Genomic DNA, 56,193 nt, shown 5'->3' with positions numbered 1-56,193 from the left:
CGCCCTCCAGATCGAGGGCGAACCGGTCGTCCTCGCGGCGGACCGAGACGACGCGGCCGGAGACGATCTCCCCGCCGTAGCCCTCCACCTCCCCGCGACCGACCGCGTACAGCTCGGCCGGCGGGGTGCCCTCCCGGCCGAGGTAGTTGTGCACGTGCCCGGCCGGTGCGTTGCGGGGCTCCCCCGCGTCCACGACCAGCACGCTGCGCCGGGCGCGGGCCAGGGTGAGCGCTCCGCTCAGCCCTGCCGCGCCGCCTCCGATGACCACCACGTCGTATCGCTCGTCCATGCCCGCCACTCTGGACCGGAGTGAGTCCCTGTGGCAACGAAGCTTGCTACAATGGCAAACTGCACGCCATGACGGACGACGACGTGCTGCAGAACGTGGGCCCACGGCTGCGCGCGCTGCGCAGCGAGCACGGCCGGACGCTGGCCGAGGTCGCCGAGGACACCGGCATCTCGGTGAGCACGCTGTCGCGGCTGGAGTCGGGCGGCCGCCGGCCCACCCTGGAGCTGCTGCTCCCCCTGGCGCGCGCGTACGGCGTGGCCCTCGACGCCCTGGTGGACGTGCCGGCCCCGGCCGATCCGCGGGTGCACGGGCGCCCCATCCAGCACGCGGGCGCGACGATGGTGCCGTTGACCCGGCAGACCGGTGGGCTGCAGGCCTACAAGCAGGTCATGCCGCCGCGCTGGCAGGCCGACAACACCGAGCAGAAGGTGCACGACGGCTACGAGTGGCTCTACGTGCTCTCCGGACGCATCAGGCTGCGGCTCGGCCCCCGCGACTTCGTGCTGGAGCCCGGGGAGGTCGTCGAGTTCGACACCCGCGTACCGCACGCCTTCTCCAACCCGTTCCCCGAGCCGGCCGAGGCGCTCACCCTCTTCGGCCCCCAGGGCGAGCGCATGCACGTCCGCGCCCGCCCTGCGGCGTCCGCTGAGCTCACACGGTGACGACCACGTTGCCGTCCTGCTCGCGCACGGGGTGGACGCGGATCGGTGCGGCTCCCGACGTCGAGGCGCCGTCGTCCCAGCGGTAGGCGAACAGGTGCAGCGGGCAGACCAGCACGTCGACGTCGGTCTGCCCGTCGGCGAGCGGTCCGCCGGCGTGCGGGCAGGCCGCCTGGGTGGCGTGCAGCGAGCCGTCGCGCAGCCGGAAGACCGCCACCTGCACACCGCCGGCGACGAACGCCCGGCCTTCGCCGAACGGGATGTCGGCCACCCGGCCCACCACGTGCTCGCGACCCTGGATCGGCGCGGCCGGCCCGGGCGTGCTGACGCCCGTGGCAGGGCTGCCGGTTTCCGTGCCGGGCGTGGTCGGGCGGGCCGGCTCGCGCGTGTGGTCGAGCCGGGCGGCGGCGGGGCTGCTCAGGCTCATCGGACCGGCACCTTCGGCAGCGGGATCAGCGGGAGCGACGGGCGGAACTGCCCGGGCGTGGCCGGTTCCCTGCCGTCCTGCCCCCAGGGATCGGTGTAGGCGTCGACCGACTTCTGCATGTTCGCGTCGAGGTCGGCGACGATTCCCTCGCTGTCCTCGAGCAGCACGGCCTTGATCTTCTCCAGCCCGATCCTCGGCACGAAGTCGTAGGTCCGCTCGAGCCAGTTGGCGTTCTCCCGGTAGTACTGCATGAAGCGCCCGGCCAGGGTGATGACCTCCTCCGGGGAGCCGACCGTGGCCAGCAGGTCGCCCTTGCGGATGGTGGCCCCGGCGGCGCCGCCGACGTAGACCTCCCACTTCCCGTTGCCGATGGCCACGACCCCGACGTCCTTCACGTAGGCCTCGGCGCAGTTCCGCGGGCACCCGACGACGGCGAGCTTCATCTTCGCCGGGCTCTCGATGCCCTGGAATCGCGTCTCCAGGTCGATCCCCAGTTGCGTCGAGTCGCCGAGCCCGAAGCGGCAGAAGTCGCTGCCCACGCACGTCTTGACCGTGCGGAAGCTCTTGCCGTACGCGTAGCCGCTGGGCATGCCCAGGTCGGCCCACATCGCCGGCAGGTCCTCCTTGCGGACACCGAGCAGGTCGATCCGCTGGCCGCCGGTCACCTTGACCATGGGCACCTCGTACTTCTCGGCGACGTCGGCGATCTTGCGCAGCTGCGCAGGTGTGGTGACCCCGCCCTTCATCTGCGGGACGACCGAGAAGGTGCCGTCGCGCTGGATGTTGGCGTGCACCCGGTCGTTGATGAACTCGCCGTCCTTCTCGGGGACGAAGTCGTGGCCCCAGATCATCTTCAGCAGCGAGGTGAGCCCCATCTTCGACTTCGCGTCCTCCTTCCCGCCGGGCGCGAGCGTCGCGAAGACCGCGGACACGCTCCGCAGGTCGTGCTCCCGGATGGCCCGCATCAGCTCGGGCTTGGGCATGGGGACGCCCGGCACGTACCAGGACGCCGCGGGGTCCTCGGCGAGGTCGCCGTCGGCGGCCCACTCGACGATCTGCTTCACCAGCGACTTGCACGAGCCGCAGCCCTTGCCGGCGCGGGTGCGGTCCATGACCTCGCCGACGCTGCCGCAGCCACCGCTGACCGCACCGCAGATGTCGCCCTTGGTGACGCCGTTGCAGTTGCACACCTGGCTGTCGTGCGGCATGTCGGCGACGCCCACCTCCTCCACCCCGTCGGAGAGGTCGACCAGCAACCGGATCCGCTCCTCCGGCAGCGGGGCACCCCGGTCGAACGCCTGGGTGAGGAAGGCGACCTTGCGGGTGTCACCCAGCAGCGTCGCGCCGACCAGCTTGTCGTCGCGGATCACCACCGACAGGTGCACGCCGCGCTTGGGCTCGGAGATGACCAGGAACTCGTCGTCGTCCCGCTCGGGGGTGCTGATCCCCATCACGGCGACGTCGACGCCGGCGACCTTGAGCTTCGTGGCGGTCCGGCTGCCGTGGTACTCGGCGCCGGGGTCCGTGCCGGTGAGCACGTCGGCCAGCACCTTCGCGTGCTCCCAGGCCGGCGCGACGAGACCGTAGACCTCACCGCGGTGCTGGGCGCACTCACCGATGGCGTAGACATCGGGGTCGTCGGTGCGCAGCTGGTCGTCGACGACGATGCCGCGCTCCACCTCCAGCCCGGAGCGCAGCGCGATGTCTGCGTGCGGCCGCACGCCCGCGGCGACCACGAGCAGGTCGCAGTCCAGCCGCCGGCCGTCCTTCAGCAGCACCCCCTCCACGTGCCCGTTCCCGAGCACCTCGGTGGCCAGGACGTCGAGGTGCACGGTGATGCCGAGGGACTCGACGCTCTTCTTGAGGATCGCGCCGGCCTCGGCGTCGAGCTGGGCGTTCATCAGCCACGGCATGGCGTGCACGAGCTCGACCTGCAGGCCGTGGCCCTGCAGCGCCCGCGCCGCCTCCAGGCCGAGCAGCCCGCCGCCCATGACCACGGCGCGCCGGCAGCGGCCGGTGGCCTCGAGCATGGCCCGGGTCTCGTCGATGGTGCGGAAGCCGTACACGCCGGGCAGCAGGGCGCCGTCGTCGGTCCGCACGCCGGCCATCGGAGGGATGAAGGAGTAGCTGCCGGTGGCCAGGACCAGGTGGTCGTAGGGCGTGACGCTGCCGTCGGCGGCGTGCACCTGCTTGGCCGCGGTGTCGATCCGCTCGACCCGGACGCCGGCGCGCAGGTCGACGCCGTTGTCGGCGTACCAGTCGTGGGAGTTGAGGACGATGTCGTCCTCGTGCGACTCCCCGGCCAGCACCGGCGAGAGCATGATCCGGTTGTAGTTGCCGTGCGGCTCGTCGCCGAAGACGGTGATGCGGAACTGCTCGCCGCCGCCGCGCTCGAGCACCTCCTCGACGAAGCGGGCACCGGCCATGCCGTTGCCCACCACGACCAGCCGGCCGCGGGGATCGGGGTCGTCGTCCAGGTGCAGCGTCGTGGCGGCGGTGAGGCGCGCGCCCAGGATCGTCGTCATCTCAGACCTCCACCAGTCCCAGGTCGACCACGATCTCGCCCGTGACGCCCTCGGGGGCCGCCGCGTGCAGCTCGACGACGGAGCCGCCCACCAGGTCCTCGACGACGCGCAGCGGCACGTGGGTGTCGGCCTTCGCCCCGATCGGGAACCAGCGCATCGGCTCGCCGTCGCGCACCAGCAGCACGTAGACCAGCTCGGTGGTCGCGTTCCCGCCGCGGAAGTACAGGGCCTGGGCGCTGCATCCGGGGGGCACGGTGTAGCGCAGCGCCGGGTCGACGGGGCCGGGCTTGGCCAGCCCCTCGCCGGTGATCGGGAAGACGCCTTGCAGGAAGCGGGGGGTGCTCTTCACGGGGGTTCTCCTGATCGTCGCGGAGCGGGACGTCGTCGAGCGGGACGGCGGGTGCGGAACGGGCGCGGGGGCGGGCCGGTGGCCGGCCGGTCGGGGCTGGGTGGCCGCGGGCGGGGGCGGGATCTGCTCCTCGGGACCGGCGACGCGGGCGACGGCGACGGCGCAGACCTTGAAGGGCGGCATCTTCGACGTCGGGTCGAGCGCATCGGCGTCGGTGAGGGCGTTCGCGCCGGCCCAGTGGAACGGCACGAAGACGACGTCCGGCCGGATCGTGTCGGTGACCTGGGCGTGGAACCGTGCGCGGCCGCGGCGGGTGGTGAGCTCCACGACGTCGTCCTGCGCGATGCCGAGCCGGCGGGCGAGGTCGGGGTGCAGCTCCGCCCGCGGGCTCGGCGCGACCAGCTGGAGGCTGCGCGTGCGGCGGGTCTGGGTGCCCGACTGGTACTGGGCCAGGACCCGGCCGGTGGTGAGCACGTAGGGGTGGTCGGCGTCGGGGAGTTCGTGGGCGTCGGCGTGCTCGACCCGGAGGAACCGGGCCCGGCCGTCGGGGGTGGCGAACCGCTCGGTGAACAACCGTGGCGTGCCGGGGTGCTCCGGGGCGGGGCAGGGCCAGAAGACGCCGCGCTCCTCGTCGATGCGCCGGTAGCTGATGCCCGCGTAGTCGGCCGCTCCCCCGGCGCTCGCGCGGCGCAGCTCCTCGAACACCGTCTCCGGGTCGCCGCTGAACTTCTCGCCGACCCCGAGGCGGCCGGCCAGCTCGGCGAGCAGCTGGAGGTCGTCGCGGACGCCGTCGGGCGGGTCGAGTGCCCGGCGGCGCCGGATGACCCGGCCCTCGACGTTCGTCATCGTCCCGGCCTCCTCCGCCCACATGGCGCTGGGCAGGACGACGTCGGCCAGCTCCGCGGTCTCGGAGAGGAAGAAGTCGCTGACGGCGAGGAAGTCCAGGTCGCCGAGCCGGCTGATGACCCGGCGCGCGTCGGGCGCGCTGACCGCGACGTTGCTGGCCAGCACCAGCAGGGTGCGCACGCCGCCGTCGCTGCCGAGCGCGTCGAGCAGCTCGAACGCCGACCTCCCCGGCTGCGGGAGGTCGTCGGGGTCGACGCCCCAGACGGCGGCGACGTGCGCGCGGGCGGCGGGGTCGGCGAGCGAGCGGTAGCCGGGCAGCTGGTCGGCCTTCTGCCCGTGCTCGCGGCCGCCCTGCCCGTTGCCCTGGCCGGTGATGGTGCCCCAGCCGCTGCCCGGCCGGCCCGGCAGGCCCAGGGCCAGGGCCAGGTTGATCCACGCCTGCGCGGTGTCGGTGCCGTTGCGGTGCTGCTCGGCGCCGCGCGCGGTGAGGATCATCGCCTTCTCCGCCCGGGCCAGGGCGAAGACGGTGCGCCGCTGGTCGGGAACGGGCACGCCGGTGAGCCGCTCCACCCGATCGGGCCAGTACGCACCGACGCCGGCCCGCACGTCCTCGAACCCGGTGGTGCGGGCGGCGACGTACTCCTCGTCGACCAGCCCCTCGGCGAGCGCGATGTGCAGCAGCCCGTTGGCCAGCGCCAGGTCGGTGCCGGGCAGGGGCTGCAGGTGCAGGGCGGCGTTGCGGGCGGTGGCCGTCCGCCGGGGGTCGACGACGACGTGCTGCGCGCCCCGCTCGCGGCCGGCGTCGAACCACTGCATGGCCGGCGGCATGGTGTCGGCCGGGTTGCTGCCCACGAGGACGACGACGTCGGCCTCGGCGATGTCCGACAGCGGGAAGGGCAGCCCGCGGTCGATGCCGAACGCGCGGTTGGCCGCGCCCGCCGCCGAGGACATGCAGAACCGGCCGTTGTAGTCGATCGCACTGGTGCGCAGCGCGATCCGGGCGAACTTGCCGAACTGGTAGGCCTGCTCGTTGGTCAGTGATCCCCCGCCGAAGCAGCCGACGGCGTCGCGCCCGTGCTCGCCCTGGGTGCGCTCGATCGCGGCGACCACCCGCTCCAGCGCCTCGTCCCAGCTCGACTCCACCAGCGGGCTGGTGCGGTCGCCGGGCACCGCGCGGACCAGCGGGCGGGTGAGCCGCTCGGGGTGGTCGAGCAGCTCGGTCGACGACCAGCCCTTGGAGCAGAGACCACCGCGGTTCGTCGGGAAGTCCAGCGGGACCAGCGTGGCCGGGCGGTCGCCGGCAGTGACGGCCATGCCGCACTGCAGGGAGCAGTAGGGGCAGTGCGTGTTCGTCGTACGGGAGGTGCGCATGCCCTCGATCGCGGCGGCGGGAGACACGGAGGCGGGCACGGGAACCAGCCTCGGGGGCGGGCGTTTCCCTTCGTGGACCTCGGCGTCAACGCTGGGTTCCGTCGGCCTCACACCAGGGTGCCCGGCGCTGTGCGGCCGCCACCCAGCATGATCACCGGCAGATCTCACCGACCGAGGGAGAGACCGATGACCGAGCCGGACCCGGCCGCCGACCCCGACAGCCCCGAAGGCCGTGGTGGAGCAGCCGCGGCGGTGCCGGCCGCTCCACCCGGCGCCGGCCGCGCCGGGCTCGACCGGCGCCGCATCCTCGGCGCGGCCATCGAGTTCATCGACGCCAACGGCCTCGCCGCGCTGACCATGCGCCGGCTCGGGGCCCACCTCGGCGTGGAGGCCATGGCGCTGTACCGCTACGTGCCCGGCCGCGAGCAGCTGCTCGACGGGGTCGTGGAGTCGGTCGTGGACGAGCTCTACGGCGACCCGGACGTGCACCTGAGCGCCTCCCACGGCTGGCAGGACTACCTGCAGCGGCTGGCGCACGGGGTCCGGCGGATCGCCCTGGCCCACCCGGAGGTCTTCCCCCTGGTCGCCACGCGTCCCCCCGCCGCCCCGTGGGTCCGGCCGCCGCTGCGCAGCCTCCGCTGGGTCGAGTCCTTCCTCGACGCCCTGATCGACAGCGGCTTCACCGAGGCCGCCGCGGTCGCGGCGTACCGGGCGTACTCCAGTTTCCTGCTGGGCCACCTCCTCCTGGAGGTGTCCCAGAAGGGGGTGAAGATCAGCCCGGAGGACCAGCCCGAGGGGGTGCCCGACGCCGCGGCCGGCACGGACCTGGACGCCTACCCGACCGTCGTCCGCCTCGAGCCCCTGCTGTCGCTCGACGAGTCGGCTGCCGAGTTCGAGGAGGCGCTGGAGAACCTGCTCGGTCGCCTGGAGACCGTGCTGACCGAGGGGCGCGCCCCTCGCCGCGGGGACCCGCGCACCTGATCCCGGGTGTACCGCGAGCCGCGCCGCGGGATGCGTTTACGTCGTAAATGCACGGGCACCGGAGGGGCTGTCCCCGTCTGCGCGCGATGCGGCGGGCCGGGGCATCCCTCCCCCTCGTCCCCCAGGAGTTCCGCGCATGATCACCGAGCACCAGCTGAGCGACGTCATCGGCAGCACCGCCGTCGGCCCCGACGGCGAGCTGGGCACCGTCGGCGAGGTCTACCTCGACGATGAGACCGGCCGCCCCGAATGGGCCACCGTCCGCACCGGGATGTTCGGCACCAAGGAGACCTTCGTGCCTCTGGCCGACGCCGACATGTCCGGCACGGAGCTGCGCGTGCCCTACGCCAAGGACAAGGTGAAGAACGCCCCGAACATCGACGCCGAGGGCCACCTGTCCCCCGCGGAGGAGACCGAGCTCTACCGGTACTACGGCCTGGCCACCGCCGGGACCGACACCACCCGCACCGACACCACCGACACCACCGGCACCGACACCACCCGCGGGGCCGTCGGTCACGACACCTCCGGGCCCACGACCGACGACGCGATGACCCGCTCGGAGGAGCGGCTGCACATCGGGACCCAGCGGGTGGAGGCCGGTTCCGCCCGGCTGCGCAAGTACGTCGTCTCGGAGAACGTCTCGCAGACCGTGCCGGTGTCGCGCGAGGAGATCCGCGTCGAGCGCGAGCCCATCACCGACGCCAACGTCGGCGACGCCCTCGACGGCCCGACCATCTCCGAGGAGGAGCACGAGGTGGTGCTGCACGCCGAGCGCCCGGTCGTCGAGAAGGAGGCCGTGCCGGTCGAGCGCGTGCGCCTGGACACCCAGACCGTCACCGAGCAGGAGACGGTCACCGGAGAGGTCCGCAAGGAGCAGGTGGAGCTGGACGTCGAGGACACCGACGGCACCCGCCGCTGACCCCGGCCCCCCGCAGTCCGGCGGCGTCGGCGCGGCCCCGAGCCCGCCGTCGCCGCCGGACCCCGCACCATCGGCCGGCGATCCCGCCCGCCGTTCCCTCGTCCGAGGAGTCCCCTGCATGTCCACCCCAGCTTCCGCGCACGGCGACGACGCCGGCATCCGCCCGGACGGAGCGCACCCCACCCGGGGTGCCGGCCGTGACGCCGTGGACGCCCAGCACTCCCGCTACGGCGGCATCAAGTGGGGCGCTGCCTTCTTCGGCTGGCTCTCCGCCAACGGGCTGGCCGTCCTGCTGATCGCGCTGATCAGCGCCGCCGGTGTCGCCGTCGGCCTCACCGAGGGCGTCCCGTCGGTCGAGGAGGCCACCGAGCAGGCGAGCACGATCGGCATCGTCGGCGGCATCGTCCTGCTGGTCGTCCTCTTCCTCGCCTACCTGGCCGGCGGCTACGTCGCCGGCCGGATGGCGCGCTTCGACGGGGCCCGCCAGGGCATCGCCGTGTGGGTCATCGGCCTGCTCGTCGTCCTCGCGCTGGCCGTGGCCGGATTGCTCTTCGGCTCCGAGTACAACGTGCTCCAGCAGCTGAACCTGCCGCGCATCCCCATCGACGAGGGCACCGCCACGACCGGCGGCATCATCGCCCTGATCGCGGTCCTGGTGCTGACCCTCGTCGGTGCTGTCCTCGGCGGCAAGCTCGGCGAGCGCTACCACCGCAAGGTCGACCGCGCCGGCTTCTGAGAGGACCCCCTGCCCCCCGCCACTCGCAGGCTCGCGGCGGGACCCTGCAGGGGGCCACGAGCGGGGGCCGTCCCACCGGGGCGGCCCCGTGCGCGTGCCGGGCACGTGGTGGGATTCCGGGGTGACCCCCTCTGGCCCGATCGTCCGGCGGATCGACGACCCCGACGAACCGGGGCCCGACGTCCGGGTGGCCGAGCAGCGCGACGTCCCGGCGATCGCCGCCACCCTCACCGTCGCCCTGGCCGACTCCCGCTGGACCCGCTGGGCCCTGCCCGACGACGGCCGCATGCAGCGGCTCACCCGGCTGCACGAGCTCGACGCCGCCCACCGCGGCGTCGCCACCGGCACCGCCTGGGTCACCGAGGACCGCGACGCCGTCGCCGTCTGGGAGCCGCCGGCCGGCGCGCCCGGCACCCGGCCCCTGCCGGACGACGTGCGCGCCGCCCTGGCGCGCGAGCTCCCCTACCTCTCCGGGGACCGCGCCCGGGTGGTCGCCGAGACCGAGGCCCTGGTGACCGCCGCGCTGCCCGACCGGCCGCACTGGCGGCTGCGGCACCTCGGTGTCCGGCCCTCCGCCCGCCGGCGCGGCCTGGCCGCCGCCGTGCTGGCGCCGGTGCTGGTGCGCTGCGACGCCGAGCGGATGCCCGCCGCGGCCGCGGTGTTCGGGTGGGCGAACGTGCGGTTCTTCCGCGGGTTCGGCTTCCAGGTCACCGAGACCACCCGCACCACCGACGACGAGCTGCCGTTGTGGGTCCTCGTCCGCGAGCCGCTCTCGCTGAGCTGACCGCCGTCCGAATCCCTGGACGCCCCCGACCTGCCGACCCCGGAGGCCCCGTGCCCAGCCCTGCCAGCCGCCTGCTCCCCCCGCTGCTCCGCCTGCTCCGCTTCCGGCGGGAGTTCGAGCGCCCGGAGCTCATGCTGCGCGGCGTCCAGGAGCGCATGCTGCGCCCGGCACCGTACGGACCGCCACGGGGGCTCGGCCCGGTCGAGATCGCGGTGGACGTCGGCCACGCGACCGGCTGGCCGGTCTACCGCGTCCTCCCCCGCACCCGGATGCCGGACCGTGCCGCCGTCTACGTGCACGGCGGTGCCTGGGTGAACCAGATCCACCCGTTGCACTGGCGCCTGGTCGCCCGGCTCGCCGCCCGCAGCGGCGCCGCGATCACCGTGCCCGTCTACCCGCTGGCGCCGGTGGGGACGGCGGCGACGGTGGTGCCCCAGGTGGCCGACCTCGTCGGCGCGCTGGTCGACCGGTACGGCGCCGGGCAGGTCACCGCGGTGGGCGATTCGGCCGGCGGTCAGATCGCGCTGTCCGCCGCCCAGCTCCTGCGCGACCGGGGCGTGCCACCGCTGCACCGGACCGTGCTCGTCTCCCCCGCGCTGGACCTGACCCTGGCCAACCCCGAGATCGACCTCGTCGAGCCGCAGGACCCCTGGCTGGCCCGCCCCGGCACCCGGGCGGCGATCGAGCTCTGGCGCGGCGACCTCCCGCTCACCGATCCGCTGGTCAGCCCGCTGTTCGGGGAGCTGGCCGGGCTCGGTCCGCTGACCGTCTTCAGCGGTACCCGCGACATCACCAGCCCGGACACCCGGCTGCTGGTCGACCGCGCCCGCGCGGCCGGAGTGCCGGTCGACCACCACGAGGAGGAGGGCCTGGTGCACGTGCACCCGCTGCTGCCGGTGCCTGAGGGCCGACGGGCCCGGCGGGTGATGGCCGCCGTCCTCGCCGGCTGACGCGGCGGGCGCGGCGCCGGTCCTGGCCGTGCGGAAATTTCCGCGCGAAGGTGTCGATCCGGCCGGTCCCCGCTCGTACAGGGGGTGAGCGACCGGCACCGGACCGGCGCCGAACCCCAGGAGGCAACCATGGCCCAGTACCTGCTGAGCATCATCCAGCCGGTCGGCGAGGTCCCCCCGCCGGAGGAGCTGGCGCCGGTGATGGAGCAGCTGGCGGCGCTCAACGCGGAGATGCAGGCGGCAGGCGCCTGGGTCTTCGCCGCTGCGCTGCACCAGCCGGAGGCGTCGACCGTCGTCCGCGCCGAGGGCGCCGACGTGCTCGTCACCGACGGCCCCTACGCCGAGGCCAAGGAGTTCATCGGCGGGTTCGACGTGATCGAGGCCGACGACCTGGACCAGGCCCTCGGCTGGGCCGGCAAGCTGGCCCGTGTCCTCGGCGGCCTGCCGGTCGAGGTCCGGCCCGTCGCGCAGACCTTCTGACGCCCGTGGACGACGCCGTCGCCGAGGTCGAGCGGGTGTTCCGCGCGCACCACGGCCGGGCGGTCGCCGTCCTGATCCGCCTCCTCGGCGACGTCGACGCCGCCGAGGAGGCGGTCCAGGAGGCCTTCCTCACCGCCCTCGCCCGGTGGCCGGTCGAGGGGATCCCGCCGAGCCCGGCCGGCTGGATCGTCACGACCGCCCGCCGCCGGGCGATCGACCGCTGGCGGCGGGAATCCGTGCGCACCGACCGGTACTTGCAGGCCGCGCTGCTCGGCGGCGCCCCGGAGCCCGTCGAGGAGGGACCCGTGCACGACGACCGGCTGCGCCTGATCTTCACCTGCTGCCACCCGGCGCTGGTGGCGCTCACCCTCCGGCTGCTCGGCGGCCTCACCACCACCGAGATCGCGGCGGCGTTCCTCGTGCCCGAGGCCACCATGGCCCAGCGCCTCGTGCGCGCGAAGGCCAAGATCCGCACGGCCCGGATCCCGTACCGGGTGCCGCGGGAGGCAGAGCTGCCCGATCGGCTGCCGGCCGTGCTCGCCGTCGTCCACCTGGTCTTCACCGAGGGGCACACCGCCACGTCCGGGGACCAGCTCGTGCGCCCGGACCTGTGCGCGGAGGCGATCCGGCTCGGCCGCCTCCTGGCCGAGCTGATGCCGGACGAGCCCGAGGTCACCGGCCTGCTGGCGCTGATGCTGCTCACCGAGTCGCGGCGACCTGCCCGCAGCACGGCCGACGGCGACCTCGTGCCGCTGGCCGAGCAGGACCGGTCGCGGTGGGACCGGCAGCTGATCGGCGAGGGCCAGACGCTGGTGCGGCAGTGCCTGCGGCGCGATCGCCCGGGCCCGTACCAGCTGCAGGCCGCGATCGCCGCCGTCCACAGCGACGCGCCGACGGCGTCCGACACCGACTGGCGGCAGGTCCTGACGCTGTACGACCAGTTGCTGGCGTTCGCGCCGGGCCCGGTCGTCGCGCTGAACCGCGCCGTCGTCGTCGCCGAGGTCGAGGGGCCGGCCGCCGGGCTGGCGCTGGTGGACCGGCTGGAGCTCCCCCACGACCACCTCCTGCCCGCCGTCCGCGCCGAGCTCCTGCGCCGCCTCGGCCGCACCGCCGACGCGCGGGTCACCTACGACGCCGCTCTCCGGCTGGTCCGGAACGACCGCGAGCGGGCGTACCTGCTGCGGCGCCGCGATGAGTTACCGGTTCCGCTCCGGTCTACGGAGGCATGAACCCTTCCACCACGCTGGACCTCACCTTCACCGCGCCGATCGAGAAGGACGGCGCCTTCCCGACGTACCTGGTCGTGCCGGACTCCGCGGAGCTCCTGGGCACCCGTCGGGCGGTGAAGGTGACCGGCACCGCCGACGGGTACGCCTTCGCGGCCACCCTCATGCCGTCGGGCACCGGCCCGCACTGGCTGCCCCTGCGCGCGACGATCTGCTCGGCCATCGGCAAGAGCCAGGCGGGCGAGGAGGTCACGGTGCACCTGCAGCAGCGGCTGAGCTGACCGGCCGGTGCGGGGACGTTCCCGCGGGGACGTTCCCGCGGGAACGTCCGACCGTCAGTCCCAGTTGCGGCGCTGCTTCTTCAGCTGGCCGCGCTGCTTCTTCGCCTCGATCCGCCGCTCCTTCGAGCCACGGGTGGGCTTGGTGCGCCGCCGGGCCGGAGCCGGCGGGGCCAGTGCGGCACGCAGGACGGCCGCCAGGCGCTCGCGGGCGGCCTGCCGGTTGCGCAGCTGCTGCCGGTGCTCGCTGGCGACGACCGTCAGCACGCCGTCGACCAGCCGGGTCCCGAGCCGTGACGCCAGCCGTGCCCGCTGCTGGTCGCTGAGGCCCGGGAGGTCCAGGGGCGAGACCGAGAGCTCCACCCGCGAGTCGGCGGTGTTCACGCCCTGTCCGCCGGGGCCCGATGACCGGGAGAACCGCCACGACAAGGCGGCCGCGGGCACGACGAGGGACCCGGTGACGGCGAGGTCACCGGAGGGGTCGTCGGTCAGGGGCACCGCACCAGTCTGGCCGACGGGGTCAGCGACCGGGCGGCAGCGGTCCCCGCTCCAGCTGCTCGCGGTCCAGCCGGCCACCTGGCCGGCCCACTCGGCGCGTTCGGTCGGGTGCACGCCGCGCAGGATCCGGCGCCAGGTGAGCGCGCGCTGCAGCGGGGCGACGTGGAGCGCCAGATCGCACTGCCGCCGCAGGTCCTCGGCCGCGCCGAAGTCGAGCCACTGGTCGAGGTAGGCGTCGCGCAGCCGGCGCAGCGCCGGGTCGCCATCGGGCAACCGGAGCACGCGGCCGGCGAACCGCAGGGCGACCAGCAGGACGAGGAACGGGTGGGCCACCGAGGCGTCGCCCCAGTCGAAGAAGCGGTGGCGGCCGTCGCGGACGAACACGTTCCCGTCGTGCAGGTCGTCGTGCTGCACGGTGGCCGGGAGGCCGCCGTCGGCGAGCTCCCGGCACGCTCCCGCGTACTCGCCGAGGCGGGCCAGCACGCGGGCGCGGGCGTCGGCGGCGAGGCCGTCGGGGCGGCCGGGCCGCTGCGCCTCGTCGTCGGCCAGCAGGTCCTCCACCAGCTCGGGCAGGCGTTCCGGTCGGTGGTCGGGCACGCCCAGGCCCACCAGCTCCTCGGCGTGCTCCGCGACCTCGACCTGCAGGCGGCCGTGGTCGGCGAGCATCGCCGCCCACGCGGCGGGCTCGGTCGAGCCCGCCCCGCGGAGCGTCGGCCCGCCGTCGGGCAGGAGCACCAGCCGTCGTTCCCGATCCACCGCGATCGGCGGCAGCACCCACTGCGGCGCCCAGCGCCCGAGCGCTTCGGCCAGCACCGGCTCCTGGGCGGCCCCGGGCCCGACCGCCTTCAGCCACACCGCGCCCCCGCCCCGCACCGGGATGCGGAAGGCCGTGGACCAGGCCCGCACGTGCGGCTGCTCCGGCGGGCCGTCCGGCTCGAGCCCCGCGCGTACCAGCCGAGCCGCAGCCCAGTCCAGGGCGGCGGCCCGCCACCCGGCGTCGCGCCACGTCGCGGAACCCGCCGTCGCGCCGTCCCCGGGGGTCACCGCCGCACCGTAGGCGACCACCCCTGGGGCTGACCCCGGCGAGGGGTCAGGCGGGCACCGGATCGGCACCGGCAGCCGCACCGGGGCGACAGCGCACGAGGCGGCGGAGGGTCAGCCAGGAGCCGCGCAGCGCGCCGTGGGTCTCGAGCGCCGCGATCGCGTAGGCCGAGCACGTCGGGGTGAAGTGGCAGCACGGCCGGCGCTTCGGGCTGATCTCCCGCTGGTAGTAGCGGACGGCGGCGATCAGGTGGGCCGCCGCGCCGCTGCCCTGCCGGCCCTCCCGGATCGCCGGCAGCGAGCGCGGTGCGACCAGCAGCAGGTCCATGCCGCACCCGACGGCGTTGGCCAGGCAGCAGCCGGTGTTGAGGAACAGGAGATCGCGCAGGCACGAGTCGTTGCGCCGGCCGTAGCCGTAGCCGGGCGGCGGCCCGTACCCGCGGCGGTAGTGGCCCGCGTAGTGCCCGCGGTAACCGCCCCCGTACCGGGGACGCCGCCGACGAGGACCCCAGCCGCTGCTCCAGATGAACACCATGGACAGCCCTGTACCGCGGGATGATCGAAGGCATGCCTCCGCTGGCCGATGCGCTCGCCGCCGGACCCGTCGTCCTCGACGGGGGCCTGTCCACCGAGCTGGAGGCGCGCGGTCACGACGTCTCCTCGGCGCTGTGGTCGGCGCGGCTGCTGCGCGACGACCCGGCGGCGATCGTGGCCGCGCACGCGGCGTTCGCGGCCGCGGGTGCCCAGGTGGCCACGACGGCCAGCTACCAGGCCACCGTGGCGGGATTCGCCGCCGCCGGCGTGGGCGCGACCGAGGCGCGCCGGCTGATCGCGTCGTCGGTGGCGCTGGCACGGGAAGGCCAGGGGCCGGGGTGGGTGGCCGGCTCGGTCGGCCCGTACGGGGCGATGCTCGCCGACGGCTCCGAGTACACCGGCGGTTACGTCTCCGAGGTGGGTGTCGAGCGGCTGCGGGAGTTCCACCGGCCGCGGATGGCGCTGCTGGCCGACGCGGGCGCGGACGTGCTGGCCTGCGAGACGGTGCCGGCCGCCGCCGAGGTGGAGGCCCTGCTGCTGGAGGCGCAGGCGCTGGGTGTGCCGATGTGGCTGTCGCTGACCACCGTGGTGGACGACGATGGCGTCGCCCGCACCCGCCGCGGCGAGCGGGCGGCCGACGTGTACGCGATGGCCGCGAGCGTCGACGAGGTGGTCGCCGTCGGCGTCAACTGCACCGCGCCGTCGGCGCTGCCAGCGGCCCTGCGCGCCGCGGCACCGGCCGGCAAGCCACTGGTCGCCTACCCGAACAGCGGTGAGAGCTGGGACCCGGCGTCCCGGTCGTGGACCGGGACGCCGGGGATCCCCGGGCATGCCCTCGAGGAGTGGCAGGCCGCGGGCGCCCGGCTGGTCGGCGGCTGCTGCCGCGTCCGCCCGGCCGACATCGCCCGCATCGCGACGATGACGTGACGGAGCGGCCCCGGTGCAGGGCCCCACCGCGAGCCTGCGAGCGGGTGGGGGGCACCGGGGCCCTTTCTCAGAGGATGGGCTTGCCGCCGGTGACGGCGATCCGCGCGCCGGAGACGTAGGAGGCCTCGTCGCTGGCCAGCATCACGTAGACGGGCGCCAGCTCGGCCGGCTGCGCGGGGCGGCCCAGCGGCACCTGCTGGCCGAAGCTGTCGACCTTCTCCTCGGGCATCGTCGAGGGGATCAGCGGCGTCCAGACCGGGCCGGGGGCGACGCTGTTGGCCCGGATGCCCTTCTCTGCGTACAGCTGCGCGAGGCTGGCGGTGAAGTTCGCGATGCCGGCCTTGGTCATGGCGTAGGCGATGAGGTTGGGGCTCGGGTTGTCCGAGTTCACCGACGACGAGTTGATGATCGAGGCACCCGGCTGCATGTGCGGGATGGCGTCCTTGGTCAGGGTGAACATCGCCGAGAGGTTCGTGGCGACGGTGAAGTCCCACTCCTCGTCGGAGATCTCCTCCAGCGAGTCGTGGCTCATCTGGAAGGCGGCGTTGTTGACCAGGATGTCGACCCGGCCGAACTCCTCGACGGCCTTCGGGATGATCGTCTTGCAGTGCGCCCGGTCGGAGATGTCGCCGGGCACGAGCACGCACTTCCGGCCGGCCTGCTCCACGTACTTCGCGGTGTTCTGCGCGTCCTCGTGCTCGTTGAGGTAGGAGATCAGGACGTCGGCGCCCTCGCGGGCGAAGGCGATGGCGACGGCGCGGCCGATGCCGCTGTCCCCACCGGTGATGACCGCGGCCTTGCCGGTGAGCCTTCCGGAACCGTGGTAGCTCTCCTCGCCGTGGTCCGGCTTCGGGTCCATCTCCCCGAGCGTGCCCGGAACGCTCTGCTGCTGGGCGGGCTGGGTCTCGGGACGGGGTGATGACATGACGGTCCTCCGGAGCGACTGGCAGCGGGCGCGGGCCCCTGCGGCCCGCACCTCCTGCTCCGCGCGCTACCCCGGCGGAACCCCGCGGAACCGGCGGGTGTCGGCTGCACAGCACACGACCCGGGCGGTGGGAGAGGCGCACGTCGTTGTGCACCCCTCCTACCGCCCGGGTCGGGTGTCTCGCTCCGCCACGTCCCGGGGAGGACGCGGCCCTCCGTCACGCCGCGCGCGCCACCGGGGCCTGGTTGGCCGTGGCGCCGAGCGGCACCCAGCGCATCTCGAGCCGGCGCCGGCCCGCGGGGTCGGTCACCACGGTCCACCGGCACTCCGGGCAGAAACGTTCACGCATGGTCCCAGCCACCTTCCGTTTACCTATTGTTCACCTTCCTCTCCGATTACGACGCACCCCACACATCGCCACACTCGTCGTTACCGGATCGTTACCGTCTCTCGGACACGAACGCCCTACCGGACCTGGCTCAGCGGAAGCAGCAGGTCGTCGGGCACGCTGGTAGCCCTGATGACCACGACCGCCGCTCCCCCGCTGCTCGACGACCCCGCCGACCTCTCCGCGCTGCGCGCGAGGGGCGGCGATCCCGACGAGCTGTTCGCGGCCTTCGCCGCCTGGGCCGAGGCCGGCGGCACGCCGCTGTACCCGGCCCAGGAGGAGGCGCTGATCGAGCTGGTGAGCGGCGCCAACGTCGTCCTCGCCACCCCGACCGGCTCCGGCAAGTCGCTGGTCGCCACCGGCGCGCAGTACGCCGCGCTGGCCGCCGGCCGGCGCAGCTACTACACCGCACCGATCAAGGCGCTGGTCAGCGAGAAGTTCTTCGCGCTCTGCGGCATCTTCGGCGCGCAGAACGTCGGCATGCTCACCGGCGACGCGGCGGTCAACCGGGATGCCCCGATCATCGCCTGCACCGCCGAGGTCCTGGCCAACATCGCGCTGCGCGAGGGCGCGGAGGCGGACATCGGCCTGGTGGTCATGGACGAGTTCCACTTCTACGGCGACCCCGACCGCGGCTGGGCCTGGCAGGTCCCCCTGCTGGAGCTGCCGAAGGCGCAGTTCCTCCTGATGAGCGCCACCTTGGGCGACGTCACCTTCCTGCGCGAGGACCTGACGCGGCGCACCGGCCGACCGACCGCGCTGGTGGCCAACGCCGTGCGCCCGGTGCCGCTGCACCACTACTACGCGACGACGCCGATGCACGAGACGATCCAGGAGCTGCTCGACACCCAGCAGGCGCCGGTCTACGTCGTCCACTTCACCCAGGTCTCGGCGCTGGAGCGCGCACAGGCGCTCATGAGCGTCAACGTCTGCAGCAAGGATGAGAAGGCGGCGATCGCCGAGATGATCGGCGGCTTCCGGTTCTCGTCGGCCTTCGGGACGACGCTGTCGCGGCTGGTCCGCCACGGCATCGGCGTCCACCACGCCGGGATGCTGCCCAAGTACCGGCGGCTGGTCGAGCAGCTCGCCCAGGCCGGGCTGCTCAAGGTCATCTGCGGCACCGACACCCTCGGCGTCGGCATCAACGTGCCGATCCGCACCGTCGTCTTCAGCGCGCTGTCGAAGTACGACGGCACCCGCACCCGGCTGCTGCAGGTGCGCGAGTTCCACCAGATCGCCGGCCGGGCCGGCCGCGCGGGCTACGACACCGCGGGCACCGTCGTCGTCCAGGCGCCCGAGCACGAGGTGGAGAACCTCAAGCAGTTCGCCAAGGTGGCCGACGACCCGAAGAAGCGCCGCAAGCTGGTGCGCAAGAAGGTCCCCGACGGCATGGTGCCGTGGAGCGAGTCGACGATGAACCGGCTGGTCGAGGGGGAACCCGAGAAGCTGACCAGCCACATGCGGGTGACGACGGCGATGATCCTCGACGTCGTCGACCGGCCGGGTGACCCGTTCACCGCGATGCGCCGGCTGCTCACCGAGAACCACGAGCCGCGCAAGAAGCAGCTGAAGCTGATCCGCGACGCGATCGGCATCGCCCGCTCCCTGCTGCAGGCCGGCGTCCTGGAGCGGCTGCCCGAGCCGGAGCCCGACGGCCGCCGCTACGACCTGACGCTGGACCTGCCGCCGGACTTCGCGCTCAACCAGCCGCTGTCCACCTTCGCGCTGGCCGCCATCGACCTGCTCGACCCCGACTCGGACACCTACGCGCTCGACGTCGTCAGCGTCATCGAGGCCACGCTCGACGACCCGCGCCAGATCCTCGCCGCCCAGCTCAACAAGGCCAAGGGCGAGGCGGTCGCGCAGATGAAGGCCGAGGGCATCGAGTACGACGAGCGGATGGAGCTGCTCGAGGAGATCAGCTATCCCAAGCCGCTGGAGGAGCTGCTCGGGCACGCCTTCGAGGTCTACCGGCAGTCCAACCCGTGGGCCGCCGACGGTGCGCTGTCGCCGAAGTCGGTGGTCCGGGAGATGTGGGAGCGGGCGTTCACCTTCCGGGAGTTCGTGAACACCTACGGGCTGACCCGCGCCGAGGGGGCGGTGCTGCGCTACCTCTCCGACGCGTTCAAGGCGCTGCGCTCGGGGGTGCCGGCCGCGGCGCGCACCGAGGAGGTCACCGACCTCGTCGAGTGGCTCGGCGAGCTGGTGCGCCAGGTCGACTCCTCGCTGCTGGACGAGTGGGAGGCGCTCACCGATGCCGACCAGGGGCCGGTGGCGGAGGTCGCCGTCCCCGCCCGGCCGCGCCCGCTGACCGGCAACGAGCGGGCGTTCACCGCGATGGTCCGCAACGCGCTGTTCCGCCGCGTCGAGCTGTGGGCCCGCCGCCGCTGGTACGACCTGGGCGAGCTGGACGCCGGCTCGGGCTGGGACGCCGAGCGCTGGGGCGAGGTGGTGCAGGCCTACTTCGCCGAGCACGGCGAGGTGAACACCGGCGCGGACGCCCGCGGTCCCGCGCTGCTGATCTGGGACAAGCGCCCGGACGTCTGGCACGTGCGGCAGATCGTCGACGACCCCGAGGGCAACCACGACTGGGGCTTCGACGTCGAGGTCGACCTCGCGGCCTCCGACGAGGAGGGCGCAGCCGTCATCCGGCTCGTGGACGCCGGCCGCAAGGACTGAAGCGGTGGATCTGCGTCACCGCGCACGACTGATCGGTGGCGACCCGCTCAGCCCCCGGGCAGCTGCAGTTTCCCGTCGACCCGCCTCGGGATGCCCTGGTAGCCGTCGGTCAGCTCCTCCGGCAGCACCTCGGCGGGAGCGCCCTGCCAGGTGACCGGCCGCAGGAACCGGCGGATCGCCGTCGTCCCCACCGAGGTGTGCTGGGAGTTGGTCGATGGCCACGGCCCGCCGTGGTGCTGGGCCCAGGAGACGGCGACGCCGGTCGGGTAGGCGTCGTAGACGATCCGGCCGGCCAGCGTGCGCAGCTGCTGCGACACGGCGAGCGGCAGCTCGGTCTCGCCGTCACCGCGCAGCACCGTGGCGGTCAGGGACGAGGGAAGAGCGGCGAAGGCGGCGAACAGCTCGTCCTCGCCGTCGTAGCGGGCGACGACGCTCACCGGTCCGAAGCACTCCTCGGTGACCTCCCCCGGCAGGTCGGCGGCGGCGGTGGTGAGCAGCCGGGGGACGGCGCGGAAACCCTCGTCCGGGGCCTGCTCGCCCCGGGCCACCTCCTCGACGCCCGGTGCGGCGGCCAGGCCGTCGGAGATGCGGCCGTATGCGGCGGCGATGCCCTCGTTGAGCAGCACCGGTGCCGGCGCCGAGCGGACCGCCTCGGCCATCGCGTCGACGACCCGGTCGCCCTCGGGGCCGGCCGGCACGAAGGCCAGCCCGGGCTTGGTGCAGAACTGGCCGCCGCCGAGCGTGAAGGAGCCGACCAGCTCGCGGCCGATGGTCTCGCCGCGCTCGACGGCGGCCTGCGGGGTGACGACCAGCGGGTTGAGGCTGGACAGCTCGCCGAAGAACGGCACCGGGTCGGGACGCCGCTCGATGATCTCCAGCAGCGCGCGCCCGCCGTTGACCGAGCCGGTGAAGCCGACCGCGCGGATCGCCGGGTGGGCGACGAGGTCGGCCCCGGCCTGCAGCCCGTGCACGATGCCGAGGGTGCCCTCGGGCGCTCCGGCCTTGCCGGCGGCCTCGACGAGCACCTCGAACACCAGCTGCGACGTCGCCGGGTGGGAGCCGTGCGCCTTGACGACGACGGGGCAGCCGGCGGCCAGCGCCGACGCGGTGTCACCGCCGGGCACCGAGAAGGCGAGCGGGAAGTTGCTCGCGCCGAACACGGCCACCGGACCGATCGGCACGAGCATCCGGCGGAGGTCCGGCCGCGGGCCCATGGGGGTGTCACCCGCGTGGTCGATGGCCGCCTCGAGGTAGCTGCCCTCCTCGAGCACCTCGGCGAACAGCCGGAGCTGGTAGCAGGTCCGGGTCAGCTCGCCGTTCAGCCGGGTGGTGCCCAGCGCCGTCTCGCGGTCGGCGACGGCCACGACGTCCTCCCGGCGCCCCTCCAGGGCGTCGGCGAGGGCGCGCAGCAGGGCGGCACGGCCTGCCCGGCCGAACTCGTCGAGGGCGGGCGCGGCGGCCAGCGCCGCGGCGCAGAGGCGGTCGACCTCCTCGGTGGTGGTCTCCTGGGCGACGACCTCGGCGGCCTCGCCGGTTCGGGGGTCGATGCTGACGACGTCCATGGGGTGCTCCTCAGGGGTGCGGGGTTCAGCGGGGCGCGTCGAGGCAGGTGCGGGCTCAGGAGACCTTGGAGACCAGGGCCGTCAGCTCGGCCAGCTCCGCCTCGGTCAGGTCGGTCAGGGGCGGGCGCACCCGGCCGCCGTCCCGGCCGACGGCGGTCAGCCCGGCCTTCACGATGGAGACCGCATAGCCCTTGGCCCGGTCGCGGATCTCGGTGTAGGGCAGCACGAAGTCGTTGAGCATGCCGTACACGGCGCCCCTGTCCTGCGCGCGCACGGCGGCGTAGAACCTGAGCGCGAACTCCGGGAGGAAGTTGTAGAGCGCCGAGGAGTACGTGGTCACGCCCAGCTGGAGGAGCGGCAGCGCGAACGTCTCGGCGGTGGGCAGCCCGCCGATGTAGATCAGCCGGTCACCGACGCGCGCGTAGGTGCGCGTCATCTGCTCGATGTCCCCGACGCCGTCCTTGAGCCCGATCAGGTTGGGGTTGCGTTCGGCCACCTCGGCCACCGTGGTGTCGCTGAGCACCGCGTTGGCCCGGCTGTAGACGATGACGCCCAGGTCGGTGGACCGGCACACCGCGCTGATGTGCTCGACCAGGCCACGCTGGCTGGCCTCGGTCAGATAGGGCGGGAACAGCAGCAGCCCGGTTGCCCCGGCTGCCTCGGCCGCGCGTGCCTGCGCCGCGGACACCGCCGTCCCGCCGGTCGCCGGGGCGATGACGGGGACCCGCCCGGCGACCTCGTCGACGGCGACACGCACGACCCGGTCCAGCTCCGCGGAGGTCAGCGAGAAGCCCTCGCCGGTGCCGCCGGCCGCGAACAGGCCGGCCACGTCGAAGCTCGCCTGCCAGGCCAGGTGCTTCCGGTACCGGGGCTCGTCGAACTGCAGGTCGGCGTCGAAGTGGGTCACCGGGAAGGAGAGCAGGCCGGACTTCAGCCGGTCGGCGAGAGCATCCGGGGCAAGCAGCGTCACGGGTGGGTCCTCGGGTCCGGCGGGTCCGCTCCGGGGGCGCTACGGCGCACCGGGTGGCGGCGGTCGGCATCACGGTAGGAAGGCGGATGGATGCGTGTCCAAGAGCGATTGCGTATCGCTCGATGCCCTCAGAGCATGGTCAGGCCGACACCGTCACCCGGTGGTTCGCCGTTCGAGGACCTCCAGCACCCGCCGGAGCGCCGGGTTCTTGGCCTGCTTCGCCCACAGCAGGTGCAGCTCCACCGGCTCGGGCACCGCCGTCTCCAGCCGCACGAACCCGACGCCGTCGATAGGCAACCGGGCGGCCGAGCCGGGGACGAAGGCGATGCCGCGACGGGCCGCCACGAGCCACAGCATCGTGAGCACCTGACCCACCACGTGCACGGCGTTCTCCGAGGCAACCGGGACGACGCCCACCACGAGGTCGTAGAAGTACCGGGCCCGGGTCGGCGAGTGCATGACCACCGGCTCGGTGGCGAGGTCGGCGGCGGTGGCCGGTCGTCCGAGCTCCAGCAGGCGGTGGCCGACGGGGGCGGCCACGAGCATCGGCTCGCGGTGCAGCAGGCGGGACTGGAAGGTCTCGGCGTCGAACGGCGGGCGGGCCAGGCCGAGGTCGATCTCCTCGTCGAGCAGCGCGGCCACCTGCTCGCGCGTCACCATCTCGGCCAGGTCGACGTCGACGTCGGGCAGCTCGCGCGCCAGTTCGTTGAGCAGACCGCCCAGGACGCCGTAGGTCGAGGCGGCTGTGAACCCGATCCGGACGACGCCACTGGACCCCGACGACACCCGGCGGGCCAGCTCGGGCGCCGAGTCCGCCAGCGCCAGCAGGCGCCGCGCCTCGGCCAGGAACACCTGCCCCGCCGCCGTCAGGGCGACTCGCCGGTTGTCGCGCTCCAGCAGCTGTGCGCCGACCGCGCGCTCGAGCTTCTGGATCTGCCGGCTCAGCGGAGGCTGCGTCATCGCGAGCCGGGCCGCGGCCCGGCCGAAGTGCAGCTCGTCAGCGACGGTCACGAAGCCGCGGAGCTGCTCCAACGTGAAGCCCATGCACGCAAGGTATCGATCCTCGGGACTTCTCTGCATCACTGGAATGGAGCACGCCGTCGCCGGGGCTCTCCACGGTTTCCTCACCCGGGCTCTCGGGGACACTGCTCCTCGTCCCCGCCCGTCCCGCCAAGGAGCCCGCATGACCGTCCTCGTCGGATTCGTCCCCACCCCGGAGGGGCGCGCTGCGCTCGACGCAGGGATCGCCGAGGCGGCCCGCCGCGGCGAGGGAGTGCTGGTGCTCAACTCCGCGCGCGGCGGCGCCCCGGTCAGTGTGGAGGTCGCCGACGAGGACACCGTCCGCGACATCACCGAGCGGGCCGAACGCGCCGGTGTCGCACTCGAGCTCCGGCAGGGGATGCGCGACGGCGAGGCGGCCGACGAGGTGCTGCGCGTGGCGCGGGAGGTGGACGCGTCGGTGATCGTGATCGGGCTGCGCAAGCGCTCCCCCGTCGGCAAGCTGCTCATGGGCAGCAGCGCGCAGCGGATCCTCCTCGACGCCGACCGTCCGGTCCTCGCCGTCAAGCCGTGAGCCGCTCCGCGACCGTCAGATCCCGAGGACCGCGCGGGCGATGAGGAAGTAGACGATCAGGCCGGTCGCGTCCACGAACGTGGTGATGAACGGCGCGCTGACGACTGCCGGGTCCACCCCCACCCGCCGGGCGAGCATCGGCGTCAGGGCCCCGGCGGTGGTGGCGAGCGTGCAGACCACCAGCAGCGCGGAGCACAGCACCACGGCGATCTCCACCCCCACCAGCCAGGCGGCCGGCGCGAAGCCCACGAGCCCGAGCAGCGCCCCCAGCAGCGCGCCGGTGGCCATCTCGCGACCCACCACGCGCGGCAGGTCGCCGAACCGCACGTCGCCGACGGCCATGGCCCGGATGACCGTGGTCGCCGCCTGGGCACCGGTGTTCCCCCCGGTGCCGATCAGCAGCGGGACGAACAGCGCCAGCGCCACCACCTCGGCGAGGACGTCCTCGAAGTAGTCGAGCACGTTGACCGTCAGCGTGGCCGCGGCGATGAGCACCAGCAGCCAGCCCACCCGGCTGCGCGCCAGGCCCACGACGCCCGCCGTGAGGTAGGGCCGGTCGAGCGGTTCGGCACCGCCGGCACGGGCGATGTCCTCGCTCTCCTCCGCCTCGAGCACGCGCATGGCGTCGTCGACGGTGAAGAGCCCGACCAGCCGGCCCTCCCGGTCGACCACCGGCACCGCGACCAGCCCGTGGTCGCGCAGCACCCGCGCGGCCACCTCCTGGTCGTCCTCGGTGCGCACCACCACGGGCTCGGTCATCACGTCGTCGACCCGCGCGTCGGGGTCGCTGACGAACAGCCGGCGCAGGGACACCACCCCGACGACGCACCGTCCCGCCCCGATCACCGGCAGGGTGTAGATCGTCTCGGCGTGCGGCTCCTCGCTGCGGGCGATCGCCAGCGCATCGGCGACCGTGCTGCCCACCGGGACGGAGACCACCTCGGGGGTCATGCGCCGGCCCGCGGACTCCTGTGGGTACCCGAGCAGCTCCGTGGTCATGGCGCTCTCCCGGGCATCGAGCCCGGAGAGCAGCCGCGCGGCGACGGTGGCCGGCAGCTCGTCGAAGAGGTTCGCCCGGTCGTCGGGGTCCAGCCCCGTGATCAGCTCCCGGGTCGACTCCTCCCGCAGCGTGTCCAGCAGTTCCCGCTGGAGCGCGGGGTCGAGGTCCTCGAACACCGCCAGGGAGCGGTCCTTGGGCAACAGGCGGAACACCACCGCCCGCGTCGTGGGATCGACCCGTTCCAGCTCGTCGACCGTGCTGGGGACGTCCAGCTCGGCGAGCACCTCGTGCAGCGCGCGCAGATCACCCGCCCGGGCGAGCTCGCCGAGATCGGCGGTGGTGTCCATGGCCCCTGTCTACCGGCCCCGGCCGGGGTCCTGCCCCTCAGGAGCCGACGGGCACCGGTAGCGCGGCGCGGCGCGGCGCGGCGCGGCGACGATCACACCCACCTGCCCGCCCGGGCGGGGTCCTGGCGTGCCAGGCTCGTCGGCGATGACCGCATGACCGCGTGGGAGATGGTGGCCGTCGCGGTGGCGGGCGTCGCGGCCGGTGGCATCAACGCCGTCATCGGTTCCGGGACGCTGGTCTCCTTCCCGGTGCTCGTCGGGGTGGGCATCCCCCCGGTCCCGGCCACGATCAGCAACTCGCTGGGCCTGATCGCCGGCAACCTGACCGGCTCGATCGGCTACCGGCGTGAGCTGCGCGGGCAGTGGCCCCTGCTGCTGCGGCTGATCCCCGCCTCCGTCCTCGGCGGGCTCACCGGCGCCTTCCTCCTGCTGCACCTGCCCGCCGCGACGTTCGAGGCGGTGGTGCCGGTGCTGATCGCGCTCGCCGTCGTCCTGGTGGCCGCGCACCCGCTGGTCCGGCGCCGGCTGGCCCGGCGGGGGGCGGACGAGCGACGCACTCCCCGCATCGGCCCGGGACGGCACGCGGCCCTCGTCGGCACCGCCTACCTGACCGGCACCTACGGCGGCTACTTCGCCGCCAGCCAGGGCGTGATCCAGATCGGCGTCTTCGGCCTTCTGCTGCGGGAGCCCCTGCAGCGGCTCAACGCGATCAAGAACGTGCTGACCCTGACGGTGAACTCGGTGGCGGCCGGCGCCTACGTGGTGGTCGCCACCGACCGGGTGCTCTGGTCGGCGGCCGGGCTGCTGGCCGTCGGCTCGCTGGCCGGCGGGCACGTCGGCGCCCGCTACGGACGGCGACTGCCCGAGCCGGTGCTGCGGACGGCGATCGTCGTCCTGGGCGTGGTGGCGATCGGGGTGCTCGTCTCCCGGTGAGCGTCCTCGAATTCCTCTTCCTCGTGGCCGCCGGCGTGGGGGCCGGGCTGACCGGCAGCATCGCCGGGCTCGCCTCGCTGGTGAGCTACCCCGCGCTGCTGGCCACCGGCCTCTCTCCGGTCGCCGCCAATGTCACCAACACCGTGGCGCTCGTGCTGAACAGCGCCGGGTCGGTCAGCGCCTCCGGGCCGGAGCTGCGCGGCCAGGGACGACGGGTGGGGCGGCTGGCCGTGGGGGCGGTGCTGGGCGGCGCCGCCGGCGCCACGCTGCTCCTGCTCACCCCGTCCGCGGCGTTCGAGCGGATCGTCCCCTGGCTGGTCGCCGGGGCGTCCCTCGTCCTCGTCCTGCAGCGCTCGCCGCGCGAGCTCGCCGTCGAGGGGATGGCCGCGCAGGCGGCGACCCCCGACCCGCGGTGGCTGCCCGTGGCCACCTTCGCCGTCGCCGTGTACGGCGGGTACTTCGGCGCCGCCGCCGGCGTCATGCTGCTCGCGCTGTTCCTCCTCGGCACCGGCGAGGGGCTGGCCCGCAGCAACGCGCTGAAGAACGTCATGCTCGGCATGGCCAACGCGGTGGCCGCCGTCGCGTTCGTGGTGCTGGCCCCGGTCGCCTGGACCGCGGCGCTGCCGCTGGCCCTCGGGCTGTTCGCCGGCGGGCGCCTGGGGCCGCGCGTCGTGCGCCGGGCACCGCAGACGCTGCTGCGCCGGCTCATCGCGTTGGCCGGCCTGGGGCTCGCCGTCCACCTGGGCGTCCAGGCCTACCTCTGAACGAGCCCCGCGCCCGGCGGGTGCAGCCCGGTCGTGGTCAGGCCGCGCCATGACCACGACCGGCGCCCGCCGGCTCGGTCAGCCGGCGACGTAGGCCGAGAGGAACAGCACGAACGCGCTGACCAGCAGCAGCAGCCGGGCGGGCGTCAGCCCGTTCACCAGCCCCGCCGTCGCCTCCACCCACTGCGGCCGCACCCCGGCCTCCCGGGAGCGCTGGCGCACGATCCGCACCTCGTCGGCGAGCAGGACGCCGGCGGCGCCGAGCAGGCCGAGGCCGACGACGGCGAACGCCAGCGCCAGCCGGTCGTCGAAGGCGTCCGCCGAGCCGGCGAGCAGCAGCACGACGACCAGGCCGAGGAACAGTCCGAGCAGGCCGCCGGCGACCGGGGCCCAGGGGCCCATGACGATCATCGGGCCGCGCCGTGGCTTGCGGGGGGCCGGTCGCACGCTCACCGGTGCGGTGGCGTGCCCGACCGTGGGCGTGCCTCCCGGGTCGTCGACCGGTGTCGGGTCGGGCAGCGGCGGGACGGGCCCGGCGGCTCCCGCTGCGGTGGCACCGGCGCCGGCGCCGTCGGCGCTCGGCTCGGGCAGGGACATGGTCTGGTCTCGTTCGCTCATCGCACTCACCTCACGGGCCACGCTAGGCACAGGTGCACCGCGAACGCCGCAGGACACCCCGCCGCCGCGGCGTGGGTCATCCCTCACCCTCCCCGGGCACGGGAACGCAGGTCAGCGCGTGACCGGCCGGGTGCAGTCGGCCACCGCCGCGCTCAGAGCAGCCGGCGGCTCCCCTGCCGCACCACCCGCAGCCAGCGGTGCCCGTAGCCGTCCAGCGCCAGCTCCACCGCGCCGTCGTCGGCCACCGGGGTGGCACCCTCCTGCAACAGGTCGTGCAGCCCCGCACCGCCGAGGTCGGGCAACCGCAGCGGGACCGTGCACGGCTCGGCGCCCAGGTTGTGGACGGCGATCAGCGCCCCGTCGTCCCAGGCGCAGCGGTGCGCCAGCACGGCCGCGTGCGGCTGGTCCAGCAGTTCGAAGCTCCCCCAGCCCAGCTCCGGCGACTCCCGGTACCGGCGGATCAGCAGCTTCATGAACGACAGCAGCGAATCCGGGTCGCGCCGCTGGTCGGCGACGTTGACGAACTCGGGAGCGAACCCGCCGCGGACCACGGGTCCGGGCAGCCGGTCGGGCCCGGCCGTCGAGAAGCCGCCGTTGACCCCGTCGTCCCACTGCATCGGCGTCCGCACCGACTGCCGCCCGTCGGCGGAGAGCTCCTCTCCCATGCCGATCTCCTCCCCGTAGAAGAGCACCGGGGTGCCGGGCAGGGCGAACATGAGGCTGTAGACCAGCCGGATCCGGCGCGGGTCACCGGCCAGCATCGGCGGCAGCCGCCGGCGCAGCCCGCGGCCGTAGAGCTGCATCCGCGGGTCCGGGCCGAAGGCGGCGAAGACCTCCGCGCGCTCGTCCTCGGAGAGCTTGTCGAGGGTCAGCTCGTCGTGGTTGCGCACGAACGTGGCCCACTGGGTGTCCGAGGCGATCGACGGCCGCGACCGGAGGGCCTCGGTGAGCGGGCCGGCGTCACAGCGCGCCAGGGACAGGTACATCGCCTGCATGCCGACGAAGTCGAACTGCATGGTCAGCTCGTCGCCGTCCGGGCCGCCGAAGAACGTCACCTGCTCCTCGTAGGGCAGGTTCACCTCGCCGAGCAGGATCGCCGGCCCCGACCGCCGGGTGAGGAACCGGCGCAGCGCCCGCAGGTACTCGTGCGGCTGCGGCAGGTCGTCGGCGGCGGCGTGCTGGGTCTCCAGGAAGTACGGCACCGCGTCCACGCGGAACCCCGAGAGCCCCAGCTGGAGCCAGAAGCCCATGATCTTGGCGATCTCGTCCCGGACCCGCGGGTTGGTCACGTCCAGGTCGGGCTGCTCCTTGTAGAAGCGGTGCAGGTACCACTCCCCCGTCTCCTCCGAGAGCGTCCAGATGCCGCCCTCCTGGTCGGGGAAGACCACCTGGTCGCTGGTGTCCGGCGGCTCGTCCGCGCGCCACACGTAGAAGTCGCGGAACGGGGCGTCGGTGCTCCGGCGCGCCGACTCGAACCACGGGTGGTGGATGGAGGTGTGGTTCACCACCAGGTCGGCGATCACCCGGATGCCGCGGTCGTTCGCCGTCCGGATCACCTCGACCAGGTCACCGTGGGTGCCCAGCCGCGGGTCGACGCCGTAGAAGTCGGTGATGTCGTAGCCGTCGTCGCGCTCGGCGGTGGGGTAGAAGGGCATCAGCCACAGGCAGGTGACGCCGAGGTCGGCCAGGTGGTCGATCCGCTGGGCGAGGCCCGCGAAGTCGCCACAGCCGTCGCCGTCCCAGTCCAGGTAGGTCTCGACGTCGAGGCAGTAGACGACGGCGTTCTTCCACCACAGGTCGCTGGTGTCGGTGATCCTCACCCCTGCACCGCCTCGACGGGGCCGGGGGCGGTGACCCCGAGCTGCGGCAGCACGTGCTCGCCGAACGCGTCCAGGAACGGCCGCTGCTCCTTGCCGACGTGGTGCAGGTACACCGCGTCGAAACCGAGCTCCAGGTACTCCTGCAGCCAGGCGGTGTGCTGCCCCAGGTCGGCCGACACCCGGACCGGCCCGATGACGTCGCCCGGCCGCACGTGCGCGCTGGCCTGCTCGAAGGCCTCCGGGCTGTCGAGGTCCCAGCACAGCGGCGGCGGGAAGACGTTGCTGCGCCACTGGTCGTGCGCGATCGCCAGGGCCCGGTCGGGGTCGGGGTCCCAGGACAGGTGCACCTGCAGGGCCAGCGTGCCGCGCCCGCCGGCATCGCGGTAGGCGGCCACCACCTCGCGCAGCTTGTCGGGCGGCTGGTTGATGGTCACCAGCCCATCGGCCCATGCCGCGCCGTTGCGTGCGGTGGCCACGCTGACGGCCGGGGCGATCAGCGCCGGAGACTGCTCGGGCAGCGTGTGGATCTTGGCCCGGTCGACGGTGACCAGCCCGTCGTGGCTGACCTCCTCCCCCGCGAGCAGCGCCCGGATGACCGCCACGCACTCCAGCAGCCGGGCGTCCCGCACCGACTTGCGCGGCCAGGCGTCGCCGGTGACGTGCTCGTTCATCGCCTCGCCGCTGCCCAGGGCGACCCAGAAGCGCCCCGGGAACATCGCGCCCAGGGTGGCGATCGCCTGGGCCACGATCACCGGGTGGTAGCGCTGCCCGGGCGCGTTCACGGCGCCGAACGGCAGCGACGTCGTCGCCATCGCCGCCCCCAGCCACGACCACGCGAACCCCGACTCGCCCTGCCGCGGGTTCCAGGGGGTGAGGTGGTCCGAGCACATCGCGGCGGTGAACCCCACCTCCTCGGCGTGCCGGACGGCGTCCAGCAACGCGGCGGGGTGCACCTGCTCGTGGGAGTTGTGGAACCCGATCACCGGCATGGCCCGATGCCTACCCGAGTCCCGACGGCGCGGCCACGTGGGACGCGTCAGGGTCGATCACGAGCCGGCGCCGGACGAGAGCGGCGCCACGCCGGTCCGGACTGCGAGCCGGGGCGCACCCGGCGAGGATCGCGGGGTGACGACGAAGCCGACCACAGACGACTGGGGCATCGATGCGAGCTGGCTGGACGCGCTGGACGAGGAGCACCAGGTAGCCCAGGAGACGATCGAGCAGCTGCGCGCCGTCATCGGCGAGCCGCCGGCCGACCTGGAGGACCGGGCGCCGATCGTCGCCCGGCCCGGGGACGCGCTCGAGGTGGACGAGGCCGACGTCGTCTGCGAGGACGGCGAGGTCCGGCACATCGACGGCGAGCTGCCGGAGGACTTCCCGCTGGGCTACCACTGGCTGCAGTCCCCGGAGGGCCGCCGGCGCCGGCTGATCGTGTCGCCCGGACGCTGCTGGCTGCCCGAGGACCGCGCGTGGGGCTGGGCGGTGCAGCTGTACGCCGCCCGCGGCCGGGACAGCTGGGGCATCGGCGACCTCGGCGATCTGCGGGCCCTCCGGCAGATGGCCGACGAGCAGGGGGCGGGGTTCCTGCTGATCAACCCGCTGCACGCCGTCGCCCCGATCGCGCAGCAGGAGGCCAGCCCCTACCTGCCGGCCACCCGCCGGTTCCGCAACCCGATCTACCTGCGGGTGGACGAGGTGCCCGGGGCCGACGCCGTCGACCTCGAGGCCGACGCCGGCCGCGCGCTGTCCGAGGGGCCGCTGATCGACCGCGACGCGATCTGGGCGCGCAAGCGCGAGGTGCTCATGCGGATCTTCTTCGCCCACGGCGGCGGGGAGGCCTTCGCCCGCTGGCGGGAGGAGCGCGGGCGGACGCTGCAGGACTGGGCGACGTGGGCGGCGATCACCGAGGAGCACGGCGCCGACTGGCACGCCTGGCCCGAGGAGCTGCGGCGCCCGGACGGCCCGGCCGTCGCGGCCTACGCCGAGCGGCACGGCGCCGTCGTGGCCTTCCACGCCTGGCTGCAGTGGGCGCTGGAGCTGCAGTTCACCGCCGCCGCCGAGGGCATGACCGTCATCCAGGACCTGCCGATCGGCTTCGCCGGCGGCGGCGCGGACGCGTGGACGTGGCAGGAGGTGCTGGCCGACGGGGTCAGCGTCGGCGCGCCGCCGGACGCGTTCAACTCGGCCGGCCAGGACTGGGGCTCCCCGCCGCTGATCCCCTGGCGGCTCCGCGACGCCGACTACGAACCGTTCATCCAGTCGATCCGGGCCACCATGGCCGGTGCCGGTGGCCTGCGGATCGACCACGTCATGGGTCTGTTCCGGCTGTGGTGGGTGCCGGCCGACGGGAGCGCGGCGGACGGCGCCTACGTCCGCTATCCGGCCGAGGACCTGCTGAACATCGTCGCCCTCGAGAGCCACCGCGCCCAGGCGCTGGTGGTGGGTGAGGACCTCGGCACCGTCGAGGACGGGGTCCGCGAGGCGATGGCCGAGCACGGGGTGCTGTCCTACCGGCTGCTGTGGTTCGAGGACGACGCCCCCGCGGAATGGCCGGCCGAGGCCATGGCGGCGATCACCACCCACGACCTGCCCACCGTGGCGGGGCTGTGGACCGAGGCCGACGTCGACGAGCAGCGGGAGCACGGCACGGGCACCGAGGAGGAGCTGGAGCGCGGCCGGCAGTCGCTGCTGGCGCACCTCCCGGGGCTCTCCGACGACGCCACGGTCGAGCAGGCGGTGGAGCAGGCGCACGCACTGCTGGCGACGGCGCCGTCGTTGCTGCTGTCGGCGACGCTGGACGACGCCGTCGGGGAGCAGCGCCGGCCGAACATGCCCGGCGCCGACGACCGTCCCAACTGGTCGCTGCCGCTGCCCGTGCTCGTCGAGGACCTGCCGGGCCACCCCCTGCTGCAGACGGTCGCCCGGACCCTGCGAGCCGGTGTGGCGCCCGCCCACGCGGACTGAGCCACCAGGCCCGGGGCACCGACAGCCGGAGGCCGGCCCCTCATGGGGGCCGGCCTCCAGCCGTCGTGCAGGAACGGGGCCGGCCGACCTCGGCGGCCGGCCGGCCCCGGGCTCAGCCGCCGGCGCGGCTGCGGACCAGCTCGGTCACCTCGACCTGCACCGTGGCGGTCACGCCCGACCTGGGGGCCGTCGCGACGATCTCGCCCGCACCGGCCGGAACCCGCTGCGGGATGCGCACCAGCGCCGCGCCCGCCCCGTCGGCGTCGGTCCGCAGGGCGCCCAGGCGGGCACCACCCAGGGACAGGACGACCCGCTCGTGCGCCGCGAAGCCGGTGACCGACACCGTGACCCGGTCACGTGCGGTGACGGTGGTGTCCGACACGGTCACCTCTGCGGCGGGCGCACCCGGCTCCTCCGCCTCACCGAGGCTGACCCGGCCGGTGTAGTCCTCCGGGCTCAGCGGCGAGTTGTCCTCCAGGTACGCCTGGAAGGAGTCGAAGTCGATCAGACCCGTCCCCTCCGTGACGCCCTCGGCGAAGACGGTGAAGTTGTCACCGCCGGAGGCCAGGAAGCTGTTCGTCGCCACCCGGTAGGTCGCGCCGAGGTCGATCGGCTCACCGGAGATGCGGATGCTGTCGACGATGATCCGCGCACCAGCGGGCGCCTCCGGGTCGTAGGACCAGGTGAGCTCCTCCGACGTGCCCAGCGCCAGGAACGGCCGGGAGGCACCGGCGGGCTGCCACTGCTGCTCGAGTACCTGCACCAGCTGGGCACCGGTCAGCGAGACGACGACCAGGTCGTTGGCGAACGGCGTGACCGCGTTGGCCTCGGCCAGGGTGATCTCACCGTCCTCCTCGTACAGCAGGTCGGCCCGCAGGCCACCCGGGTTCACCAGGCCGAGGTCGGCCGGCTCGATCGCGCTGAGCTCGGTCCCGTAGACGTAGGTATCGGCCACCAGCCCGCCGAGGGCCGAGTACGACCCGCGGTCCTCGGTCCCGTCGTCGGTGAAGGCCCGGGTGATGTCGCCCGTCACCTGCCCGACCACCTGGCTACCCACCTCGTCGGCGTATGCCTCCGCCGCCGCCACGATCTCGGCGACCTCGGCGACGCTCGGGTACGCGGCGACGAGCTCCTCGGCCGGCCGCTCGGTGAGCGGCAGGTTCTCGACCGTGAAGGCGGTGACCTCGTCGGTCGACTCCTCGTAGGTCAGCGCGATGCGCCCGAGCGCGTCCCCGTAGGACCCGGTCTGGATCACCGGTCGGGTGCCCTCGCCGCCGGGGACCGGCGCCTCCCACGCGTAGCTCTGGTGGGTGTGACCGGTGAAGATCGCGTCCACCTCGGCGTCGACGCCGGTGACGATCGCGGCGAACGCGGTGTCGGCGGCGAGCTGCTCCTCCAGGGAGTCGCTGCCCGGAGCGCCCTCGTGGGCCACCAGGACGAGCACGTCCGCCTCGTCCCCGGACCCGTCGGTGAGCTCCTCGACGACGCGGTTGGTCGCCTCGACCGGGTCACCGAAGGTGATGCCCTCGATACCCGCCGGCGAGACCAGCGAACGGGTCTCCTCGGTGACGACACCGATCACACCGACCGTCACGCCGTCGGCGTCGAGCAGCGCGTACTCCGGCAGCGCCGGGGCCCCGTCCTCGCCGTAGACGTTGGCGCCGAGGTAGGGGAAGCCGGCCAGGCCGCTCTCCCCGTCGACGCCGACCCGGCCGGTCAGGTCGTCGAACCCGCGGTCGAACTCGTGGTTGCCGACCGCCGAGGCCTGCAGCCCCATCTCGTTCAGCACCTCGAGGGTCGGCACGTCCTGCTGGACGGAGGAGACGAACGGCGAGGCGCCGATGTTGTCACCGGAGGACAGCAGCAGCGTCGCGTCGACGTCCTCCCGGGCCCGCTGCTCCTCGATCGTGCCCGCGAGAGCGACCGCCTCGCCCAGCCGGCCGTGGAAGTCGTTGATCCCCAGCAGCTGCAGCTCCGTGACGCCGTCCTCGTCGCCACCCCCGGCGGTCTGCCCCGGGTAGGAGATCGGGAACAGCGACTGGTAGCCCTGCCCGTCCACGTTCTTGTAGACGCGGATCGTGGCGGTGCCCGCCGGCAGCTCGGCCAGCTGCGTGTTCACGGTGAAGTACGCCGCGGCGCCGGGAGCCACCGTCTGCGCCTCCGACTGGCCGTAGTCGGTGAGCAGCCGCGCCTGCACCGGCACGCTGTCGGTGTTCCGGAAGTGACCGGCGATGTAGGCGACCTGGTCCTGCGGGTGCACCCAGCTGTTGCCACTGGCCTCCCCGGTCGGGTCGCCGACCCCCGGTCCGGGCTCGCCCGGACCGCCCAGGTCGAGCCCGACCAGGATCGGGTCGTGGTCGCTGGACCGGAACTCGTCCGCCGCGTAGAGCGCAGGCGCGCCGTCGTACTGGTAGGCGAACGACTCCACCGAGTTGATATTCCAGTGAGCGACGTCGGTCACCTTGGCCGTCAGGCTGTCGGTGGCCATGGCGTGGTCCAGCGAGCCGGACATGTCGTCGAAGACGTAGCTGTAGCGGCCCTCGTCGAACTGGGTGCCCAGGTCGGTCAGCCCGGCCTCCCGGAGCACCTGGATCGGGTCCTCCTGGGAGTAGGCGTTGAGGTCACCGAGCACCATCACGTCGTCGTCGCCGGTGGTCTCCCGCAGGCTCTCGACGAAGCCGGCCAGCGCCTCCGCCTGGCCGATGCGGTCCGGGTTCGAGGCACCCTGCCCGTCGCCCTGGTCCGCATTGGCCCCCTCCCCGCTGCCCTTGGACTTGAAGTGGTTGGCGATGACGGTGAACGCGTCGCCCTCGGCCTCGAACGTCTGCGCGAGGGGCTCGCGGGCGTTGTCGAAGTTCTCCTCGTCGACCAGCCCGACCGGCTCGCCCACCGGCGACACGGAGGCGGGCTGGTAGATGATCGCGTTGCGGATGACGTCGCGATCGACGGCCAGGAGCTCGTCCGGGAACGCCGTGAACGCCCACTTGTCGGTGCCGGCGTCCTCGTTCAGCCGGGACACCAGGTCGGCGACCGCCTGGTCCGGCGTGCCGTCGCCGTAGCCGGTGGAGGCGGTGTCCTCGATCTCCATGAGGGCCAGGACGTCCGCGTCCATCTCGTTGATGGCGGCGACGATCTTGGCGGCCTGCAGCTCGAAGGCCTCGGCGGTCTCGGCGCCGCGAGCGGTGCTGCTGTCGCCGAAGGTCAGGAAGTAGTTCAGCACGTTGAAGGCGCCGACCTGGATGTCACCGCCGACCTCGTCGGGCGACTCCGGCCGGGTGTTCTGCGGGGCGAAGACCCCTTCGGCCGTTCCGTCGGCCGGGAACAGCCGCCAGTAGTCGAAGCCGTAGCCCAGGACCAGCGGCTCGGTGAACTGGACCGGGTCGCCCACCCGCACGGGGGTCTCCGGCGTCAGGTAGGGCGCCGTCTCGGGCGTGACCCGCCCGCCGACGGCGTCGTCGAGCACGATGCGGCGCAGCGCGTTCTCCTCGGCGATCGCCTCGGCCGCCTCACCGGGGCGCGCGAGCTCCGTCGGCTGCACCAGCAGACCGCCCTCGGACAGGGTCAGGTCACCGAAGCGGGTGAGGTCGTAGACCTCGCTGACCGTGAGCTGGTCGACCGGCTCGACGAGCATCCCCTCGAGGCGCTCGCGGGCGGCCTCGTCGGCGGGCAGGTCGAGCGGCGCCGCCGGCGGCAGGTCCGCGGCGGTCCCCTCGGCACACACCTCGGCGGTGTTGCCGTCGCCGATCTGGGTCTGCGCGAAGTACTCCTCCGCCGGGCCGGTCACGGCGACGGTGTCGCCGAGGTCGACCTCCAGCGGGCTGAACACGAAGATGCCGTCGGACGTGGCGTCGTCCCCGTCCCCGTCGGCGTCCTGCAGGAAGAAGCCGGACATGCCCGGCAGGTCGCCGACGACGACGCCCCGCACGGTGACCTGCTGGCCGGCGAGCGGGGTGGCGTCCCCCTCGCCCTGCACGGCGCCGATCTCGTGCGTGGGCGTGACCCCGCAGGCGTCGCCAGGCTCCTCGGGCTCCTCCGGCCCGGCACCGTTGACGACCCCGCGGGTGGACGGGGACGGGCCCGTCCACTCGTCCGTGTCGAGGTTCCGGGAGAGCGACCACCCGGCCGGCGTGCTGCTGCCCTCCGCCACTCCGATGTCGCTGCTCACCATCCCGGCGGCCGGACCGGAGGTGGCGACGAAGCTCCCCTCGTAGGAGAGGAACTCGACGACGGTGCTCCCGTCGAGGAGGGCCAGGCCGTCCGGCGCGCCGTTCTGCAGCCCCGGCGCGTCGACGGCCACCACGGCGGGGGCGTCCGCGGGCGCGGTCACGTCCCCGAGGTCGATGGTCCCGTACGGGGCGCGGTCGTTGCCGTTGTAGAGCACGACCGAGAGGTCCGCGGAGCTCCCGCCGGGAGGCAGGTGGATCTCGACGAACTCGCCGGTGTCAGCGCCGTCGTTGTCGTAGTGGATCTCGGAGATGACGGGGGCCGTGGGCGCCGCGTGGGCGACGGCGGGCATGCCGACGACCGCGACGGACGCGGCGGCGGTACCGAGGCAGGCACGGCGGGCGATCGCACCGGCGGTGCGTCGCTGCGGTGGAGTGCCGGCTGGATCAGGCACGCAGGTTCCTTCCAGAGTGCGGGTGGACGCCGGAACCGTAGGAAGCGGTTGTGACCACTCGGTGACGAACGGGTGACGTCGGCGCCGACGCGATCGACCCCCCGGGCGCCGTAACTACCCGGTGTCATCGGAGATATGCGCACTGCAATGGGATGGGCGCCACGACCGAGGTCGCATACGCCCTCCGGGACAGGTCGGACCACCACCGGATCCGGTGACGCTCGCCACTCCCCACTGGCACGAACTGTTCACCCGGAATCGCCGGCACCACCCGGCGCGGCCCGTCGAACGCATGTTCGACCGACGTGCGAGACTGCTGCCATGGCCGGCGGCATGCACCCAGGCCGCTCCGGGCGTTCGCTCAGCGACCGGGCGGCCCGTTCCGGTGCACTGGCCCAGGGGGCCGCGGCACCTCGGCCCGCCCGTGCGGGCGCCCCCCGGCTGGACGGGCAGGCGGAGGCCGGCCGGCACTGCTGGGTGCACGACCCCCCGGAGGCGCCCGGCACGTGGCCGGGGCTGCTGGTGGAGTGGCAGCAGCGTGCCGGCGCCTGGCACGGCCGGGTGACCTACGCCGTTGCCGGTCCGCACGGGCCCGCACTGGTCGAGGCGTGGCTGCCGGCCGCCCGACTCGAGCCGCGGTGAGCTCCGTCCCGGTTAGCGGCCGCGGGTGGGGGCTATGGCTCCTGCCGACCGCATCCCGACAGACCGGAGGACGTCACGATGACCGATCCCCATGACCGCCCCACCCTCGACGACGTCATCACGCCGGAGGAGCACCCGACCCGGGACCGCACGCAGCACGCGAAGGACCCGCACCCGGCCGACGAGGTGCTGGAGTACCGCACCGAGAAGGAGCGGCAGGCCGTCGGCTCCGACGACGCCGACCCCGCGGGCGCCGACGTCCACTCGGCCACCGACTGACCGAGCGGTCGGCCCGGCCGGCGACGCCGGCGCGGCTGCGCGCCGGCGACGTCGCCGGCTGGCTGCTCAAGAGCACCCGGCCGCCGGCGTCCGTCGACGCGGCCTGGCTGCCCGGTACCACCCGCGACCTGGCGCGCTGCGTGCGCCGGAGCTACCGCCTCGACCTCGTCGCGGCCGGGCAGCCGGTGGTCCTGTGGGTGAGCGGGCGCGCCGCGGCCGGCGTCCACGCCGTCGGCCGGGTCACCGCCCCGGTCCACGAGACCGCGGACGGGCCGGTGCTGCCGGTCCGCCTGCTCCGCCTCGACACGCCGGTGGACCGCGCCGGGCTGCGGGCGGACCCGGCCTTCGCGGACGCCGAGGTGCTGCGCATGCCGGCCGGCAGCAACCCGTCGTGGCTGTCGAGCGCGCAGCTGTCCGCCGTCCTCGACCGGGTTCCCCGCGACCAGCTGGGATCATGGCTGCCGTGACTGCCCACCGCCTCCGCTGGGGCGCCCTCGCGTGGGTGCTGACCCTGCAGTTCTTCCTGGCGGAGGCGGTGGCCCAGGCCCGCTACGCCGGGCCCTACTCCCGCACGGACGACGTGATCAGCGCCCTGGGCGCCGCCGACTCCGCCGGCCGGCAGCTGATGAACGCCTCGTTCGTCGTGCAGGCCGCCCTCATGCTGGGCGGGGCCCTGCTGCTGCTTCCCGCGCTGCGTGGCGGGGCCGCCCGTGCGATGGCCGTGCTGCTCGGCGCCTCCGCCGCCGGTGTGCTGCTCGTGGGCGTCTTTCCCACCGACGGCAACGGCACGCTGCACGCGCTCGGGGCGGTCCTGCACCTGGTCGGCGGCGCCCTCGGGCTGATCGCCCTGGCCTACGCCGTGCGCCCCCTGTCGGAGGCACTCGGCACGACCGTGGTGCTGCTGGGCATCCTGGCCACCGCCGCGACCGCCTTCTTCCTGACCGGCGTCACCCGGTACCTCGGGGAAGGGGGCGTCGAGCGCGCCGCGGCATACCCGCTGCCGATCGCCCTGGCCCTCACCGGGCTGGGGCTGTGGTGGCTCGGCCGGCGCGGCGACGTCGCGCCCGCGGAGTCGTCCCTGCATGCGGCACGGGCGCAGGAGCAGGCGCGGCGGGCGGAGCAGGCGCGGGCACGCGACGAGGCCCTGGAGGCCGCCGCCGGCCGCGACCAGCGGACCGGCGCGACGAGCGGCGCCGACGGGGAGACGTCCGGCGACGGGGAGGACGCCGACCCGGAGGACCCGTGGGCGCCTCCCCACCGGCGCGGCTGAACGGCCGGGGTTCAGCCGGCCGGCTCGAACCAGACGAACCGCCACGGCTGCGTGTTGTGGATCGACGGCGCCCGCGTGGCAGCCGCCACCACCTGCGCCCAGTCCTGCTCCTCCACCACGAACCCTCCCCGCCGGTCTCCACGGAGGACCACCGGCGGTGGCCCCGGTGCGTGCCTACCCCATGGCCGCAGCCGTCCGCACACCCGGTCGTCGATCGGTCCGCCTACCGCTGACCGGCCGCTCCGGCCGGTGCCGGAGGAGCGCCGGCCGCGGGGACCAGCGCGGGCCGGGTCCGCCGCCGGGACACCGCCACGCCGGCCAGGCACACCGCACCGCCGGCCACCGCCAGCAGCGGGGGCGCCTCCCCCAGCAGCAGCCAGCTGAGCAGGACGACCAGCGGGGGCACCAGGTACGTGGTGACGCCGAGGCGACCGGCGTCCATCCGCGACAGCGCGTAGGCCCAGGTGCTGAAGGCCAGCGCCGTCGGCACGACACCGAGGTACACCATCCCGGCGACCGAGCCCGCGGGCGCGCGGCCGACATCGGTGACCAGGGCGCCGGCCCAGGGCAGGCAGGCGACCGCGCCGATCGCGCACGCCGTGAACGTGACCTGCAGCCCGGGCAGCCGCCGCAGCAGCGGCTTCTGGGCCACCACGCCCACCGCGTAGGTGACCGCCGCGACCACGCACAGCGCGACGCCGACCACATCGGCGTCCGCGCCGCGGGTCCCGACGCCGATCAGCACCACGCCACCGAAGGCGACGGTGATGCCGACGACCAGCCAGCGCGGGAAGCCCTCCCCGAGCCAGAAGCCGGCGAGCACGGCGATGAGGATCGGCCCGATGTTGACCAGCATCGCCGTCGTGCCGGCGTCCAGGTGCCGCTCGGCGGCGTTCAGCGCCAGGTTGTAGACGGCGAACCAGCCGATCCCGCAGACGGCCAGCAACCGCCACTCACCGGGCGTGGGGCGCACCCAGCCGCGGCGGGCGACGAGCAGGCCCAGCACCAGCCCGCCGATCAGCAGCCGGCCGAGGGCCAGCGCGCCGGGCGACAGGTCCTGGCCGACCGCGCGGATGCCCACGAAGGCCGATGCCCAGGCGAGCACGGTGACGACGACGGCGAGCAGCGTTCGCCCGTCCGGAGCAGTGGGAGTGGTCACGTCCGCAGAACCTAGGGCCGGCTGCCGACCCGATCCGGCGGTTTCCGGCCGCGGCACGTGACTGGCACCCGGCCGCCGGGAACTGGCAGGAACGCTGCGGTCCTCAGCCCCGCAGGTGCTCGGCCCACGTGCGCCGGCCACGCGCACCGCGGGTGGGCAGCGCCGCGCCGTCGCGCAGCGCCGTGCCGAGCCGGCCCGGAACGGGGGTCGCGATGACCCGCGCCCCCGGAGCGCGCACCTCTGCCCAGGTCCGCGCGAGGTCGGCCACCGAGTGCTCCTCGGGTCCGCCGAGCTCCACCACGCCGCCGGACGGCGGGGCGCTCACGCGCTCCACCAGGTGCGCCGCGGCGTCGGTGACGTCCACCGGCTGCACCCGCCAGCCCATGGGCACCGGCAGCAGCGGCCCGCGGCGCGCCGTGCCCAGCAGTTCGTCGACGAAGCCGTGGAACTGGGTGATGCGGACCAGCGTGACCGGCAGGCCCGAGGCCAGCAGCACCTGTTCGGCGGCGTACTTGGCCCGGTAGTAGCTCAGGGGAACCCGGTCCACCCCGACGATGGAGACGTACACGAGGTGCGGCGGCCGGGACCGGTCGACCGCCTCGACCAGCCGTCGGGTGCCGGCGACGTCGACCTCCCAGGGGTCGCCCCGGGGGGCGCTCGCCGCGTGCACCACCACCTCCGCCCGCGCCACCGCGTGCGCCAGGTCCCGCCCGGTGGCGAGGTCACCCCGCACCCCTCCCGGGCCGGCGCCCCGGCGCGACATCTGCCGCACCTGGTGCCCGGCGTCCCGCAGCTGCGGCACCAGGTGCCGCCCCAGGCGGCCCGTGCCGCCGGTGACCAGTACGTCCACGGGTGCAGTCTCCCCGGAGGCGCCACGTCTGCGCACGGAGCGGCCGACATCTCAGATACGAGATATCGTGTCCCGGTGACGCTCACCGACCTGCCTGCCGACGAAGCGATGCGGCGCATCGGGGCGCTCGTCCGCGACGCCCGCCGCCACCGGGGCCTCACCCAGCAACAGCTGGCCGAACGGCTGGGCACCAGCCAGAGCGCGGTCGCCCGCATCGAGCAGGGCAGCCAGAACCTCACGCTGGAGTTCCTGGGCCGCCTCTCCGCCGCGCTCGACAGCGAGCTCATCCGGCTGGGTCCCGCCGGGCCGGCACACCTGCGGGTGACCGGTGGGCGCCCCCTCCGCGGCCGGGTGGCGGTGAAGTCCTCCAAGAACGCCGCCGTCGCCCTGCTCTGCGCGGCGCTGCTGAACCGGGGGCGCACGACCCTGCGCAACGTGTCCCGCATCGTGGAGGTCGAGCGCATCCTCGACGTGCTGCGGTCCATCGGCGTCTCCGCGACCTGGGACGAGCAGGGGCACGACCTCACCCTCGTCGTCCCCGACGAGCTCGACCTCGACGGCATCGACGCCGACGCGGCCCGGCGGACCCGCAGCATCATCATGTTCCTGGGCCCGCTGCTGCACCGGGCCGGCGCGTTCCGGCTGCCCTACGCCGGCGGCTGCGACCTGGGGACGCGGACCGTGCAGCCGCACATGATCGCCCTCCGGCCGTTCGGGCTGGCCGTCGAGGCGCACGCCGGTGAGTACCAGGCCACGGTGGAGGGACCGGCCGCCGCGGATCGGACGATCGTGCTCACCGAGCGGGGGGACACCGTCACCGAGAACGCGCTCCTGGCCGCGGCCCGCACCGACGGCACCACCACCATCCGCAACGCGAGCTCCAACTACATGGTCCAGGACCTGTGCCTGTACCTGCAGTTGCTCGGCGTCGAGGTGACGGGCCTGGGGACGACGACGCTGGTGGTGCGCGGACGCCCCGTGCTCGACGCCGACGTCGACTACACGATCAGCGAGGACCCGGTGGAGGCGATGAGCCTGCTGACCGCCGGGATCGTCACGGGCTCGGAGCTGACCGTCACCCGGGCCCCGGTGGACTTCCTCGAGGTGGAGCTCGCGGTGCTCGCCGAGATGGGGCTGCGCTACGAGCTCTCCGCCGAGTACCTCGCCGACAACGGGCACACCCGGCTGGCCGACATCACCATCCACCCGTCGGAGCTGCGGGCGCCGCTGGACAAGGTGCACCCGATGCCGTTCCCGGGGCTCAACATCGACAACCTGCCGTTCTTCGCGGTGATCGCCGCCCAGGCGCAGGGGTCGACGCTGATCCACGACTGGGTCTACGACAACCGGGCGATCCACCTCTCCGACCTCACCCGGCTCGGCGCCGACGTCCGCCTGCTGGACCCGCACCGGGTGCTGGTCACCGGCCCGACCCGCTGGCGGGCCGCGGAGGTCGTCTGCCCGCCCGCGCTGCGCCCGGCGGTCTGCATACTGCTGGCGATGCTGGCGGCCAAGGGCACGTCGGTGCTGCGCAACGTCGACATCATCGCCCGCGGGTACGAGCAGCTCTACGAGCGGCTGGTCGAGATGGGCGCCGACATCGAGGTCTTCCGCGACTAACGGCCCCGTCCAGGGCACCGCCGCGAGCCTGCGAGCGGTGGAGAGGACGGGGTCCTTTCTCACCTCTCCTGGTCGGTGGGGCGGACGAGCACCTCGTTGACCGCGACGTGCGGCGGCTGGGTCACCAGGTAGAGGACGGCGCGGGCGATGTCCTCGGCGTGCAGCGCCCGCATGCTCGAGTACATCTGCACCGAGGCGGCCTTCGCCGCGGGCTGGGTGATGTGGTCGGTGAGCTCGGTGCTGACCGCGCCGGGCTCGACCAGGCCGATCCGCACCCCGCGGCCGGTGACCTCCTGGCGCAGCGACTCGCTGAAGGCGTTCACCGCCCACTTGCTGGCGTTGTACACCCCGGCGCCCTTGCGGGCCTGCCGCCCGGCGACGCTGGAGATGTTCACGATGTCGCCCGACCCCTGCTCGAGCATCCCGTCGAGGGCCGCGTGGGTCATGTAGAGCACGCCCATGACGTTGGTGTCGATCATCCGGCGCCAGTCCTCGGTGTCCGCCCCGGCGATCGTGCCCAGGAGCATGACGCCGGCGTTGTTCACCAGGACGTCGAGGCCGCCCAGTTCCGACCGGGTGCGCGCGACGGCATCGGCGCACGCCCGCTCGTCGGTGACGTCCAGGGCCAGCGGCAGCACCGCCGTCCCGCCGCCGCGCAGCCGACCGGCGAGCGCCTCGACCCGGTCGCTCCGCCGCGCTCCGAGGGCGACGGCAGCCCCGGCCCCGGCCAGGGCGACCGCCGTGGCCTCGCCGATCCCCGAGGACGCCCCCGTCACGAGGGCCACCGTGCCGGCGAGGGGACGATCGACCTGGGTCATGCGGACATCCTTCCCACGCAGCACCCGGCGGCGCACGTCGGCCGCGCAGCGCGGTCCTCAGAGGAGGGCGTCGAACCCGTCGTCGAGCGGGCCGAGGCCGCCGTCCAGCGGCGGGCGCGCCGGCTGGTCCAGGCCGCGCATGCGGGCGGCGTGCAGCGCCAGCAGGAGGTTCAGCCGCAGCGTCGGGTCGGTGGTGAACGGCCCGAGCATCCGTTCCAGCTTCCCGATCCGGTAGCGCATCGTGTTGTAGTGGAAGTGCAGCCGCCGGGCGGACTCCGCGACGTTCAGGTTCGTCTCCAGCAGCACCCGCAGGGTCTCCCGGAGGTCGGCGGCATCGGCGTCGACGGCGTCGGCCAGCGGGCCGAGCACCTCGTCGACGTAGGAACGCAGCTCGGTGCTGTCGGGGATCAGCGACAGCAGCCGGAACACCCCGAGCTGGTCGAAGTGGACGACCGACGACGCGCCGTGGATCTCCTGCCCGACACCGAGCGCGCGCTGCGCCTGCCGGTGCACCTCGGCCAGCTCCGAGAGCGATCCGGCCGGCCGGCCGATGCCGGTGCCCAGCAACCGGCCCACCCGGCGCAGCCGCCCGTTGACCCGAGACGTCACGGCGGAGACCAGGGCCGACAGCTCCTCCGGCGTGCGCCCGTCCAGGGGCAGCAGCGTCACGATCTCCGTGGCCAGCCCCGCGACGGCCGCGCCGGCCACCTCCGACTCCAACGCGGCGCGCCAGCCGTCGGCCAGCCGGTCCAGGACGTCGAGGGCGCGGGTGGGGTCGGCCGCCGCGTCGGCCACGGTCTCGGTGGCGGTCACCAGCACCGCGACCGGTCCGTCCAGCCGCCAGCCGAACGAGCGGGTGTAGGCCAGCGTCCGCTCGGTGTGGCCCACCGCGCCCCCCACCAGCCGGCGGACCAGGTCCCCCTGGAAACGCAGCTCCACCGAGTGGACGGCCTGCAGCCGGATCACCGACAGCGCGGCGATGACCGCGGCCCGCTCCAGCACGCCGCCGGCGCCCAGCATCATCGCGCCGGTCCGGTGGACGGCGACGAGCCAGCCGTGCCGCTGGTCGCCCGCCATGATCGGCGCCACCGCGTACTCGCCGATCCCGCCGGGCAGCTCGTGGTGCCCGGGCACGAGCAGGATGCCGTCGGCGGGTGAGAGGTCCGCGTTCAGGTCGGCCGGCGTGACCACCGTCTGGTCCGCGCGGACCCCGGAGAGCCGCAGCGACGGCGCCATGGCGGCCAGCTCGTCGTCGGCGGCGGCGTCGAGGAGCCACAGCCAGTCGCTGATCTCGGCGACGTCGTCGGCGGGGCCGGCGCTGGTGACGACCTCCCGGTCCGGGCCGAGGCCCAGCACCGCGGCGCCCTCGAGCATCACGGCGAGGCGCTGGGTCACCTCGGCCAGGCCGCCACCGGTGAGCGCCACCTCGGTGAACTCGTCGTCCATGCGCGAGGACAGGGCGAGGGCCTGCCCCTGCTTGGCGACGACGGCGCCCAGCACGCCGGAGACGACCTCGTCGAGCCGTGCCGTCGGCGGCAGCGCGAGCACCGGGAGACCGCGGCGCTCCGACTCGGCCAGGACCTCGGCGGGCAGCGGCGGTGGCCCGTCGACGCGCCGGTAGGCCAGCGCCGCGGTGCCGGCGGCCTCGAGCCGCTCGACCAGCGCCCGGCAGCTGGCCGGGTCGGCGGGAGGGAGGCGGGCGCCGAGGACGACGAGCACGTCGGGGCCCGCGGCGGCCAGCGGCTCCGCAGGGTCGTCGACGACCATGTGGCGGATCACCCGGCCGAGCCCGGCCGAGCCGCTGGTCACGGTGCTCCCCGCGAGGACGGGGAGGTCCAGCGCCTCCTCCACGGTCAGGCCCATCCGCTGCTGCCAGCTCGCGCGCTCGCCGCGCCGCTCGGCCCGGGGCGACTCGTCGACCGACCAGTTGCGACGGAACGGGGTGGTTCCACTACCGCGAGTAGACGCCAGGAGTGACGAATCACTCTGTGTCACAAGGCATCCCCTTCCAGTCGTCGTCCAGGGTGCCACACGGCAGCGGCCTGTCAGGTGTCCCCGGACGCCGCCATCCATTCTTGGCGACATCCGCCATAAGAGGGCGTGCGACGCGCCGCTTAGGTTCGACCTCGTTCCACCTGCTCGCTGGATCGTAGGCGCTCCGTGCAGGGGCGTGTGCACCCTCCTCGCGGCCGGTGGACCGAGGGGCGGAGCGCCGATCCACCGGCCTCCGTCGTCCCGAGGGGTGGAGGGCGGCCCATGCGCGCGATCGACGACACCGAGGTCCGGAGCGGCTCGAGCGGACACCTCGCCGGGCGGGGGCGCGCCGGCGTCCCGACGATCCCCCTGCCCCGGGAGTCGGCGCGAGCCGCCCGCACCCTGCCGACGGCGGCGCCGTCGGCGGTGCCCGCCGCGGCGAGCACCGCCGTCGCCGACGTGCTGCGCGGCCCCGTCCGCCCGGCGCGCGTGCTGCTGAGCCTCCCCGCCGCCCTCTACGTGCAGGTGGCCGGTGAGCGCGGCCTCGGTGAGGTCGTCGGCGTCCTGACCAGCGATGCGGCCCGGCTGCCGCTGGGCTGCGTCCTCTTCCGCCCGAGCAACGGGCGCCCGCTGACCGGGCTCCCGGCGGGCGCCCCCGCCGAGGTGGGGGCCGGGCGGATCGTCGTCGGGGACCTCGCGGTCAGCGCGTCGGCCTGGTGGGACCCGCGGCCGCGGCTGCCCGGTGGACGGCCCGCGCTCCTGCCCGAGGGGGTCCGGCAGCTGCGCACCGCCCTCTACGGCGAGGGCGTCCCGCACAGCGCCTTCACCCTGCCCGGGCTGCCCACGGGGCCCGGCGGCCCGCTGGCCGCCCTGCGCGGCGCGGTGCGTCGCGCCGACCTCGAGGCCGCGCTGCGCACCGCCACCCGGCTCATCGGCCTCGGCCCCGGGCTGACGCCGGCCGGTGACGACGTCGTGGCCGGGACGATCGCGGGCCTGGTGCTCCTCGGGCACCCGGCAGCGGAGCGCTTCGCCGCGGGCGTGTGCTCGCTGGCCGGTGGCCGCACCACCGAGCTGTCCCGCGCGCTCCTGCGGCACGCGGCAGCGGGGCAGGTCAGCGGTGAGTACGCCGCCGTGCTCCGCGGGCTGGTCGGCGAGCGCCCGCTCGGGCCGGCGATCGGCCGCCTGCTGGCCACCGGGGCCACCAGCGGCCGGGCCATGGCACTGGGTCTGTGCACCGCCATCGACCTGGTGGATCGCACCGCGCGCGTCCGCTGACCGGCGTCAGCCGAGCGGCGTCGCCGCCTCCCCCACCGGTACGGGCAGGACGGGACCCAGGGCGTCCCACTGCGCGATGCGGCAGCCGTCGACGCGGGACAGCTCCAGGTCGACCGGCGCGCCGTTCCAGCGCCCGGTGATGCGGGCCGTCTGCGGACCGCCGTACTGCTCGGTGCAGACCCGGTCGTCCGGCAGCGGCGCGAACGGCTCGGCCATGTCCTCGAGACGGGCGCAGGCCTCCTCCGCCCGCGGGTGGGTGCCCTCCGCGACGCCGGCGCAGGTCAGCGTCCAGGTCTCCGGCGGCGTCCCGTCCCCGCGGTCGACCACGATCCGCAGGTCGTTCGCCGCCTGCGCGATGCCCGACGGGCCACCGCCGGTCGCGTCGCGCCCGTCACCGGTCGACGACGCGTCCCCGTCGCCCCGCCCCGTGGCGCAGGCGCCGAGCACGAGCGCGGAGGCGAGGAGGGCGAGCAGCAGCAGGCGTCGCATGCCGGTGCAGACGAGCGACGCCGCCCTCGGGTTCCACCGCAGCCGGCGCCCGGCTGCTCGCCAGGAGGCCCCGAGCGGCGGGTCCGTCAGATCCGGGAGGCGTGGATGCTGGTGACGAGGATCGCCCGGGCACCGAGCTCCCACAGCTCGTCCATCACCCGGTTGGTCTCGGTGCGGGCGATCATGGCCCGCACCGCCGACCAGCCCGGGGTCTGCAGCGGGCTGACCGTCGGCCCCTCGATGCCCGGGGTGACCGCGGTGGCGCGGTCGAGCAGCTCGTTGGGGCAGTCGTAGTCGAGCATCACGTACTGCCGCGCGACCAGCACGCCGCGGAGCCGACGGCGCAGCTGCGCCACCGCGGGGATCTCCTCGGACCCTTCACGGCGCACGAGGATGGCCTCGCTGCTGAGCACGGGCTCCCCGATGATGTGCAGCCCGGCGGCGCGCAGCGTCGTCCCGGTCTCCACCACGTCGCAGACCGCGTCCGCGACGCCCAGCCGGCAGGCGGTCTCCACCGCGCCATCGAGCTTCACCACGTCGGCCTTGAGCCCCTGCTCGTCCAGGTAGCGCCGCAGGAGCACCGGGTAGGCGGTGGCGATCCGCTTGCCGGCCAGCTGCTCGACCTGCTGGATCGCCGACTCCACGGGGGTCGCGAACCGGAACGAGGAGCGGCCGAAGCCCAGCGGCATGTCCTCCACCGCGCTCGGGCCCTCACCATCGGCCGGGGCGGTCTCCAGCAGCATGTCCCGGCCCGTGATGCCCACGTCGAGCGTGCCGGCGGCCACGTACACCGCGATGTCGCGCGGGCGCAGGTAGAAGAACTCGGTGTCGCTGTCGGGGTCGTAGACGGCGAGGTCCTTGGTGCTGCGCCGCTGGCGGTAGCCGCTCTCGGCGAGCATCTCCGCCGCCGGCTCGCTCAGCACACCCTTGTTCGGCACGGCGACGCGCAGCACTTTCGATCTCCTGTGTCTCGGGGTGGATCAGAGGTGGGTGTAGACGTCGTCGAGCGTGAGGCCCCGCGCCAGCATGAGCACCTGCACCCGGTAGAGCAGCTGGCTGATCTCCTCGGCGGTGCGGTCGGCACCCTCGTGCTCGGCCGCCATCCAGGACTCGGCGGCCTCCTCCACGACCTTCTTGCCGGCTGCGTGCACGCCGTCCCGCACCGCGGCGACGGTGCCGGAGGCAGCATCCCCGGCGGCCACCTTGGCGGAGAGCTCGGCGAACAGGCTGTCGAAGGTCTTCACGACCGGGCCTCCTGACGGGCGGGGGTCGCGGAGAACCCGGTCTGCCGCTGCGGCGTCCGCAGCTCGCGGAGCACGAGCGCGGTCTGCAGCGCGGCGAGGGTGGCCTCCCAGCCCTTGTCCTCGGCCGAGCCGGGCAGGCCGGACCGGTCGCGGGCCTGCTGCTCGTCGTTGGTGGTGAGGACGCCGTTGCCCACCGGCTTGCCGGCGTCGAGGGCGACGCGGGTGAGCCCCGCGGTCACGGCATCGCAGACGTACTCGAAGTGGGGCGTCCCCCCGCGCACGACGACGCCGAGCGCGACGACGGCGTCGTGGCGCTCGGCCAGGGCCTGCGCCACGACGGGCAGCTCCACCGCGCCCGGCACGCGGACGACGGTCGGCGCGGGAACCCCGCAGGCCTCGGCGGCGGCGACGGCACGGTCCAGCAGCGTCCCGGTGATCTCGGCGTGCCACGTGGTGGCGACGATGCCCAGCGTCAGCCCGGCCGCGTCGACCGGGGTCGCCTGCGGCGCTCCGCTGCCGCTCATGCCGGCTGCTCGTCCTGGCCGAGGGGCACGTCGGTGCCCGGCACCGTCGTGGCGCCCGGGGCGTCGGCCGGACCGGACTCGGTCTCGGGCTCGATGATGTCGAGCAGGTGGCCCATCCGGTCGCGCTTGGTGCGCAGGTACCCGAGGTTCTCCGCGGTGACGTGGCTGGGCAGCGGCACCCGGCCGAGCACCCGCAGGCCGTAGCCCTCCAGGCCGGCGCGCTTGGCCGGGTTGTTGGTCAGCAACCGCATGGTGTGCACGCCCAGGTCGACGAGGATCTGCGCGCCGGTGCCGTAGTCGCGCGCGTCGGCGGGCAGCCCGAGGTCGAGGTTGGCGTCGACGGTGTCGACCCCCATGTCCTGCAGCTGGTAGGCCTGCAGCTTGTGCAGCAGGCCGATTCCCCGGCCCTCGTGCCCGCGGATGTAGAGCACGATGCCGCGGCCCTCCTGGGCGACGGCGGCGAGCGCGGCCTGCAGCTGGGGCCCGCAGTCGCAGCGCAGCGAGCCGAAGACGTCGCCGGTGAGGCACTCGGAGTGCACCCGCACCAGCACGTCCTCGCCGTCGCCGATGTCCCCGTAGACGAAGGCCACGTGCTCGCGCTCGTCGTAGGAGCTCGAGTAGCCGACGGCGGTGAACGTGCCGGGGGCCAGCGGCACGATCGCCTCGGCCACCCGCTCGACCAGCTTGTCGAACCGCTTGCGGTAGGCGATCAGGTCGGCGATCGAGATCATGCACAGGTCGTGCTCGTCGGCGAACAGCCGCAGCTCCTCGCTGCGGGCCATGCCGATCGGGTCCTTCTCGCTGACGATCTCGCAGAGCACGCCGGACGGGCGCAGCCCGGCCAGCAGCGCGAGGTCGACGGCGGCCTCGGTGTGCCCGGGGCGCCGCAGCACACCACCGTCGCGGGCCCGCAGCGGCACGACGTGGCCGGGCCGGGCGAGGTCGGCCGAGGTGGTCTCCGCGGCGGCGAGGGTGCGGATGGTGTGCGCGCGGTCGGCGGCGGAGATGCCGGTGGTGACGCCCTCCCGGGCGTCGACGGTGACCGTGTAGGCGGTACCGAGGCGGTCCTGGTTCACCCGGTGCATGGGCGGCAGGTCCAGCCGGTCGGCGTCGGCCTCGGTCACGGCCACGCAGATGTAGCCGGAGGTGTAGCGGACCATGAACGCCACCAGCTCCGGGGTGGCGAGCTCCGCGGCGAAGATGAGGTCGCCCTCGTTCTCGCGGTCCTCGTCGTCGACGACGACCACGGGCCGGCCGTCCTTGATGGCGGCGATGGCCGACTCGATGGAGTCCAGCCGGGTGCGGGGCTCGTTCATGCGCGGGCCCCCAGCAGACGTTCCACGTACTTGGCGATCACGTCGACCTCCAGGTTGACGGGCTCCCCCGGGGCGCGCGCGCCGAGCGTGGTCTCGCGGAGAGTGGTGGGGATGAGGCTGACCTCGAACCAGGGTTCGGCGTCGGTCGCTGCGCTGACCGCGCTGACGGTCAGCGAGACGCCGTCGACGGCGATGGAGCCCTTCTCGACGACGTAGCGGGCGAGCCCGGTGGGCAGGCCGATGCGCACGACCTCCCAGTGCTCCGCCGGCGTGCGGGACAGGATCTGGCCCACGCCGTCGACGTGGCCCTGCACGATGTGCCCGCCCAGGCGGGTGTGCGGCGCGACGGCGCGCTCCAGGTTGACCGGTGCGCCCTCGGCGACGGCGTCCAGGCTGCTTCGGCGCAGCGTCTCGGCCATCACGTCGGTGGTCCACACACCGGCGCCGTCCACGCTCGGCTGGACGCCGGTGACGGTGAGGCAGACGCCGTTGACGGCGATGGAGTCGCCCAGCGAGACGTCGGTCAGGACGGTGCGGGCGCGGATGCTGAGGACGGCGGAGTCGCCCTGGTCCTCGCGCCGGGCCAGGGTGCCCACCTCCTCGACGATGCCGGTGAACACCTCAGCTCCCTCCGTCCGTGCCGGTCCCGCCGGTGCGGGTGCCGCCCTCAGTGTGCCCGGTGGGGTGCAGCCGGATCTGCACGTCCCCACCCAACGGGAGGACGTCGGCGACCGAGTAGGACAGCGCCGCGCCGATCCCGGTGATTCCCAGGTCGCCGACGAGCGAGGGACCGGCGCCCAGCAGCTTCGGCGCGAGGTGCACGACGGCCTCGTCGACCAGGCCCGCCCGCAGGAACGCGGCAGCGAGCGTCGGGCCGCCCTCGAGCAGCACCCGGCGGACGTCGCGGGCGAACAGCTCGGCGAGCAGCTCGGCCGGGCTCCCGGCGCGACTGACCAGCGTGGGCGCGGCGTCGTCGAGCACCCGGGCCGAGGCCGGCAGCCGGTCCCGGCGGTCGACGACCACCCGGAGCGGTTGCCGGTCGGCGTCCCGGCCGTCCTCGTCGCGCACGGTGAGCTGCGGGTCGTCGGTGAGGGCGGTGCCGGAACCGACGACGACGGCGTCGCAGCCGGCCCGCAGCCGGTGCACCTCGGCCCGCGCCTCGGGCCCGGTGATCCAGCGGCTGCTGCCGTCGGCCGCGGCGACGCGACCGTCCAGCGTGGTCGCCACCTTCCAGATCACGTACGGCCGCTGTTCGCGGACCCCGGTCAGCCACCCGGCGAGCGCCCCGCGCTCGGCCGCGTCCCGCTCGACACCGACGACCACCTCGACCCCGGCGGCGCGCAGCCGTTCCGCGCCCCCACCGGCCAGCTCGGTCGGCTCGGGCACGGCGACGACGACCCGCGCGATGCCGGCGGCCAGCAGCGCATCGGCGCACGGACCGGTGCGCCCGGTGTGCGCGCACGGCTCCAGCGTGACGACGGCGGTGCCGCCGCGGGCCCGCTCACCGGCCTGGGCCAGGGCGCGCACCTCGGCGTGCGGACCGCCGGGCGGGGCGGTGGCCCCCTCCCCCACGACGCTGCCGTCGGCGGCCAGGACCACCGCGCCCACCGCGGGGTTGGGGCTCGTCGTGCCGAGGACCGCGACGCCGAGCTCCCGGGCGCGGGCCATCCCGCGCAGTTCGGCCAGGGAGGCGCTCACCCGGGCATCGCCGCGGCGGCCTGCGCGCGCAGCGCGGCGATCGCCTTCCCGGGGTCGTCGGCGCCGTAGACCGCCGACCCGGCGACGAACATGTCCACCCCTGCCTCGGCGGCCTGCTCGATGGTGTCGGCGTTGATGCCGCCGTCGATCTCCACGAGGAGGGTCAGCTCGCCGGCGTCCACGAGCTCCCGGGCCCGCCGCACCTTGGGCAGCACGTCGGCGATGAACGACTGCCCGCCGAAGCCGGGCTCCACGCTCATGACCAGCAGGGTGTCGAAGTCGGCGAGGACGTCGAGGTAGTCCTCCAGGGGCGTGCCCGGCTTGATCGCCAGCCCGGCCAGCGCGCCCGCGGCGCGCAGGTCCCGGGCCACCGCCCGCGGATCGGTGCAGGCCTCCGCGTGCACGGTGACGTTGCGCGCCCCGGCCTCGGCGTACCCCGGCGCCCAGCGCTCGGGGTGCTCAATCATGAGGTGGCAGTCCAGGGGCACGGGGCTGACCCGCTCGATCGCCTGGACGACCGGGAGCCCCAGGGTCAGGTTCGGCACGAAGTGCGCGTCCATGACGTCGACGTGCAGCCAGTCCGCGTCGGCCACGCGCGCCACCTCGTCGGCCAGGCGGGCGAAGTCCGCGGACAGCAGGCTGGGCGCGATCAACGGTTGCCGGGGCACGTCCGCCGAGTCTAGGTGGCGGCCACGTGCCGGAACCCGATCCCTCCGCCGGTCGTCAGCCACGTAGGGGCGCGAACGCCGTGGCCCGCTTGCACGGGAGGAGCACCATGCCGACACCCGCCCTCGTCGTCCTCGTCCTCGTCGTCTGGATAGCCGTGGGTTGTGGTGCCGCCCTCTTCCTCGGCCGCCGGGGTTACCGCGATCCCCAGTGGTACTTCCTCGGCGCCGTCCTCGGGCCGCTGTTCGTGCCGGTGGCGATCGAGCGCGGGCGGCGCGAGCACCGGGTGGTCGAGCGGACACCGCTCGCGGACGCCGAGTCCGCGCGGGCCGACGGCGCGGTGACGGTCGTCGTGGGCGTCGACGGGTCCGCGGAGTCCGACCGGTCGCTGCGGGACGCGGCACAGCTCTTCTCCGGCGACGGCACCCGGGTGGTGCTCGTGATGGCGGTCGACCCCGACGTCGTCGAGTTCGCCGACCGCACCGAGCGGGACCGGTGCCGCGGCCTGCTGGAGGAGCGGACCACCTGGTTCTCCGGGGCCAGGCCGGTCGTCGAGCTGGTGAGCGGCCGGCCGGGCTCGGCGCTGCTGGAGGTGGCCGGCCAGGAGGACGCCGACGTCGTCGTCGTGGGCCGGCGGGGCCGCGGCCTGTCCCACCGCATGCTCGGCAGCGTCGCCGAGCACGTCACCCACCACTCCCCCGTGCCGGTGCTGCTCGCCGGCCCCGTCGCCGGGCGGTGACCGGGCGGTGACCGGGCAACCGTTCCACGGTCCGGCGCAGGCGACCGGGACCAGCCGGTCCGGCGCGTCCACCGCGCGGACCCGGCCCCTGCCGGCCGAGGATGCCGCCGCGGCGGTGCGCGAGCGGGCCCGGCACGAGCTCCGCATGCTCGCGGGTGGCCTGCCGCCCTTCGCGGTCGGCTTCGCTCTGCTGCGGCTGGAGCCGGCGAGCTGGTCCACGGGCACGTGGACCGCCGTAGCCGCTGGTGCCCTCGTCCTGGCGCTCCTGGGATGGGGTCTCCTGGGGACCGAGCGCGGCCGGCAACGGCAGCAGGAGCGCCTGCTGGCCGAATACGCCGTCGTCCACCACAGGGACCCGGGGCCGGGCCGGCGAGCGCGAGCCGACCACGTGGCGGACCGGATGGCGCGCCAGCGGTTCTTCGCCCGGGTAGGCGTCCCGGCCATCATCGGCATCCACGTGGTCCTGGGCGACTGGGATGAGCTCGGGACCACGGTCCCGGGCGCCGTCCTGGTGACGATCGCGGGCGTGGTCCTCCTGGTGGACAGCACCACCCAGGCCCGGGCCGGCCGTCGCTGGCTCGCCGACCCGCCCGGACCTGCCCGCAGCTGACCGGCCGGCCCACCGCCACGTGTCCGTCGCACACGACCGGGTAGGGCCAGATCCATGGCTTCCGACACCACCGCCCCCGAGCGCTACGACGGCTTCGACCGCATGCCGATCGGCGGCACCTGGCGCGCCGGGCGCGCCGGGAAGACCGCCACCGACACCGATCCCTACACCGGCGAGACGCTGACCGAGATCCCGCTGGCGAACGCCGAGGATCTCGACGAGGCGTACGCGACCGCCAAGCAGGCGCAGCGCGAGTGGGCGGCCCGGCTGCCCAGCGACCGCGCCGACGTGATGCGCCGCGCCGCCCGGATCATGGAGGCGCGCAAGGACGAGATCGTCGACTGGCACATCCGCGAGAGCGGGGCCGCGGCACCGGCCGCCGAGTTCGAGTTCGCGATCACCCTGCGGGACTTCCACGAGGCGTCGTCCTACCCGTACCGGATGGAGGGCCGGATCCTGCCGGCCGACATCGAGGGCAAGGAGAGCCGGGTCTACCGCCGCCCGGTGGGCGTGGTGGCCGTGATCAGCCCCTGGAACGTCCCGATGCACCTGTCCAACCGCTCGGTCGCGCCCGCCCTGGCGCTCGGGAACGCCGTCGTCCTCAAGCCGGCCGGCGACACCCCGGTGACCGGCGGCCTCCTGCTGGCCAAGGTCTACGAGGAGGCCGGGCTGCCGCCGGGGCTGCTGTCGGTCGTCATCGGCGCCGGGCGCGACATCGGGGACGCGATCGTCAGCCACCCCACGCCGCGCGTCGTCTCCTTCACCGGGTCCACCCCGGTGGGCAAGGGCATCGCCGAGAAGGCGGGGTTGAAGAAGCTCTCGCTCGAGCTGGGCGGCAACGGCCCGCTGGTGGTGCTCGACGACGCCGACCTGGAATACGCCGTCGACGCCGCCGTGTTCGGCAAGTTCTTCCACCAGGGCCAGGTGTGCATGATCACCAACCGGATCGTGGTGGACGCCGCGGTGCACGACGAGTTCGTCGACCGCTACGTGGAGCGGGTGCGCGGGCTCAAGGCCGGCGACCCCCGCGAGGGCGACACCGTGATCGGCCCGATCATCAACGGCAAGCAGCTCGAGGGGATCCAGGAGAAGGTCGCCCAGGCGCGCGAGGACGGCGCCGACCAGCTGCTCGGCGGCGACCCGACCGGGCCGATCGGCTCGGTGCTGCCGCCGCACGTGCTGCTGGGGACGAACGACGTCGCCACCGCCCGGCAGGAGGTCTTCGGCCCGGTCGCGACGATCATCCGCGCCCGCGACGAGGCCGACGCGCTGGCGATCGCCAACGACACCGAGTACGGGCTCTCCAGCGCCGTCTTCACCCGGGACACCCTGCGCGGCGTCAACTTCGCGCTGCAGGTGGAGGCGGGCATGACCCACGTCAACGACTCCCCGCTCAACGACGAGAACAACACCGCGTTCGGCGGCGAGAAGGACTCGGGGCTCGGCCGGTTCGGCGGTGAGTGGGCGATCGAGGAGTTCACCACCGACCACTGGATCAGCGTCCAGCACACCCGGCGGCAGTTCCCCTTCTGACGGTCGGCCGGGTGGCCTCCCCGTGGGGCCACCCGGCGCCACAACCGAACGGCCCGGTGATCGGGCTGCTGGCGGGGCTGGTCGCCGGGCTGACCGGTCGACCCGCGCGCGGCGTCGACCTGCTGAAACTGTCGTACCCCCGTCCTAACCTGCGGGTATGTCGGTGGTCGGGTTCGCGGTCGGGGTGACCGTGATGCCGGTGAGCCCGCCGTCGGAGTGGGAGCTGGCCGACCCTGATCCGTTGCCGCGGTTGGGTGAACCGTTGAGCGCGTGGTTGCCGGCCCGGCGGGGTGCGGCGGAGGCGGCGGAGCTGCTGGGTCAGATCGTGGCCGCGGAGGCGCAGTTGGCGGCGCTGCGGGCGGAGCTGGTGATGGACCTGGCCGCGGCGCGCCCGGCTCCGGCCGATCCGCTGCCCGGCGGCGAGCGCGCCGGCACCGTGGGGCCGCCAGAGGTCAGTGAGTTCGTGCCCGATGAGCTGGCCGCGGTGCAGAACTGCAGCCGCA

The 56,193-nt window shown here is 74.4% G+C and carries 53 protein-coding genes and 1 pseudogene (1 of these 54 only partly in view); 25 read left to right on the top strand and 29 right to left on the bottom strand.

Annotated elements, in window-relative coordinates:
* Positions 1 to 289 carry the beginning of an NAD(P)/FAD-dependent oxidoreductase gene (locus ACI799_RS13375; RefSeq protein WP_456613271.1) on the bottom strand. 659 nt of this gene lie to the left of the window's left edge, so 289 of the gene's 948 nt are visible here — the first part of the coding sequence; the start codon lies at positions 287 to 289; its stop codon lies off the left edge, out of view.
* A gap of 68 nt (positions 290 to 357) precedes the next feature.
* On the opposite strand from ACI799_RS13375, the gene ACI799_RS13370 reads away from it, so the two are divergent.
* Positions 358 to 951 (top strand): helix-turn-helix domain-containing protein, encoded by a 594-nt coding sequence (locus ACI799_RS13370; protein WP_456597926.1) that lies wholly within the window; start codon positions 358 to 360, stop codon positions 949 to 951.
* On the opposite strand, the gene ACI799_RS13365 is transcribed toward ACI799_RS13370, so the two are convergent.
* Genes ACI799_RS13365 through ACI799_RS13355 form a run of 3 tightly spaced genes read right to left on the bottom strand, consistent with a single transcriptional unit; the run spans position 941 to position 6,505 of the window.
* A complete protein-coding gene (locus ACI799_RS13365; protein ID WP_456591052.1) occupies positions 941 to 1,375 on the bottom strand; it encodes a Rieske (2Fe-2S) protein in 435 nt (144 codons plus the stop codon). The two genes, ACI799_RS13370 and ACI799_RS13365, sit on opposite strands and share 11 nt — an antisense overlap.
* A complete protein-coding gene (gene nirB, locus ACI799_RS13360; protein ID WP_456599397.1) occupies positions 1,372 to 3,900 on the bottom strand; it encodes a nitrite reductase large subunit NirB in 2,529 nt (842 codons plus the stop codon). The genes ACI799_RS13365 and nirB overlap by 4 nt, the downstream gene beginning before the upstream one ends.
* Before the next feature lies 1 nt (position 3,901).
* Positions 3,902 to 6,505, bottom strand: coding sequence for a molybdopterin oxidoreductase family protein (locus tag ACI799_RS13355; protein WP_456613270.1), 2,604 nt, complete (start codon positions 6,503 to 6,505; stop codon positions 3,902 to 3,904).
* 147 nt (positions 6,506 to 6,652) lie between these two features.
* Between ACI799_RS13355 and ACI799_RS13350 the strand changes: the two genes are divergently transcribed.
* The 8 genes from ACI799_RS13350 (at position 6,653) to ACI799_RS13315 (ending at position 12,826) form a co-directional block, all read left to right on the top strand.
* Positions 6,653 to 7,447, top strand: coding sequence for a TetR/AcrR family transcriptional regulator (locus ACI799_RS13350; protein WP_456591055.1), 795 nt, complete (start codon positions 6,653 to 6,655; stop codon positions 7,445 to 7,447).
* Between the two features lie 136 nt (positions 7,448 to 7,583).
* Positions 7,584 to 8,369 (top strand): DUF2382 domain-containing protein, encoded by a 786-nt coding sequence (locus tag ACI799_RS13345; RefSeq protein WP_456613269.1) that lies wholly within the window; start codon positions 7,584 to 7,586, stop codon positions 8,367 to 8,369.
* 118 nt (positions 8,370 to 8,487) lie between these two features.
* Entirely contained in the window at positions 8,488 to 9,105 is a 618-nt protein-coding gene (locus ACI799_RS13340) for a hypothetical protein (protein WP_456591280.1), read from the top strand.
* Between the two features lie 121 nt (positions 9,106 to 9,226).
* On the top strand, positions 9,227 to 9,889 hold the full coding sequence (locus tag ACI799_RS13335; RefSeq protein WP_456613268.1) for an N-acetyltransferase: 663 nt from the start codon (positions 9,227 to 9,229) through the stop codon (positions 9,887 to 9,889).
* 50 nt (positions 9,890 to 9,939) lie between these two features.
* Positions 9,940 to 10,839 carry an alpha/beta hydrolase fold domain-containing protein gene (locus tag ACI799_RS13330; RefSeq protein WP_456599392.1) on the top strand — a complete coding sequence of 300 codons (900 nt, stop codon included), beginning with the start codon at positions 9,940 to 9,942 and terminating at the stop codon, positions 10,837 to 10,839.
* 129 nt (positions 10,840 to 10,968) lie between these two features.
* Entirely contained in the window at positions 10,969 to 11,319 is a 351-nt protein-coding gene (locus tag ACI799_RS13325) for a YciI family protein (RefSeq protein WP_456599391.1), read from the top strand.
* Positions 11,320 to 11,324: 5 nt separating this feature from the next.
* The gene (locus ACI799_RS13320) at positions 11,325 to 12,548 is read left to right on the top strand and encodes an RNA polymerase sigma factor (RefSeq protein WP_456613267.1); all 1,224 of its coding nucleotides are present in this window, start codon (positions 11,325 to 11,327) and stop codon (positions 12,546 to 12,548) included.
* Positions 12,545 to 12,826 carry a DUF1905 domain-containing protein gene (locus tag ACI799_RS13315; RefSeq protein ID WP_456613266.1) on the top strand — a complete coding sequence of 94 codons (282 nt, stop codon included), beginning with the start codon at positions 12,545 to 12,547 and terminating at the stop codon, positions 12,824 to 12,826. The genes ACI799_RS13320 and ACI799_RS13315 overlap by 4 nt, the downstream gene beginning before the upstream one ends.
* A gap of 54 nt (positions 12,827 to 12,880) precedes the next feature.
* Here the strand turns inward: ACI799_RS13315 and arfB are convergent, their stop codons facing one another.
* On the bottom strand, positions 12,881 to 14,365 hold the full coding sequence (gene arfB, locus ACI799_RS13310; RefSeq protein WP_456613265.1) for an alternative ribosome rescue aminoacyl-tRNA hydrolase ArfB: 1,485 nt from the start codon (positions 14,363 to 14,365) through the stop codon (positions 12,881 to 12,883).
* Between the two features lie 46 nt (positions 14,366 to 14,411).
* Positions 14,412 to 14,897 carry a membrane protein insertion efficiency factor YidD gene (gene yidD / locus ACI799_RS13305; protein ID WP_456591288.1) on the bottom strand — a complete coding sequence of 162 codons (486 nt, stop codon included), beginning with the start codon at positions 14,895 to 14,897 and terminating at the stop codon, positions 14,412 to 14,414.
* Positions 14,898 to 14,929: 32 nt separating this feature from the next.
* On the opposite strand from yidD, the gene mmuM reads away from it, so the two are divergent.
* On the top strand, positions 14,930 to 15,823 hold the full coding sequence (gene mmuM / locus ACI799_RS13300) for a homocysteine S-methyltransferase (RefSeq protein ID WP_456613264.1): 894 nt from the start codon (positions 14,930 to 14,932) through the stop codon (positions 15,821 to 15,823).
* A 67-nt stretch (positions 15,824 to 15,890) separates the two neighbouring features.
* On the opposite strand, the gene ACI799_RS13295 is transcribed toward mmuM, so the two are convergent.
* Together ACI799_RS13295 and ACI799_RS13290 are read right to left on the bottom strand one after the other, a co-directional pair.
* A complete protein-coding gene (locus tag ACI799_RS13295) occupies positions 15,891 to 16,748 on the bottom strand; it encodes an SDR family oxidoreductase (RefSeq protein WP_456613263.1) in 858 nt (285 codons plus the stop codon).
* Between the two features lie 217 nt (positions 16,749 to 16,965).
* Positions 16,966 to 17,097 carry a hypothetical protein gene (locus tag ACI799_RS13290; protein ID WP_456588719.1) on the bottom strand — a complete coding sequence of 44 codons (132 nt, stop codon included), beginning with the start codon at positions 17,095 to 17,097 and terminating at the stop codon, positions 16,966 to 16,968.
* A 171-nt stretch (positions 17,098 to 17,268) separates the two neighbouring features.
* Here ACI799_RS13290 and ACI799_RS13285 point away from each other — a divergent pair, with 171 nt between their 5' ends.
* Positions 17,269 to 19,815 carry a DEAD/DEAH box helicase gene (locus ACI799_RS13285; protein ID WP_456613262.1) on the top strand — a complete coding sequence of 849 codons (2,547 nt, stop codon included), beginning with the start codon at positions 17,269 to 17,271 and terminating at the stop codon, positions 19,813 to 19,815.
* A 47-nt stretch (positions 19,816 to 19,862) separates the two neighbouring features.
* On the opposite strand, the gene ACI799_RS13280 is transcribed toward ACI799_RS13285, so the two are convergent.
* From ACI799_RS13280 to ACI799_RS13270, 3 genes are all read right to left on the bottom strand, one after another.
* Positions 19,863 to 21,377 carry an aldehyde dehydrogenase (NADP(+)) gene (locus tag ACI799_RS13280; protein WP_456613261.1) on the bottom strand — a complete coding sequence of 505 codons (1,515 nt, stop codon included), beginning with the start codon at positions 21,375 to 21,377 and terminating at the stop codon, positions 19,863 to 19,865.
* A 55-nt stretch (positions 21,378 to 21,432) separates the two neighbouring features.
* Positions 21,433 to 22,347 carry a 5-dehydro-4-deoxyglucarate dehydratase gene (kdgD, locus tag ACI799_RS13275; protein ID WP_456613260.1) on the bottom strand — a complete coding sequence of 305 codons (915 nt, stop codon included), beginning with the start codon at positions 22,345 to 22,347 and terminating at the stop codon, positions 21,433 to 21,435.
* 153 nt (positions 22,348 to 22,500) lie between these two features.
* A complete protein-coding gene (locus ACI799_RS13270) occupies positions 22,501 to 23,391 on the bottom strand; it encodes a LysR substrate-binding domain-containing protein (protein ID WP_456588715.1) in 891 nt (296 codons plus the stop codon).
* 139 nt (positions 23,392 to 23,530) lie between these two features.
* Between ACI799_RS13270 and ACI799_RS13265 the strand changes: the two genes are divergently transcribed.
* Positions 23,531 to 23,920 (top strand): universal stress protein, encoded by a 390-nt coding sequence (locus tag ACI799_RS13265; protein WP_456588714.1) that lies wholly within the window; start codon positions 23,531 to 23,533, stop codon positions 23,918 to 23,920.
* A gap of 15 nt (positions 23,921 to 23,935) precedes the next feature.
* Here ACI799_RS13265 and mgtE read toward each other — a convergent pair whose 3' ends face one another.
* Positions 23,936 to 25,267, bottom strand: coding sequence for a magnesium transporter (gene mgtE / locus ACI799_RS13260; RefSeq protein ID WP_456613259.1), 1,332 nt, complete (start codon positions 25,265 to 25,267; stop codon positions 23,936 to 23,938).
* A 153-nt stretch (positions 25,268 to 25,420) separates the two neighbouring features.
* Here mgtE and ACI799_RS13255 point away from each other — a divergent pair, with 153 nt between their 5' ends.
* Together ACI799_RS13255 and ACI799_RS13250 are read left to right on the top strand one after the other, a co-directional pair.
* On the top strand, positions 25,421 to 26,200 hold the full coding sequence (locus ACI799_RS13255) for a sulfite exporter TauE/SafE family protein (RefSeq protein WP_456613258.1): 780 nt from the start codon (positions 25,421 to 25,423) through the stop codon (positions 26,198 to 26,200).
* Positions 26,197 to 26,964: a sulfite exporter TauE/SafE family protein gene (locus ACI799_RS13250; RefSeq protein WP_456613257.1), complete on the top strand. Its 768-nt coding sequence runs from the start codon at positions 26,197 to 26,199 to the stop codon at positions 26,962 to 26,964. The genes ACI799_RS13255 and ACI799_RS13250 overlap by 4 nt, the downstream gene beginning before the upstream one ends.
* 78 nt (positions 26,965 to 27,042) lie before the next feature.
* Here ACI799_RS13250 and ACI799_RS13245 read toward each other — a convergent pair whose 3' ends face one another.
* The 3 genes from ACI799_RS13245 to ACI799_RS13235 form a co-directional block, all read right to left on the bottom strand.
* Positions 27,043 to 27,582, bottom strand: a complete 540-nt coding sequence (locus ACI799_RS13245) for a hypothetical protein (RefSeq protein ID WP_456613256.1) — start codon at positions 27,580 to 27,582, stop codon at positions 27,043 to 27,045.
* 152 nt (positions 27,583 to 27,734) lie between these two features.
* Positions 27,735 to 29,402 carry an alpha-amylase family protein gene (locus ACI799_RS13240; RefSeq protein WP_456613255.1) on the bottom strand — a complete coding sequence of 556 codons (1,668 nt, stop codon included), beginning with the start codon at positions 29,400 to 29,402 and terminating at the stop codon, positions 27,735 to 27,737.
* The gene (locus ACI799_RS13235; protein ID WP_456613254.1) at positions 29,399 to 30,391 is read right to left on the bottom strand and encodes a TIGR03885 family FMN-dependent LLM class oxidoreductase; all 993 of its coding nucleotides are present in this window, start codon (positions 30,389 to 30,391) and stop codon (positions 29,399 to 29,401) included. Before ACI799_RS13235 ends, ACI799_RS13240 begins: the two co-directional genes overlap by 4 nt.
* Before the next feature lie 136 nt (positions 30,392 to 30,527).
* Here ACI799_RS13235 and malQ point away from each other — a divergent pair, with 136 nt between their 5' ends.
* Complete coding sequence (malQ, locus tag ACI799_RS13230) at positions 30,528 to 32,366, top strand: 4-alpha-glucanotransferase (protein ID WP_456613253.1); 1,839 nt, start codon at positions 30,528 to 30,530, stop codon at positions 32,364 to 32,366.
* 112 nt (positions 32,367 to 32,478) lie between these two features.
* Here malQ and ACI799_RS13225 read toward each other — a convergent pair whose 3' ends face one another.
* Positions 32,479 to 36,984: an ExeM/NucH family extracellular endonuclease gene (locus ACI799_RS13225; RefSeq protein ID WP_456613252.1), complete on the bottom strand. Its 4,506-nt coding sequence runs from the start codon at positions 36,982 to 36,984 to the stop codon at positions 32,479 to 32,481.
* A gap of 321 nt (positions 36,985 to 37,305) precedes the next feature.
* Here ACI799_RS13225 and ACI799_RS13220 point away from each other — a divergent pair, with 321 nt between their 5' ends.
* The 4 genes from ACI799_RS13220 to ACI799_RS13205 all read left to right on the top strand — a co-directional run bounded on the left by ACI799_RS13220 (position 37,306) and on the right by ACI799_RS13205 (position 39,175).
* Entirely contained in the window at positions 37,306 to 37,626 is a 321-nt protein-coding gene (locus tag ACI799_RS13220; protein ID WP_456613251.1) for a hypothetical protein, read from the top strand.
* Positions 37,627 to 37,704: 78 nt separating this feature from the next.
* The gene (locus tag ACI799_RS13215; protein WP_456588704.1) at positions 37,705 to 37,905 is read left to right on the top strand and encodes a hypothetical protein; all 201 of its coding nucleotides are present in this window, start codon (positions 37,705 to 37,707) and stop codon (positions 37,903 to 37,905) included.
* A gap of 140 nt (positions 37,906 to 38,045) precedes the next feature.
* The gene (locus ACI799_RS13210; RefSeq protein ID WP_456588703.1) at positions 38,046 to 38,372 is read left to right on the top strand and encodes a hypothetical protein; all 327 of its coding nucleotides are present in this window, start codon (positions 38,046 to 38,048) and stop codon (positions 38,370 to 38,372) included.
* Complete coding sequence (locus ACI799_RS13205) at positions 38,360 to 39,175, top strand: DUF998 domain-containing protein (protein ID WP_456613250.1); 816 nt, start codon at positions 38,360 to 38,362, stop codon at positions 39,173 to 39,175. Before ACI799_RS13210 ends, ACI799_RS13205 begins: the two co-directional genes overlap by 13 nt.
* Positions 39,176 to 39,186: 11 nt before the next feature.
* Here the strand turns inward: ACI799_RS13205 and ACI799_RS13200 are convergent, their stop codons facing one another.
* The 3 genes from ACI799_RS13200 to ACI799_RS13190 form a co-directional block, all read right to left on the bottom strand.
* Positions 39,187 to 39,294, bottom strand: a complete 108-nt coding sequence (locus tag ACI799_RS13200) for a nitroreductase family protein (RefSeq protein ID WP_456613249.1) — start codon at positions 39,292 to 39,294, stop codon at positions 39,187 to 39,189.
* A 104-nt stretch (positions 39,295 to 39,398) separates the two neighbouring features.
* Positions 39,399 to 40,334, bottom strand: a complete 936-nt coding sequence (locus ACI799_RS13195) for a DMT family transporter (protein ID WP_456613248.1) — start codon at positions 40,332 to 40,334, stop codon at positions 39,399 to 39,401.
* Positions 40,335 to 40,437: 103 nt separating this feature from the next.
* Positions 40,438 to 41,184 carry an SDR family oxidoreductase gene (locus ACI799_RS13190; RefSeq protein ID WP_456588699.1) on the bottom strand — a complete coding sequence of 249 codons (747 nt, stop codon included), beginning with the start codon at positions 41,182 to 41,184 and terminating at the stop codon, positions 40,438 to 40,440.
* 75 nt (positions 41,185 to 41,259) lie between these two features.
* Here ACI799_RS13190 and ACI799_RS13185 point away from each other — a divergent pair, with 75 nt between their 5' ends.
* The gene (locus ACI799_RS13185) at positions 41,260 to 42,804 is read left to right on the top strand and encodes a helix-turn-helix domain-containing protein (protein ID WP_456599378.1); all 1,545 of its coding nucleotides are present in this window, start codon (positions 41,260 to 41,262) and stop codon (positions 42,802 to 42,804) included.
* A 59-nt stretch (positions 42,805 to 42,863) separates the two neighbouring features.
* Here the strand turns inward: ACI799_RS13185 and ACI799_RS13180 are convergent, their stop codons facing one another.
* Positions 42,864 to 43,622, bottom strand: coding sequence for an SDR family NAD(P)-dependent oxidoreductase (locus ACI799_RS13180; RefSeq protein ID WP_456613247.1), 759 nt, complete (start codon positions 43,620 to 43,622; stop codon positions 42,864 to 42,866).
* Positions 43,623 to 43,679: 57 nt separating this feature from the next.
* Positions 43,680 to 45,485 (bottom strand): PucR family transcriptional regulator, encoded by a 1,806-nt coding sequence (locus ACI799_RS13175; RefSeq protein ID WP_456588696.1) that lies wholly within the window; start codon positions 45,483 to 45,485, stop codon positions 43,680 to 43,682.
* 393 nt (positions 45,486 to 45,878) lie between these two features.
* Between ACI799_RS13175 and ACI799_RS13170 the strand changes: the two genes are divergently transcribed.
* Positions 45,879 to 46,871 (top strand): DUF2877 domain-containing protein, encoded by a 993-nt coding sequence (locus ACI799_RS13170; protein ID WP_456588695.1) that lies wholly within the window; start codon positions 45,879 to 45,881, stop codon positions 46,869 to 46,871.
* 6 nt (positions 46,872 to 46,877) lie between these two features.
* On the opposite strand, the gene ACI799_RS13165 is transcribed toward ACI799_RS13170, so the two are convergent.
* The 8 genes from ACI799_RS13165 to rpe form a co-directional block, all read right to left on the bottom strand.
* Complete coding sequence (locus ACI799_RS13165; RefSeq protein ID WP_456599376.1) at positions 46,878 to 47,360, bottom strand: SSI family serine proteinase inhibitor; 483 nt, start codon at positions 47,358 to 47,360, stop codon at positions 46,878 to 46,880.
* Between the two features lie 86 nt (positions 47,361 to 47,446).
* Positions 47,447 to 48,313, bottom strand: coding sequence for an ATP phosphoribosyltransferase (gene hisG / locus ACI799_RS13160; protein WP_456588693.1), 867 nt, complete (start codon positions 48,311 to 48,313; stop codon positions 47,447 to 47,449).
* Between the two features lie 27 nt (positions 48,314 to 48,340).
* Positions 48,341 to 48,604: a phosphoribosyl-ATP diphosphatase gene (locus tag ACI799_RS13155; RefSeq protein ID WP_456588692.1), complete on the bottom strand. Its 264-nt coding sequence runs from the start codon at positions 48,602 to 48,604 to the stop codon at positions 48,341 to 48,343.
* Positions 48,601 to 49,128: a 6,7-dimethyl-8-ribityllumazine synthase gene (gene ribH, locus ACI799_RS13150; protein ID WP_456588691.1), complete on the bottom strand. Its 528-nt coding sequence runs from the start codon at positions 49,126 to 49,128 to the stop codon at positions 48,601 to 48,603. Before ribH ends, ACI799_RS13155 begins: the two co-directional genes overlap by 4 nt.
* On the bottom strand, positions 49,125 to 50,444 hold the full coding sequence (locus ACI799_RS13145; protein WP_456588690.1) for a bifunctional 3,4-dihydroxy-2-butanone-4-phosphate synthase/GTP cyclohydrolase II: 1,320 nt from the start codon (positions 50,442 to 50,444) through the stop codon (positions 49,125 to 49,127). The genes ribH and ACI799_RS13145 overlap by 4 nt, the downstream gene beginning before the upstream one ends.
* Complete coding sequence (locus ACI799_RS13140; RefSeq protein WP_456599375.1) at positions 50,441 to 51,064, bottom strand: riboflavin synthase; 624 nt, start codon at positions 51,062 to 51,064, stop codon at positions 50,441 to 50,443. Before ACI799_RS13140 ends, ACI799_RS13145 begins: the two co-directional genes overlap by 4 nt.
* A 1-nt stretch (position 51,065) precedes the next feature.
* Complete coding sequence (ribD, locus tag ACI799_RS13135) at positions 51,066 to 52,142, bottom strand: bifunctional diaminohydroxyphosphoribosylaminopyrimidine deaminase/5-amino-6-(5-phosphoribosylamino)uracil reductase RibD (RefSeq protein WP_456613246.1); 1,077 nt, start codon at positions 52,140 to 52,142, stop codon at positions 51,066 to 51,068.
* Entirely contained in the window at positions 52,139 to 52,810 is a 672-nt protein-coding gene (gene rpe / locus ACI799_RS13130; RefSeq protein WP_456588687.1) for a ribulose-phosphate 3-epimerase, read from the bottom strand. Before rpe ends, ribD begins: the two co-directional genes overlap by 4 nt.
* 107 nt (positions 52,811 to 52,917) lie before the next feature.
* Between rpe and ACI799_RS13125 the strand changes: the two genes are divergently transcribed.
* The 4 genes and pseudogenes from ACI799_RS13125 to ACI799_RS13110 all read left to right on the top strand — a co-directional run.
* On the top strand, positions 52,918 to 53,547 hold the full coding sequence (locus ACI799_RS13125; RefSeq protein WP_456588686.1) for a universal stress protein: 630 nt from the start codon (positions 52,918 to 52,920) through the stop codon (positions 53,545 to 53,547).
* 7 nt (positions 53,548 to 53,554) lie between these two features.
* Complete coding sequence (locus ACI799_RS13120; protein ID WP_456599373.1) at positions 53,555 to 54,157, top strand: hypothetical protein; 603 nt, start codon at positions 53,555 to 53,557, stop codon at positions 54,155 to 54,157.
* 54 nt (positions 54,158 to 54,211) lie between these two features.
* Positions 54,212 to 55,690, top strand: coding sequence for an aldehyde dehydrogenase family protein (locus ACI799_RS13115; protein ID WP_456599372.1), 1,479 nt, complete (start codon positions 54,212 to 54,214; stop codon positions 55,688 to 55,690).
* A 157-nt stretch (positions 55,691 to 55,847) separates the two neighbouring features.
* Positions 55,848 to 56,193, top strand: a pseudogene (locus ACI799_RS13110) (hypothetical protein); the annotation flags it as partial.

The organism is Blastococcus sp. SYSU DS0753 (assembly GCF_054051175.1).
The sequence above is the reverse complement of the archived record's forward strand: the minus strand, read 5'-3'. Positions and strand labels throughout refer to the sequence as shown.

Coding starts and splice junctions, on each gene's coding strand:
- ACI799_RS13215 (WP_456588704.1), top strand. CDS start 37,705: ATGACCGATCCCCATGACCGCCCCACCCTCGACGACGTCATCACGCCG.
- ACI799_RS13115 (WP_456599372.1), top strand. CDS start 54,212: ATGGCTTCCGACACCACCGCCCCCGAGCGCTACGACGGCTTCGACCGC.
- ACI799_RS13235 (WP_456613254.1), bottom strand. CDS start 30,391: ATGCCGGTGATCGGGTTCCACAACTCCCACGAGCAGGTGCACCCCGCC.
- ACI799_RS13290 (WP_456588719.1), bottom strand. CDS start 17,097: ATGCGTGAACGTTTCTGCCCGGAGTGCCGGTGGACCGTGGTGACCGAC.
- ACI799_RS13285 (WP_456613262.1), top strand. CDS start 17,269: ATGACCACGACCGCCGCTCCCCCGCTGCTCGACGACCCCGCCGACCTC.
- ACI799_RS13350 (WP_456591055.1), top strand. CDS start 6,653: ATGACCGAGCCGGACCCGGCCGCCGACCCCGACAGCCCCGAAGGCCGT.
- ACI799_RS13280 (WP_456613261.1), bottom strand. CDS start 21,377: ATGGACGTCGTCAGCATCGACCCCCGAACCGGCGAGGCCGCCGAGGTC.
- ACI799_RS13295 (WP_456613263.1), bottom strand. CDS start 16,748: ATGTCATCACCCCGTCCCGAGACCCAGCCCGCCCAGCAGCAGAGCGTT.
- yidD (WP_456591288.1), bottom strand. CDS start 14,897: ATGGTGTTCATCTGGAGCAGCGGCTGGGGTCCTCGTCGGCGGCGTCCC.
- ACI799_RS13370 (WP_456597926.1), top strand. CDS start 358: ATGACGGACGACGACGTGCTGCAGAACGTGGGCCCACGGCTGCGCGCG.
- ACI799_RS13180 (WP_456613247.1), bottom strand. CDS start 43,622: ATGACCCAGGTCGATCGTCCCCTCGCCGGCACGGTGGCCCTCGTGACG.
- mgtE (WP_456613259.1), bottom strand. CDS start 25,267: ATGGACACCACCGCCGATCTCGGCGAGCTCGCCCGGGCGGGTGATCTG.
- ACI799_RS13205 (WP_456613250.1), top strand. CDS start 38,360: ATGGCTGCCGTGACTGCCCACCGCCTCCGCTGGGGCGCCCTCGCGTGG.
- ACI799_RS13145 (WP_456588690.1), bottom strand. CDS start 50,444: ATGAACGAGCCCCGCACCCGGCTGGACTCCATCGAGTCGGCCATCGCC.
- ACI799_RS13175 (WP_456588696.1), bottom strand. CDS start 45,485: ATGGGCCTGACCGTGGAGGAGGCGCTGGACCTCCCCGTCCTCGCGGGG.
- ACI799_RS13325 (WP_456599391.1), top strand. CDS start 10,969: ATGGCCCAGTACCTGCTGAGCATCATCCAGCCGGTCGGCGAGGTCCCC.
- nirB (WP_456599397.1), bottom strand. CDS start 3,900: ATGACGACGATCCTGGGCGCGCGCCTCACCGCCGCCACGACGCTGCAC.
- ACI799_RS13265 (WP_456588714.1), top strand. CDS start 23,531: ATGACCGTCCTCGTCGGATTCGTCCCCACCCCGGAGGGGCGCGCTGCG.
- ACI799_RS13340 (WP_456591280.1), top strand. CDS start 8,488: ATGTCCACCCCAGCTTCCGCGCACGGCGACGACGCCGGCATCCGCCCG.
- ACI799_RS13255 (WP_456613258.1), top strand. CDS start 25,421: ATGACCGCGTGGGAGATGGTGGCCGTCGCGGTGGCGGGCGTCGCGGCC.
- ACI799_RS13125 (WP_456588686.1), top strand. CDS start 52,918: ATGCCGACACCCGCCCTCGTCGTCCTCGTCCTCGTCGTCTGGATAGCC.
- ACI799_RS13365 (WP_456591052.1), bottom strand. CDS start 1,375: ATGAGCCTGAGCAGCCCCGCCGCCGCCCGGCTCGACCACACGCGCGAG.
- ACI799_RS13170 (WP_456588695.1), top strand. CDS start 45,879: ATGCGCGCGATCGACGACACCGAGGTCCGGAGCGGCTCGAGCGGACAC.
- ACI799_RS13220 (WP_456613251.1), top strand. CDS start 37,306: ATGGCCGGCGGCATGCACCCAGGCCGCTCCGGGCGTTCGCTCAGCGAC.
- ribH (WP_456588691.1), bottom strand. CDS start 49,128: ATGAGCGGCAGCGGAGCGCCGCAGGCGACCCCGGTCGACGCGGCCGGG.
- ACI799_RS13270 (WP_456588715.1), bottom strand. CDS start 23,391: ATGGGCTTCACGTTGGAGCAGCTCCGCGGCTTCGTGACCGTCGCTGAC.
- ACI799_RS13345 (WP_456613269.1), top strand. CDS start 7,584: ATGATCACCGAGCACCAGCTGAGCGACGTCATCGGCAGCACCGCCGTC.
- ACI799_RS13315 (WP_456613266.1), top strand. CDS start 12,545: ATGAACCCTTCCACCACGCTGGACCTCACCTTCACCGCGCCGATCGAG.
- mmuM (WP_456613264.1), top strand. CDS start 14,930: ATGCCTCCGCTGGCCGATGCGCTCGCCGCCGGACCCGTCGTCCTCGAC.
- ACI799_RS13245 (WP_456613256.1), bottom strand. CDS start 27,582: ATGAGCGAACGAGACCAGACCATGTCCCTGCCCGAGCCGAGCGCCGAC.
- ACI799_RS13165 (WP_456599376.1), bottom strand. CDS start 47,360: ATGCGACGCCTGCTGCTGCTCGCCCTCCTCGCCTCCGCGCTCGTGCTC.